The sequence below is a fragment of the Streptomyces sp. NPDC005435 genome (genome assembly GCF_040703155.1).
Taxonomy (GTDB): Bacteria; Actinomycetota; Actinomycetes; order Streptomycetales; family Streptomycetaceae; genus Streptomyces.
Genome location: NZ_JBEXEQ010000001.1, coordinates 571,397 through 629,067 on the forward strand (window position 1 = coordinate 571,397; position 57,671 = coordinate 629,067).

The 57,671-nt window shown below is 71.7% G+C and carries 48 protein-coding genes, 9 tRNA genes and 1 other RNA gene (2 of these 58 running past the window's edge); 31 read left to right on the forward strand and 27 right to left on the reverse strand.

Features of this window, described 5'->3' with window-relative positions; all coding sequences use genetic code 11:
* Nucleotides 1-535: the 3' end of a helicase HerA-like domain-containing protein gene (locus AB0898_RS02665; RefSeq protein WP_366800966.1), read on the forward strand. It extends 1,109 nt beyond the left edge of the window; only the last 535 of its 1,644 coding nucleotides appear in the window; its start codon lies beyond the left edge, outside the window; it ends in the stop codon at nt 533-535.
* A 21-nt stretch (nt 536-556) separates the two neighbouring features.
* On the opposite strand, the gene AB0898_RS02670 is transcribed toward AB0898_RS02665, so the two are convergent.
* The 5 genes from AB0898_RS02670 to AB0898_RS02690 form a co-directional block, all read right to left on the reverse strand.
* On the reverse strand, nt 557-685 hold the full coding sequence (locus AB0898_RS02670) for a hypothetical protein (protein WP_366800967.1): 129 nt from the start codon (nt 683-685) through the stop codon (nt 557-559).
* Nucleotides 686-741: 56 nt separating this feature from the next.
* Nucleotides 742-1,050, reverse strand: a complete 309-nt coding sequence (locus AB0898_RS02675; RefSeq protein ID WP_366800968.1) for a hypothetical protein — start codon at nt 1,048-1,050, stop codon at nt 742-744.
* Between the two features lie 174 nt (nt 1,051-1,224).
* The gene (locus AB0898_RS02680; RefSeq protein ID WP_366800969.1) at nt 1,225-1,935 is read right to left on the reverse strand and encodes an HdeD family acid-resistance protein; all 711 of its coding nucleotides are present in this window, start codon (nt 1,933-1,935) and stop codon (nt 1,225-1,227) included.
* Nucleotides 1,936-2,040: 105 nt separating this feature from the next.
* Entirely contained in the window at nt 2,041-2,649 is a 609-nt protein-coding gene (locus AB0898_RS02685; protein ID WP_366800970.1) for an HhH-GPD-type base excision DNA repair protein, read from the reverse strand.
* A 37-nt stretch (nt 2,650-2,686) separates the two neighbouring features.
* Entirely contained in the window at nt 2,687-3,409 is a 723-nt protein-coding gene (locus tag AB0898_RS02690; RefSeq protein WP_366800971.1) for a siderophore-interacting protein, read from the reverse strand.
* A gap of 83 nt (nt 3,410-3,492) precedes the next feature.
* On the opposite strand from AB0898_RS02690, the gene AB0898_RS02695 reads away from it, so the two are divergent.
* The 4 genes from AB0898_RS02695 to AB0898_RS02710 all read left to right on the forward strand — a co-directional run bounded on the left by AB0898_RS02695 (nt 3,493) and on the right by AB0898_RS02710 (nt 8,858).
* A complete protein-coding gene (locus tag AB0898_RS02695) occupies nt 3,493-5,601 on the forward strand; it encodes a penicillin acylase family protein (RefSeq protein ID WP_366800972.1) in 2,109 nt (702 codons plus the stop codon).
* A 10-nt stretch (nt 5,602-5,611) separates the two neighbouring features.
* Nucleotides 5,612-6,226, forward strand: coding sequence for a GNAT family N-acetyltransferase (locus tag AB0898_RS02700; protein WP_366800973.1), 615 nt, complete (start codon nt 5,612-5,614; stop codon nt 6,224-6,226).
* 198 nt (nt 6,227-6,424) lie between these two features.
* Entirely contained in the window at nt 6,425-8,239 is a 1,815-nt protein-coding gene (locus tag AB0898_RS02705; protein ID WP_366801053.1) for a copper resistance CopC family protein, read from the forward strand.
* Between the two features lie 22 nt (nt 8,240-8,261).
* Complete coding sequence (locus tag AB0898_RS02710) at nt 8,262-8,858, forward strand: poly-gamma-glutamate hydrolase family protein (RefSeq protein WP_366800974.1); 597 nt, start codon at nt 8,262-8,264, stop codon at nt 8,856-8,858.
* A 34-nt stretch (nt 8,859-8,892) separates the two neighbouring features.
* On the opposite strand, the gene AB0898_RS02715 is transcribed toward AB0898_RS02710, so the two are convergent.
* On the reverse strand, nt 8,893-9,525 hold the full coding sequence (locus AB0898_RS02715; protein ID WP_366800975.1) for a DsbA family protein: 633 nt from the start codon (nt 9,523-9,525) through the stop codon (nt 8,893-8,895).
* Nucleotides 9,526-9,926: 401 nt separating this feature from the next.
* Here AB0898_RS02715 and AB0898_RS02720 point away from each other — a divergent pair, with 401 nt between their 5' ends.
* Entirely contained in the window at nt 9,927-10,274 is a 348-nt protein-coding gene (locus AB0898_RS02720) for a hypothetical protein (protein WP_366800976.1), read from the forward strand.
* A 177-nt stretch (nt 10,275-10,451) separates the two neighbouring features.
* Nucleotides 10,452-12,143, forward strand: coding sequence for a ricin-type beta-trefoil lectin domain protein (locus AB0898_RS02725; RefSeq protein ID WP_366800978.1), 1,692 nt, complete (start codon nt 10,452-10,454; stop codon nt 12,141-12,143).
* 170 nt (nt 12,144-12,313) lie between these two features.
* On the opposite strand, the gene AB0898_RS02730 is transcribed toward AB0898_RS02725, so the two are convergent.
* The gene (locus AB0898_RS02730) at nt 12,314-13,723 is read right to left on the reverse strand and encodes an MGMT family protein (RefSeq protein WP_366800979.1); all 1,410 of its coding nucleotides are present in this window, start codon (nt 13,721-13,723) and stop codon (nt 12,314-12,316) included.
* Between the two features lie 104 nt (nt 13,724-13,827).
* Nucleotides 13,828-13,915, reverse strand: a tRNA-Ser gene (locus tag AB0898_RS02735).
* Nucleotides 13,916-14,034: 119 nt separating this feature from the next.
* Between AB0898_RS02735 and ffs the strand changes: the two genes are divergently transcribed.
* From ffs to AB0898_RS02765, 6 genes are all read left to right on the forward strand, one after another.
* Nucleotides 14,035-14,131: signal recognition particle sRNA small type (ffs, locus tag AB0898_RS02740), an RNA gene on the forward strand.
* Between the two features lie 102 nt (nt 14,132-14,233).
* Nucleotides 14,234-16,498 (forward strand): DNA polymerase III subunit gamma and tau, encoded by a 2,265-nt coding sequence (locus AB0898_RS02745; protein ID WP_366800980.1) that lies wholly within the window; start codon nt 14,234-14,236, stop codon nt 16,496-16,498.
* 77 nt (nt 16,499-16,575) lie between these two features.
* Complete coding sequence (purD, locus tag AB0898_RS02750; protein ID WP_366800981.1) at nt 16,576-17,826, forward strand: phosphoribosylamine--glycine ligase; 1,251 nt, start codon at nt 16,576-16,578, stop codon at nt 17,824-17,826.
* A gap of 266 nt (nt 17,827-18,092) precedes the next feature.
* On the forward strand, nt 18,093-19,886 hold the full coding sequence (locus AB0898_RS02755; RefSeq protein ID WP_366800982.1) for a hypothetical protein: 1,794 nt from the start codon (nt 18,093-18,095) through the stop codon (nt 19,884-19,886).
* 232 nt (nt 19,887-20,118) lie between these two features.
* Nucleotides 20,119-21,621, forward strand: a complete 1,503-nt coding sequence (locus AB0898_RS02760; protein WP_366800983.1) for a N,N-dimethylformamidase beta subunit family domain-containing protein — start codon at nt 20,119-20,121, stop codon at nt 21,619-21,621.
* 72 nt (nt 21,622-21,693) lie between these two features.
* Complete coding sequence (locus tag AB0898_RS02765; RefSeq protein ID WP_366800984.1) at nt 21,694-22,590, forward strand: phosphoribosylaminoimidazolesuccinocarboxamide synthase; 897 nt, start codon at nt 21,694-21,696, stop codon at nt 22,588-22,590.
* Nucleotides 22,591-22,627: 37 nt separating this feature from the next.
* Here AB0898_RS02765 and AB0898_RS02770 read toward each other — a convergent pair.
* From AB0898_RS02770 to AB0898_RS02805, 8 genes are all read right to left on the reverse strand, one after another.
* A tRNA-Gly gene (locus AB0898_RS02770) sits at nt 22,628-22,703 on the reverse strand.
* A gap of 23 nt (nt 22,704-22,726) precedes the next feature.
* Nucleotides 22,727-23,341 carry a response regulator transcription factor gene (locus AB0898_RS02775; protein WP_366800985.1) on the reverse strand — a complete coding sequence of 205 codons (615 nt, stop codon included), beginning with the start codon at nt 23,339-23,341 and terminating at the stop codon, nt 22,727-22,729.
* Nucleotides 23,338-24,624 (reverse strand): histidine kinase, encoded by a 1,287-nt coding sequence (locus AB0898_RS02780; RefSeq protein ID WP_366800986.1) that lies wholly within the window; start codon nt 24,622-24,624, stop codon nt 23,338-23,340. Before AB0898_RS02780 ends, AB0898_RS02775 begins: the two co-directional genes overlap by 4 nt.
* A 61-nt stretch (nt 24,625-24,685) precedes the next feature.
* Complete coding sequence (locus tag AB0898_RS02785; RefSeq protein WP_366800987.1) at nt 24,686-25,507, reverse strand: ABC transporter permease; 822 nt, start codon at nt 25,505-25,507, stop codon at nt 24,686-24,688.
* Nucleotides 25,504-26,496, reverse strand: a complete 993-nt coding sequence (locus tag AB0898_RS02790; RefSeq protein ID WP_366800988.1) for an ABC transporter ATP-binding protein — start codon at nt 26,494-26,496, stop codon at nt 25,504-25,506. The genes AB0898_RS02785 and AB0898_RS02790 overlap by 4 nt, the downstream gene beginning before the upstream one ends.
* A 127-nt stretch (nt 26,497-26,623) precedes the next feature.
* Nucleotides 26,624-26,696: transfer RNA gene (locus AB0898_RS02795), tRNA-Gly, on the reverse strand.
* A gap of 79 nt (nt 26,697-26,775) precedes the next feature.
* A tRNA-Gly gene (locus AB0898_RS02800) sits at nt 26,776-26,847 on the reverse strand.
* 151 nt (nt 26,848-26,998) lie between these two features.
* Nucleotides 26,999-27,316, reverse strand: coding sequence for an Lsr2 family protein (locus AB0898_RS02805; RefSeq protein ID WP_366800989.1), 318 nt, complete (start codon nt 27,314-27,316; stop codon nt 26,999-27,001).
* 309 nt (nt 27,317-27,625) lie between these two features.
* Here AB0898_RS02805 and purS point away from each other — a divergent pair, with 309 nt between their 5' ends.
* The 7 genes from purS to purM all read left to right on the forward strand — a co-directional run bounded on the left by purS (nt 27,626) and on the right by purM (nt 35,154).
* Nucleotides 27,626-27,889, forward strand: coding sequence for a phosphoribosylformylglycinamidine synthase subunit PurS (gene purS, locus AB0898_RS02810; protein ID WP_366800990.1), 264 nt, complete (start codon nt 27,626-27,628; stop codon nt 27,887-27,889).
* On the forward strand, nt 27,886-28,566 hold the full coding sequence (gene purQ, locus AB0898_RS02815; RefSeq protein WP_366800991.1) for a phosphoribosylformylglycinamidine synthase subunit PurQ: 681 nt from the start codon (nt 27,886-27,888) through the stop codon (nt 28,564-28,566). Before purS ends, purQ begins: the two co-directional genes overlap by 4 nt.
* A complete protein-coding gene (gene purL, locus AB0898_RS02820) occupies nt 28,563-30,821 on the forward strand; it encodes a phosphoribosylformylglycinamidine synthase subunit PurL (protein ID WP_366800992.1) in 2,259 nt (752 codons plus the stop codon). The genes purQ and purL overlap by 4 nt, the downstream gene beginning before the upstream one ends.
* A gap of 248 nt (nt 30,822-31,069) precedes the next feature.
* On the forward strand, nt 31,070-31,792 hold the full coding sequence (locus AB0898_RS02825) for a sterol carrier family protein (protein ID WP_366800993.1): 723 nt from the start codon (nt 31,070-31,072) through the stop codon (nt 31,790-31,792).
* A 73-nt stretch (nt 31,793-31,865) separates the two neighbouring features.
* Nucleotides 31,866-32,309, forward strand: coding sequence for an META domain-containing protein (locus AB0898_RS02830; RefSeq protein WP_366800994.1), 444 nt, complete (start codon nt 31,866-31,868; stop codon nt 32,307-32,309).
* A 201-nt stretch (nt 32,310-32,510) separates the two neighbouring features.
* Complete coding sequence (purF, locus tag AB0898_RS02835) at nt 32,511-34,040, forward strand: amidophosphoribosyltransferase (RefSeq protein ID WP_366800995.1); 1,530 nt, start codon at nt 32,511-32,513, stop codon at nt 34,038-34,040.
* Nucleotides 34,041-34,083: 43 nt separating this feature from the next.
* Nucleotides 34,084-35,154, forward strand: coding sequence for a phosphoribosylformylglycinamidine cyclo-ligase (gene purM / locus AB0898_RS02840; protein WP_366800996.1), 1,071 nt, complete (start codon nt 34,084-34,086; stop codon nt 35,152-35,154).
* A 139-nt stretch (nt 35,155-35,293) separates the two neighbouring features.
* On the opposite strand, the gene AB0898_RS02845 is transcribed toward purM, so the two are convergent.
* Together AB0898_RS02845 and AB0898_RS02850 are read right to left on the reverse strand one after the other, a co-directional pair.
* A complete protein-coding gene (locus AB0898_RS02845; RefSeq protein ID WP_018547469.1) occupies nt 35,294-35,545 on the reverse strand; it encodes a DUF3073 domain-containing protein in 252 nt (83 codons plus the stop codon).
* Between the two features lie 333 nt (nt 35,546-35,878).
* Nucleotides 35,879-36,976 carry a Glu/Leu/Phe/Val dehydrogenase dimerization domain-containing protein gene (locus AB0898_RS02850; RefSeq protein WP_366800997.1) on the reverse strand — a complete coding sequence of 366 codons (1,098 nt, stop codon included), beginning with the start codon at nt 36,974-36,976 and terminating at the stop codon, nt 35,879-35,881.
* A gap of 273 nt (nt 36,977-37,249) precedes the next feature.
* Here AB0898_RS02850 and AB0898_RS02855 point away from each other — a divergent pair, with 273 nt between their 5' ends.
* Both AB0898_RS02855 and bldC read left to right on the forward strand, forming a co-directional pair.
* Complete coding sequence (locus AB0898_RS02855) at nt 37,250-38,092, forward strand: hypothetical protein (RefSeq protein WP_366800998.1); 843 nt, start codon at nt 37,250-37,252, stop codon at nt 38,090-38,092.
* A 602-nt stretch (nt 38,093-38,694) separates the two neighbouring features.
* A complete protein-coding gene (bldC, locus tag AB0898_RS02860) occupies nt 38,695-38,901 on the forward strand; it encodes a developmental transcriptional regulator BldC (RefSeq protein ID WP_003949541.1) in 207 nt (68 codons plus the stop codon).
* A 421-nt stretch (nt 38,902-39,322) separates the two neighbouring features.
* Here bldC and AB0898_RS02865 read toward each other — a convergent pair whose 3' ends face one another.
* From AB0898_RS02865 to AB0898_RS02905, 9 genes are all read right to left on the reverse strand, one after another.
* Entirely contained in the window at nt 39,323-39,508 is a 186-nt protein-coding gene (locus tag AB0898_RS02865) for a DUF6274 family protein (RefSeq protein ID WP_366800999.1), read from the reverse strand.
* A 123-nt stretch (nt 39,509-39,631) separates the two neighbouring features.
* Nucleotides 39,632-39,706, reverse strand: a tRNA-Asp gene (locus AB0898_RS02870).
* A 95-nt stretch (nt 39,707-39,801) separates the two neighbouring features.
* Nucleotides 39,802-43,746: an ATP-dependent RNA helicase HrpA gene (gene hrpA, locus AB0898_RS02875; protein WP_366801000.1), complete on the reverse strand. Its 3,945-nt coding sequence runs from the start codon at nt 43,744-43,746 to the stop codon at nt 39,802-39,804.
* Between the two features lie 130 nt (nt 43,747-43,876).
* Nucleotides 43,877-44,224 carry a hypothetical protein gene (locus tag AB0898_RS02880; RefSeq protein WP_366801001.1) on the reverse strand — a complete coding sequence of 116 codons (348 nt, stop codon included), beginning with the start codon at nt 44,222-44,224 and terminating at the stop codon, nt 43,877-43,879.
* 143 nt (nt 44,225-44,367) lie between these two features.
* Nucleotides 44,368-44,441: transfer RNA gene (locus AB0898_RS02885), tRNA-Phe, on the reverse strand.
* Nucleotides 44,442-44,465: 24 nt separating this feature from the next.
* A tRNA-Asp gene (locus tag AB0898_RS02890) sits at nt 44,466-44,540 on the reverse strand.
* A 234-nt stretch (nt 44,541-44,774) separates the two neighbouring features.
* Nucleotides 44,775-44,847, reverse strand: a tRNA-Glu gene (locus AB0898_RS02895).
* A gap of 100 nt (nt 44,848-44,947) precedes the next feature.
* Nucleotides 44,948-46,426: a metallophosphoesterase gene (locus tag AB0898_RS02900; protein ID WP_366801002.1), complete on the reverse strand. Its 1,479-nt coding sequence runs from the start codon at nt 46,424-46,426 to the stop codon at nt 44,948-44,950.
* 76 nt (nt 46,427-46,502) lie between these two features.
* Nucleotides 46,503-46,853: a metallopeptidase family protein gene (locus AB0898_RS02905; RefSeq protein ID WP_366801003.1), complete on the reverse strand. Its 351-nt coding sequence runs from the start codon at nt 46,851-46,853 to the stop codon at nt 46,503-46,505.
* 131 nt (nt 46,854-46,984) lie between these two features.
* On the opposite strand from AB0898_RS02905, the gene AB0898_RS02910 reads away from it, so the two are divergent.
* The 9 genes from AB0898_RS02910 to AB0898_RS02950 all read left to right on the forward strand — a co-directional run.
* The gene (locus tag AB0898_RS02910; protein ID WP_366801004.1) at nt 46,985-47,494 is read left to right on the forward strand and encodes a hypothetical protein; all 510 of its coding nucleotides are present in this window, start codon (nt 46,985-46,987) and stop codon (nt 47,492-47,494) included.
* A 238-nt stretch (nt 47,495-47,732) separates the two neighbouring features.
* The gene (locus AB0898_RS02915; RefSeq protein ID WP_366801005.1) at nt 47,733-49,907 is read left to right on the forward strand and encodes a DEAD/DEAH box helicase; all 2,175 of its coding nucleotides are present in this window, start codon (nt 47,733-47,735) and stop codon (nt 49,905-49,907) included.
* A gap of 245 nt (nt 49,908-50,152) precedes the next feature.
* The gene (locus AB0898_RS02920) at nt 50,153-53,266 is read left to right on the forward strand and encodes a VCBS repeat-containing protein (protein ID WP_366801006.1); all 3,114 of its coding nucleotides are present in this window, start codon (nt 50,153-50,155) and stop codon (nt 53,264-53,266) included.
* A gap of 111 nt (nt 53,267-53,377) precedes the next feature.
* The gene (locus tag AB0898_RS02925) at nt 53,378-54,868 is read left to right on the forward strand and encodes an amino acid permease (RefSeq protein WP_366801007.1); all 1,491 of its coding nucleotides are present in this window, start codon (nt 53,378-53,380) and stop codon (nt 54,866-54,868) included.
* Between the two features lie 76 nt (nt 54,869-54,944).
* Nucleotides 54,945-55,017, forward strand: a tRNA-Lys gene (locus AB0898_RS02930).
* A gap of 261 nt (nt 55,018-55,278) precedes the next feature.
* Nucleotides 55,279-55,839, forward strand: coding sequence for a DUF6879 family protein (locus tag AB0898_RS02935; protein ID WP_366801008.1), 561 nt, complete (start codon nt 55,279-55,281; stop codon nt 55,837-55,839).
* Complete coding sequence (locus tag AB0898_RS02940; protein ID WP_366801009.1) at nt 55,836-56,684, forward strand: helix-turn-helix transcriptional regulator; 849 nt, start codon at nt 55,836-55,838, stop codon at nt 56,682-56,684. Before AB0898_RS02935 ends, AB0898_RS02940 begins: the two co-directional genes overlap by 4 nt.
* A gap of 246 nt (nt 56,685-56,930) precedes the next feature.
* Nucleotides 56,931-57,131: a hypothetical protein gene (locus AB0898_RS02945; protein ID WP_366801010.1), complete on the forward strand. Its 201-nt coding sequence runs from the start codon at nt 56,931-56,933 to the stop codon at nt 57,129-57,131.
* A 421-nt stretch (nt 57,132-57,552) separates the two neighbouring features.
* On the forward strand, nt 57,553-57,671 hold the beginning of the coding sequence (locus AB0898_RS02950) for a hypothetical protein (protein ID WP_366801011.1). The gene runs 928 nt beyond the window's last position; 119 of the gene's 1,047 nt are visible here — the first part of the coding sequence; it begins with the start codon at nt 57,553-57,555; its stop codon lies beyond the right edge, outside the window.

Below are 57,671 nucleotides of genomic sequence, written 5' to 3' on the forward strand. Positions count from 1 at the left end.
CGTGCTCGGCCAGCTCGGCAACCGCGTCCAGCACGCGCTGCGCGCCTTCACGCCCGACGACCAGAAGGCGCTGAAGGCCACGGTGAAGACCTTCCCCGACTCCCCCTACGACCTGGAGGAACTGCTCACCGGGCTGGGCACCGGCGAGGCGGTGGTGACCGTGCTCAGCGAGACCGGCGCGCCCACACCGGTCGCGGCGACCCGGCTGCGTGCCCCGGAGTCCCTGATGGGTCCGGTGGACGCGGCGGAACTGGACCGGGCGGTCCGGGAGTCCCCGCTGTACGGACGTTATGCACAGGCTGTGGACCGCGAGTCGGCGTACGAGAAGTTGAGCGCGCGGGCGGCGGAGACGGTGCCCGAGGAGCGTCCGGCGGCCAGGGGCGGCGGCCGGAGGAAGGCCCCGGCCGAGGAACCCACGCTGGTGGAACAGGTCGTCGGCAGCGGGATGTTCAAGTCGCTGGCCCGCTCGGTCGGCACGCAGCTGGGGCGGGAGATCACGCGGTCGCTGTTCGGTACGGCCCGGCGGAGGCGCTAGGACGTCCCCGCCGGGTGCGTCTCAGCGGCGGTCCTCCTCCGGCGGGCGCTGCGGCTGCCGGTGTGCCTCGCTGTCGGGCCGGGGCCGGGCGCTGCGCCGGGCCTCCGCGCGCAGCAGGGCGCGCAGGATCGCGTACGGGTCGATGGGCATGGCGGTGTTCCTCGCGTCGTACGGACAGAACGGTGCTCGGGGGACGGGCGGTTCTGTCAGCAGCGCAGGACGACCGTGTGGAGATGGGGCGCGGGGGAGAGTGCGGTGGGCGCGGGGCGGGTGCGGGGTGTGCCCGGTGCCGGGTCCGGGGCGGGCAGGGGAGCGGGGGCGTCGGGCCGCGGTACGGTCCGGCCGGCGCTCCGGGACGGGGTGACGGGGACCTCGTGCTCACACTCCGCGACGACCGTGCCCGTGGGTGCTGCCTGGGCCGCGGCCTCCACGTGCGGCACCAGCAGGACGAGCAGCAGCAGGAGGGCCCGCACCAGCGGGCGAAGGCTGCGGGCTCGGTTTCCTGCGGTGCTCACGGAGGGTCATCTGCCCATGGGACACCGGGGACTCATCAAGAAGCGGGGCAGATCCGCCCGCACGGCGTACGGGCGCGGGGCGGGGTTGACGTCCTCGCCCCACGCACTCCGCCGAAGCCGGGCCGGGCTGGGCGCCGGGCTGGGCTGGGCCGTGCCGGGCCGGCTCCGGCCGGGTCACACCGTCTTGGGGATCTTCTTCGCCCGGCTCCGGATGCTGAACGAGGTGATGATCTCGACGATGCCCACCACGATCAGCCACCAGCCGCCGACCAGGGTCAGCACGGCGATGGACTCGAAGGGGGAGTCGATCAGGACGATGCCGGCGATGAAGGTGACGATGCCCAGGAAGATGTGCCAGCCCCGGGCGGGCATGTGGGTGTCGGAGATGGCGGCCATGGTCTGCGTGACGCCCCGGATCAGCCAGCCGATGCCGATGAACAGCGCGAGCAGCAGGATCGACTGCATGGGTCCGCGGAAGCAGAACAGACCCAGCACGATCGACAGGGCGCCGCTGATGAAGGCCAGCACCCGCAGCGAGGTCTTCTTGTGCGTGCCGAAGGCGGAGATCAGCTGGAACACACCGCTGACCAGCAGGTACAGGCCGAACAGCACCCCCACCGCCAGCAGCGTGGCACCCGGCCAGACCAGCACCAGGATGCCCAGGATCAGCGAGGCGATACCGGTGAGCAGCACGACCTGCCAGGCGGCCTGGGACAGGGCGTGCAAAGGCCCCTCGAACGGCGCCTCCAGTTCGGCGTGCTTCCCCTGCTCGGGGCGAGCCGCCTCTGCGGTGCCGGGCGCCCCGGCCGGTGTCGGACCCGTACGGGCCTTCGCGTCGTCGTAGGCGTTGCCCCTGGTGGGGCCGTCGCTCGGTGACTCGGTCATGTTCCATGCTTGGACCGGGCGGGCGAATTCCGCCACTCGGGGAGGCGCGGGGAGCCGGGCGGGGAGGTGCGCGGGAGCCCGGCGGGGAGGTGTGCGGGCCGGGGGCTACTTCCCGGTCTTCGTCGCCTTCGCCGCCTTCGCGGCCTTGGCCGCCGCCTTCAGCTCCTGCTTGTGGGCGCGGACCTTGGCGAGGGAGTCGGGGCCGGTGATGTCGGCGACGGAGCGGTAGGACTTCTCCTCGCCGTACGCGCCGGCGGCCTCGCGCCAGCCCTCGGGGCGCACGCCGAGCTGCTTGCCGAGGAGGGCGAGGAAGATCTGCGCCTTCTGCTTGCCGAAGCCGGGGAGGTCCTCCAGGCGCTTCAGGAGGGCGGCGCCGGAGCCCGCGTCCTGCCAGACGGCCTCGGCGTCGCCGTCGTAGTGCTCGACCAGGTACTGGCAGAGGGTCTGGACGCGCTTGGCCATGGAGCCGGGGTAGCGGTGGACGGCCGGCTTCTCGGAGAGGAGCGCGGCGAAGGCCTCCGGGTCGCGGGCGGCGATGTCGTGCGCGTCCAGGTCGTCGGCGCCCATCCGCCGCGCGATGGTCTCGGGGCCCTTGAAGGCCCACTCCATCGGGATCTGCTGGTCGAGCAGCATCCCGACGAGCGCGGCGAGCGGACTGCGGCCGAGCAGCGCGTCGGCGGCCGGGTCCTGGGCGAGGTGCAGGGTGACGTCCATGGACCGATGATCCCGCGCGGACGCCCCCTGTGCCGTGTCAGTCCGCGCGCCAGTACCCCAGCGCGTGCACGCGGGTCTTCGGCAGGCCCAGTTCCTTGCGGACGTACGCACCGAGCGCGCGGGTCGTCCTCGTGTCGCAGGCGATCCAGACGTACGGGTTCTCGGTGCCGGCCAGGACCTCGGGCAGCTCGGCGCGGACCCGCTCGACCAGGTGGGCGCCCGCCTCCTGGCGCGGTACCTCGTGGAACCGGTGACGGCCGGGGTCTGCGGTGGAGGGCAGGCCCTCGCGCGTGCCCTCGAACCAGACCGTCGCCGGGGCCGAACCCAGTTCGCCGAGCAGCGAGTTGATCGCGGGCAGCGACGCCGTGTCGCCGATGATCGCGAGGTGCGAGGGCGCCGGGTCCGGGTGCTCGAACCCCGTGCCCTGGACGGTCGCCTCGATGGTGTCGCCCGGCTTCGCCGCCCGCGCCCAGTCGGAGGCGCGGCCCTCGTGCAGGGCGAACTCCAGGGCGAAGGTGCCGGTCTCCGGGTCGGGGTCGACCAGGGTGTAGGCCCGCTGGTGGGGGCGGCCGTCGTCGGAGAACCAGAGGCGGACCCACATGGTGGGGTGGACCCCGGTCGCGGCGAGCAGGCCGCCGTCGGTCAGCCGCAGCCGCCGGTAGTGCGGGGTCACGTCCTCGGCGCCGGTCACCGTGAACGTGAAGTCCTTCGCCCGCAGCAGTTTGAGGACCGCTCCCTCCCAGCCTCGCCCCTGGCCCATCGCCACTCCACCCCTCGCGTACGATTCCTTCACCTGTCAGTCAGGTTAGGCAAGGCTAACCTAAAACGAAGGGGTGCTCCAGGGTGACCACCGAGACCTACCGCGACGCCTGGGGCATCCCCCATCTGCGGGCCACGAGCGCCCGCGAACTCGCCCGCGCCCAGGGCCGGGTGACCGCCCGCGACCGCGCCTGGCAGCTGGAGACCGAACGTCACCGCGCCCAGGGCACCTCGGCCTCCTTCCTCGGCGCCGCCGCGCTGCCCTGGGACGTGTTCGCCCGCCGCGCCCGCCTCGACGACACCGCCAGACGCTGTTTCGCCGCACTGGAGAGACGCGACCCGGAGACGGCCGGCTGGGTGCGCGCCTACGTGGACGGGGTCAACGCCGGCCTGCCCGAAGGCGCCGCCCGCACACCGGAGTTCGAGCGCGTGGGCCTCGCCCCCGGCCGCTGGGAGCCCTGGACCCCGCTCGGCGTCTGGCTCTCCACGCACATCCTGTTCGCCGGCTTCCCGGCCAAGCTCTGGCGCGAGGAGGCGATACGGCACCTCGGCCCCGAGGCGGTCGGCCTGTTCGCCACCGACGGCCCCGGCACCTCCGGCAGCAACGGCTGGCTCCTCGCGGGCACCCGCACCGACACCGGGCTGCCGCTGATCGCCGGAGACCCGCACCGCTTCATCGAGGACCCCGGCGTCTACCAGCAGCTCCGCCTGTCCTGCCCGGAGTTCGACGTCGTCGGCATCGCCGTCCCGGGCGTGCCCGGCATCGCCCACTTCGGCCACACCGGCACCGTCGCCTGGGCCATCACCAACGCCATGGCCGACTACCAGGACCTCTACCGCGAACGGCTGCGCCGCACCGGCGCGGGCGTCCAGGCCCTCGGCCCCGACGGCGCGTGGCACCGGGCGAGCCGGCACACCGAGTCGGTCGAGGTGGCGGGCGAGGAACCGGTCGAGATCGAGGTCATCGAGACCGAGCGCGGCCCGGTGATCGCGGGCGGTCCCGAGGGTCTTGAATCAGGTTCCCCCGAGCCCGAGTTGGCCACCGCCCTCGCCCTGCGCCACCCGCCCCGCGTCACCGAGGACCTCGGTTTCAGCGCCCTGCTCCCGCTGCTGCGCGCCCGTACCGTGGACGACGTGGACGGCGCCCTGGACGCCTGGGCCGAGCCGGTCAACGTCGTCCAGGCCGCCGACACCGGGGGCGGACTGCTGCACCGGGTCGCGGGCCGCGTACCGGCGCGCTCCGAGGCCAACCGCCTGCGCCTGGTGCCCGCTTGGGAACCCGGCCACGAGTGGCAGGGCTGGCTGGAGACCCCGCACGCCCAACTCGCCGACGGGGTGGCGGTGATGGCCAATCAGCGCGGGCTGGCCACCCCGCTCGGCGTCGAGTTCTCCGCACCCCACCGCGCCGACCGCATCCGCGCCCTGCTCCAGGAGCACCGCGTCTGGTCCGCCGCCGAGCTGCCCCGCGTCCACACCGACACCTACCTCGGCTCGACCGGCGCCCTCCTCGACCGCGCCGCCGCCCTCGAAGACCTCACCCCCGAAGCGGCCGCACTACGCGGTCAACTCCTCGGCTGGAACCGGCACATGGACGCCGACAGCGCCGACGCGGCGGCCTACGCGGCGCTGCGCTCGGCGGTCGTCCGCCGCCTCGCCGCCCACCCGGCCCTCGCCGCCCTCACCGAACCGCCCACCTACCCCGAGGTCCTCCTCCCCTGGATGTCCCTCACCGCGCGCATCGGCTACGCCCTCGAACACCTGCTGCACGCGGAGGAGTTGTACGGCATCGACCGCGACGACGCCGTACGCGCCGCGCTGGAGGAGACCGCCGCCGCACCGCCCGCCGGGACCTGGGCCGACACCCACCGCCTGGCCCCCTGGCGGGCGCTGCCCGGTGCGCCGTACGACGAACCGGGTCTGGCCGGCGACCACGACTGCGTGCTGTGCACCTCCGCCGTCCCCGGCATCACCGACCTCGCGGCCCGGGGCCCGGCCGCCCGTTACGTCTGGGACCTGGCCGACCGCGCCAACAGCCGCTGGGTGGTCCCCTTCGGCGCCGACGGCGTGCCCGGCAGCGCCCACCACCGCGACCAGCTCCCCTTGTGGCTCAAGGGAGAACTGGCCCCCGTGGTGACCGACTGGACCCTCCTCACCCTCGAACACACGGAAAGCGACGAGGACTTCGATGTCTGAGACAGCCGAGATGTCTGACCGGAACACCTTCGAGCAGACCGTTGCCGGCTTCGGCACGGTCCGCATCCGCCCGCTGGACCCGGCGGCCGACGCCGGGGTCGTCCACGCCTGGGTCAGCGAGGAACGCGCCGCGTTCTGGGGCATGAACGGCCTCACCCAGGACCAAGTGACCGAGATCTATGCCCACATGGCAGGCCTCGACACCCACCACGCCCACCTCGTCACCCGGGACGACGAACCCGTCGCCCTGCTCCAGACCTACGAGCCCGCCGCCGACCGGGTGAGCGAGGTGTACGAGGTGCGCCCCGGCGACATCGGCGTCCACCTCCTGCTCGCCCCCGCCGAAGCGGGCGGCCACCGCCCCGGCTGGACCTCCGCGCTGCTGACCGCGATGGCGTCGTACGTCCTGGTCGTGCTCGACCGCGAGCGCGTGGTGGTGGACCCGGACGTGCGCAACACCAAGGCCATCGCCCGCTTCGCCCGCCAGGGCTTCACCACCGGACCCGAGGTCGTCCTCCCGGAGATCGACCTGCCGGACGTGTACCTCCCCGAGAAGCGGGCCCAACTGGCCTTCCTGACCCGGGAGACGGCGTTCGCGGCCGGAGGCGGCACCGTTACCGTGTGAGCGCGGCGCCCCCGGCGTCCGTACGGAACGGGACACGCGGGACACACGGTCACGCGCGGGACACGGAGGGCGGACCACGTGCGCGGTGCGGAGCGGGAGGGGCGACGGCGCGTGGTGCTGGGGCGCGGGGCGCCGGGGCGGTCCATGGTGCCGCTGCGGTCCATGACGCCGGTGCGGTCCATGGTGCCGGCGTGGTCCATGACGCCGTACGGGCTGCTGCGCGGGGCGCTCACCGCCTGCGCCGCCCTCGTCCTGCTCGTGCTCGGCGCCGCCGTCCCCGCCTCCGCGCACGCCACGCTGCGGGGCTCGGACCCGGCCGACGGAACGGTTCTCCAGCGGGCCCCCCGCGAGCTGACCCTGACCTTCAGCGAGTCGGTCGGCCTGCTCACCGACTCCTTCCGCGTCTACGACCCCCGCAACCACCGGCTGCGCACCGGTGAGGCCGGCCATGCCCCCGGCCACTCCGACACCGCCCGCCTCGCCCTGCCCGCCCGCCTCGGCAAGGGCACGTACACGGTCGCCTGGCGGGTGGTGTCGGCCGACAGCCACCCCGTCTCCGGCGCCCTCACCTTCTCGGTCGGCGAGCGCACGGCCACCCCGGTCACCGCGCTCCCCGACGGCACCGAGAACCAGACCACCACGGGCCTCTACAACATCGCCCGCTACCTCGCGTACCTGGCGATGGCACTCCTGCTCGGCACGGCCGGGTTCGCGGTGTACTGCCGCCCGCCGAGCCGGGGTCAGCTGCGGCCGCTGCTGCTGGTGGGCGCGTGGACGCTCCTGGGTACGACGCTGGCGCTCCTGCTGCTGCGCGGGCCGTACGAGGAGGGCACCGCCCCGTCGAACGCCTTCTCCACCCTCGCCCACACGGTGACCACGCGCCCGGGCGAACTGCTCCTGGCCCGGCTGCTGTTGCTGCTGATCGCGGCCGCCGGCGTCCTGACCCGGCGGCACTGGCGCCGCCGGACACCGCGCCGGGCGGCCCTCGCGTCCGCCGCCGTCCTCGCGGTGGCCCTCGCCCTCACCTGGTCCGCGTCCGACCACGCCTCGGCCGGCATCCAGGTCCCGGTCGCCCTCGTCTCCACCACCCTGCACCTGCTGGCCACGGCGGCCTGGCTCGGCGGCCTGGCCGCCCTGCTGCTGACCCTGCGCCGCGCGACGGACGCGGAGGCACTGCCCCCGCGCGTGGTCACCCGCTTCTCCCGCGTGGCCCTGACCTCGGTCGTCGTCCTGGTGATCACCGGCACCTACCAGTCCTGGCGCGGCCTCGGCTCCTGGCAGGCGCTCACCGGCACGTCGTACGGCCGCATCCTCCTGGCCAAGCTCGCGGCGGTGACGCTGCTGCTCCTGGCGGCGGCGTGGTCGCGGGTGTGGACGGCGAACCTGGCGCGGCCGGTGGCGGCGGAGCGGGTGCGGGTGCCGGTGCCGGAAGGGGCGGGGGAACGGGTGCGGCTGCCGGAGGGGGCGGGAGCGCCGACGGTCTCCGAGGCTCCCGAGCCGGTCGCTCCCTCCCTGATGCTCACGTACCTGCGCCGCTCGGTGCTGGCGGAGGCGGCCGTCGGGGTGGTGGTCCTGGTCCTGACGACCCTGCTGACCAGCACGTTGCCGGGCCGCGCGGCGGAGGAGTCGACGACCGGCGCCGGTACGGGAGCGGGGGTCGCCGGCATCCCGTCGGCCTCGGTCACCACGATCCCGTTCGACACCGGCTCCCCCGGCGGACACGGCAAGGTCCAGATCACCCTCGACCCCGGCCGGGTCGGCCCCAACTCCGTCCAGGCGGTCGTCTACGGCCCGGACGGCGGCCTGGCCACCGTCCCCGAGCTGCGTGTCGCCTTCGTTCTGCCCAGCCGTGACCTGGGCCCGCTGGACACCAAGGTCACCAATCGCGGTGGCTACTGGGCGGCGGACACCTTCAGCCTGCCGATGCCGGGTACATGGGTGATGAAGGCGACGGTGCGCGTGTCGGAGCTGGATCAGGTGACGGTGGAGCGGCGGGTGCGGGTGGTGCGGTGAGGTACGGGCGGAGGACCGCTTGATGGCCGCAGGGGCGGAGACGACCACCGAGCTGCTGCGGCTGGACGGCGCGGATTTCGTCCTCCGTCTGACCCGTCGCGCCTCTCACCTGGGCCTCCTCGCCCTGCACGGCGGTGTGGAGGGCGGCACGGCGGAACTCGCGGAGGAGGCGGCGGCGCGGACGGGCGCGACGTGTCTGACCTTCACGCAGCCGACGACTCCGCGGGTCCACATTTCGTCCCACCTCCTGGCACAGGCGCCGTCGCGGACGCTGGAGGCGTTCCTGTCCGCCGTCTCCCTGACGGTCTCCCTGCACGGCCACCTGAGACCGGCCACGCCCCACGCGATCTTCCTGGGCGGCACCAACCGGGCGGCGGCGGAGACCCTGGCGGCGGCGCTGCGCACCCTGACCCCGTCCTTCACCCCGGTGACGGACCTGGCGGAGATCCCGCCGGGCCTGCGCGGCCTCCACCCCCGTAACCCGGTGAACCTGACCCGCGAGGGCGGAGTCCAGGTCGAACTGCCGCTGACGGCAAGGACGCAGGGGCTGCGGGACGTACCGCCGGAGGAGGTGGTGGCGGGCGTGACGGAGGGCGTACGACGGCTGCTGGGGCCCTAGTCGAAGCCGGGCGCCTAGTCGGAGCTGCTGTGGCCTAGTCGAATACGAGGCTCCCCGTCCGCTCCCGCTTCAGCTCGAAGAAGTCCGGGTGTGCGGCGAGCGTCCGTACGGCGTCGAAGAGTTGGGCCGCCTCCTCACCGCGCGGGATGCTGTTGAGCACGGGCCCGAAGAACGCCGTACCGTCGATGTGCAGGGTCGGCGTCCCCACGTAACTCCCGGCCGCCGGGTCCTTCCCCGCGTCGTGGCTGCGCCGCAGTCCGTCGTCGTACTCCGTGCTCCGCGCCGCCTCCGCGAGCTGCGCGGGCAGGTGGGCCTCGGCCAGCGCCTCCACGATCACGGCGTCGAAGTCCTTGTTCCCCTTGCCGTGGATGCGGGTGCCGAGGGCGGTGTACAACTCCCGCAGCACGCCCTCGCCATGAGCCTCGGCAGCGGCGACGGCGACGCGGACGGGTCCGAGGGACCGGTCCACCAAGTCCCGGTACCAGTCGGGTAGTTCGCGTCCCTCGTTGTGCAGATACAGGCTCATGACGTGAAACCGCACGTCGAGATCGCGCAGCGGCTCCACTTCGAGAATCCACCGCGAGGCGATCCAGGCGAACGGGCAGGCGGGGTCGAAGTAGAAGTCGACTCGGGTGGGGGGCTGGGGCGTTGACGCGTCGGTGGTCATGTGGGCGAGGTTAAGGACGGGGGTGGCACGGCCGCGAGGTCCAATTCGGGGCGGGGATCGTGGTCCACTGCGCGTGCTCACGCGTGATGCGATGTGCCCCGGCCGGACATGCGGGTGCATCCCGTTCCTGTTGGGCGGGATGTGTACAGCCCGGTGGTCCAGTGGGCCACGCCCGACGGCCGGACGCTGAAGGCCACCTCGTCGGTCTCGGGCAGCGACATCGGCGACGTCCGCCCCGGCGGTCCTCGGCGCCCCGGCGTCCCCGCTCATGGCAAAGAGACGCGAAAACCCCACGTGCGATCGACCCCATGCCGATCATCCGACGGTACGTTGACCGGCATGCGCGCCCACCCCACCCCGCGGCAGACCGCCCGCACCTCGGCCTCGCGGAGCGATTCCGCGTGGACGTGATCCTCGGCTACATCCTCACCCTGCCCGCGCTGATCGTCGTGGGATGGCTCGTGTCGTGGTGGGGGAGCCCACGGGTCCGGCGGATCGTGCTGGGGGCCGGAGCCGCCGTCTCCGTGCTCTGCGTCCTTGCCGTCCGGCAGTCGGCGGCCCCGCCGGCGCAGACCCCGCGGCCCCCCGGCTGCTCGGCGGCCCTCGCGTGCGTGGGGGATCTGCGTCCGGGCTTCGTGGCCCTGGGCGGGGTGATCGGCCTCGTCTGCTGTGTCGTACTGCTGCTCCTGACGATCGGCGTCGAGGCGATGCTGAGCTGGAGAGGGAGAACGCGTCCGGGGTCTTGTTGAAGTCCAGACCAATGGACAAGCTGTGTTCATGACATGTCGGGGGTGCCACGGGGTGCCGTCGCGTACCCCGTGGCACCCCGCCGGAGACGTCACAGCGGACCCGCACGCCTTTCCCCCACGGAGGTCGGACAGATGCGCCCGAGATGTGCCAAGCCGCGGCGCGGCAGCTGGCGGAGAGTGCTCAACCTGGTGTCCGTCGTCGCGGTCATGACCGCGACGACCGCCGTCGCGTCGATGGACGCCCAGGCGGCGGTGCCCCCCACGCCGTCGGGCTTCACCCTCACCTGGAGCGACGACTTCAACGGTGCCTCCGGCACCGGCATCGACCAGAACCTGTGGAAGTACGACACCGGGCCGGGCAGCAGCTTCGGCACCGGTGAGATCGAGACCATGACCAACAGCACGTCGAACGTGTACTACGACGGTCAGGGCCACCTGGTGCTCCAGGCCCTCCACTCCGGCTCCGACCCCCGCTCCGGCTGGACGTCCGGGCGCGTGGAGACCCAGTCGGCGGGCTTCGGCGCCGCGGCGGGCGGAGTCGTCCGCATCGAGTCGGTCCTCCAGCAGCCGAACGTCACCACCGCCAACGGCGCGGGCTACTGGCCGGCGTTCTGGATGCTCGGCGCCCCGCTGCGCTCCGGTGTGACCTGGCCCAAGTCGGGCGAGATCGACATCATGGAGGACATCAACGGCCGTGGTTCCGTCTTCAGCACCCTCCACTGCGGGGTGAACCCCGGCGGCCCGTGCAACGAGTCCACCGGCATCGGCTCCGGCGAACGCGCCTGCCCCGGCTGCCAGACCGGCTTCCACGACTACGCGGCGGAGATCGACCGCTCGGTCTCGCCCGAGCAGATCCGCTTCTACCTCGACGGCAACAACTTCTTCACCGTCAGCGCCAACCAGGTGGACGCCACGACCTGGGCGGACGCGGTCGACCACCCGTTCTTCATCATCTACGACCTCGCGATCGGCGGCGGCTTCCCGGACGCCTTCGGCGGCGGCCCGAACGCGGCCACGGTCTCCGGCGGCAAGCTGGTGATCGACTCGGTGGCCGTGTACAACAAGGGCCCGGGTTCCGGTGGCGGCGGCGGTGGTGGCGGCTCGGTGACCGGCCAGACCATCACCGGTCCCGGCGGCAAGTGCGTGGACGTGTCGGGCGACGACACCGGCGGCGACGGCACCGCCGTCCAGCTCTGGGACTGCCAGCAGGCGGCCAAGGACCAGCACTGGACCTGGAGCGGCCAGACCCTCCAGACCCTCGGCAAATGCCTGGACATCGCCGGCGGCGCGAGCGCGGCCGGCACCAAGCTCCAGCTGGCCACGTGCAACAGCGGCGGCTACCAGAACTGGGTACGCCAGCCCGACGGCACCCTGCGCAACCCGACCTCGGGCCGCTGCATCGACTCCCCCTCCGGCGCCACCGCCAACGGCACCCGCCTCCAGATCTGGGACTGCAACGCCTCCGGCGCCCAGCAGTTCGCCATCGGCACCCCGGTCTACGGCCCCGGCGGCAAGTGCGTCGACGTGGCCGGCGACGACACCGGCGGCGACGGCACAGCCGTCCAGCTCTGGGACTGCCAGCAGGCCACCTCCCTCGACCAGAAGTGGACCTGGACCGGCCAGACCCTCCGCACCCTCGGCAAGTGCCTCGACATCGCCGGCGGCGTCAACGCGAACGGCACCAAACTCCAACTGGCCACCTGCAACGGCGCCGGCTACCAGAACTGGACCCCCACCCCCGACGGCTCCCTCTCCAACCCCACCACCGGCCGCTGCATCGACTCCCCCTCAGGCGCCACCACCAACGGCACCCGCCTCCAAATCTGGGACTGCAACGGCTCGGGCGCCCAGAAGTTCTCCCTGGCCTGAGGCCGGGTGGCCCCGGCGTTCCGCACGAGCCGGGGCCACACGCGTCGAAGGGCCCCTTGCGAACAGTGGGGCCCTTCGACGTTCCTGTTCCTGCCAGCCCTCTACGGCGGGGCAGGGCGATCGTGCTCATGGGAAGCGACCCACCAGCCTGAACCTTCCCCGGGCTGGTGTCATGCGCCCAGTAGCTCGGTGAGTTCTTCCGGCCTCATGCGGGAGCCCTGGTCGGCGGTGTCCCCGTAGAAGACGACGCCCTCGCGGCGCAGTGCTTCCGCCGCGGTTTCCGTGCGTTCGGGGTCCAGCCAGTGGAAGTCGATGCTGACGCGTCCGTCGGCCATGAGCACGCGCCATGCATGCGGGCATTCACCGCAGTGGGTGAGGTGGGTGCTGACCGGGCGGGCGTGACTGCTGACAGCAGTGGCCAGGTCTCCGTACGTCGTCCAACGTCCGGGGGGTATGGCGGCCAGCACGGTGTGGAGATCCGCCCAGTTCTTGCCCGCGGGTTCGACGTTTCGCACCTGATCGGCCAGCTGAGTCAGATCGATGCCCGCCAGATTGGCCCACTGGTCGGGATCGACGCCCGGCGGGACGTGGTCGGCATCCACCTCCCACCAGGTCGTGCCTTGGATGCTGGAGGGGGAATATCCCATCACGACGGTGAAGATGTGCTTCGCCAGGCCGGTGGCGGAGTACTGCTGTCCGTTCGCACTCCACGTGAGCTGGTCGGCACTGGTGTTCGTCCAAACGGCGGTTGCCCGGCCGTTCGTTTCGGCTGCCCAGGCGGCTATCCGTTTCCGGATCTCCCTAGTCGCGCGGTGCTTCGGCGCCAGGCGCAGCAGTGTCCCGTCCGGCAGGATTTCCGCGTCGACGAGGTCGGGCACGGCCCGCTGCTTCTGCGAACGCTTCTTGATCTTCCTGGTTACCGCTTCGGCCTCCACACGAGCGGGGGCGAGAGTGAACTCCTCGACGTCTGGTATCGGATACATCTTGGCGAAGCCCGCGACGAGATGCCCCTTCACCTTCCACAGACTGACCTGGACCAGGTCGATGTCCAGGTTCATCTCAGAGAGCCACACGACGGTGTGGGTCACGGGCTTGGGGAATTCGGCCGCGATGATGACAAGCCGGGGACGCCGGAGAACTTCCTGGTCCCACTCGCCGTCCACATGATCGAGCAAGCGCTGCCGGCACTCGTCCACCGCCACCGTCTCACCCCGGCCGGCGAGGAACCGGTGGTACGCCTGAGCGAGGGTGTCGAGGTCGAACCGGGACACCAGGGCCGCGTACGTGATCGCCTGGAGATGAACGTCCTGGTCTGCCTTGCCGCGCTTGAGTTCCACCACCACGAGCTGTCCGGTCGCGTCCAGCCCCAGAATGTCCAGCCGGTTCTTCGCGCGCTCACCATCGGCATCGGCCCAGTGATCGAACTCCGCCGTGATGACCAGCATCGACTCGCCGAGCACCTGCGGGTGGGCGATGACCCACTCCTGGAGATCCCGTCGCTCCTTCAGGTCCTCTTCCGCCAGCTTGGTCCGTGCCACCGGAGTCGCCTTCTGGCCGGACACGGTAAAGAGGTGATCCACGTTCAGTCCCCATGACTTGCCCCGTACCTCGCGAGGCGTCGCAAGCGCCGAAGGGCCCCACTGCAAGCAGTGGGGCCCTTCGACTTAGTGCCCGGTGAGGCACTTGGCGGAGGATACGAGATTCGAACTCGTGAGGGGTTGCCCCCAACACGCTTTCCAAGCGTGCGCCCTAGGCCTCTAGGCGAATCCTCCGCCGCAAACATTACATGACCGCGGAGGGTGCTCGCGAACCTCGTTCCGCGAGCTCGGAGGGGCACGGGGGGCGGGCTCGGGTGAGGTACCTCGTGGGGGTCCGGATCGGGTACTCTTTCGGCAGCCCCCCACGCGGTGCTATCTGACTGAACTCCCCCAGGGCCGGAAGGCAGCAAGGGTAGGTCGGCTCTGGCAGGTGCGTGGGGGGCCCTTGTTTTTCCGGGGCGTACCGGGAAAGCCAGGCTGTGACCTGCGATGGCTTCCGGGCCGCTTCCGTCGCGCGGCCGGTTGTCGGTGCTCCCCTATAACCTCGTATGCGTGTCGTCTCTCGCGCTGTACCGCCGCTACCGACCCGAGACCTTTGCCGAGGTCATCGGGCAGGAGCATGTCACCGACCCGCTGCAGCAGGCGCTGCGGAACAACCGGGTCAATCACGCGTACCTGTTCAGCGGGCCGCGCGGATGTGGCAAGACGACCAGTGCGCGCATCCTGGCCCGCTGTCTGAACTGTGAGCAAGGTCCCACGCCCACGCCCTGCGGGGAGTGCCAGTCGTGCCAGGACCTCGCGCGCAACGGCCCGGGTTCCATCGACGTCATCGAGATCGACGCCGCCTCCCACGGTGGTGTGGACGACGCCCGTGAGCTGCGCGAGAAGGCCTTCTTCGGCCCCGCCTCCAGCCGGTACAAGATCTACATCATCGACGAGGCCCACATGGTCACGTCGGCCGGCTTCAACGCCCTGCTCAAGGTCGTCGAGGAGCCGCCGGAGCACCTCAAGTTCATCTTCGCCACCACCGAGCCCGAGAAGGTCATCGGGACCATCCGGTCGCGGACCCACCACTACCCCTTCCGGCTCGTCCCGCCCGGCACCCTGCGCGAGTACCTCGGCGAGGTCTGCCAGAAGGAGAAGATCCCGGTCGAGGACGGCGTCCTGCCCCTCGTCGTGCGCGCCGGTGCCGGTTCCGTCCGTGACTCCATGTCCGTCATGGACCAGCTCCTCGCCGGCGCCGGCGAGGACGGTGTGACGTACCCCATGGCCACCTCCCTCCTCGGCTACACGGACGGCTCCCTGCTCGACTCGGTCGTCGAGGCCTTCGCCACCGGTGACGGCGCCGCCGCCTTCGAGGTCGTGGACCGCATCATCGAGGGCGGCAACGACCCCCGCCGCTTCGTCGCCGACCTGCTGGAGCGGCTGCGCGACCTGGTGATCCTCGCCGCCGTGCCGGACGCCGTCGAGAAGGGGCTCATCGACGCCCCCACCGACGTCCTGGAGCGGATGCAGGCCCAGGCCGAGATCTTCGGCGCCGCCGAGCTGAGCCGCGCCGCCGACCTCGTCAACGAGGGCCTGACCGAGATGCGCGGCGCCACCTCGCCCCGCCTCCAGCTCGAACTCATCTGCGCCCGCGTCATGCTTCCGGCCGCCTACGGCGACGAGCGCTCCGTCATGGCCCGCCTCGACCGCCTGGAGCGCGGCGTCAGCTTCTCCGCCGGCGCGGCCCCCGCCGCCGTCCCGGCCATGGGGTACGTCCCCGGTCCCGACGCCCACCCCGGCATGGCGGCGGCGGAGCCTTCGGGGCCCGCGGTGCCGCCCGGTGGCGGGGCCGCCGCAGCCCGGGCCGCCGTACGGGGACAGGGCGCGGGTGCTCCCGCCAACCCCGTACCTCCCGCCAGTCCCGTACCCCCCGTCGCTCCGGCTCCGGTCGCCCAGGCCCCCGCCGCGCCCCCGGCCCCCGCGCCCCAGGCTCCCGCCGCCCAGCCCCCGGCCGCCCCGGCCGCCCCGGCTGCCCCCGCGGCCTCCGCCCCCGCCCCCGGCGCCTGGCCCACCGCCGCCCCCGCGGGCAGCGGCCGCCGCCCCGGTGGCTGGCCCACCGCCGCCCCGGCCGGTGGCGGCCCCGCGCAGCCGCAGCAGCCGCAGCAGCCGCAGTCCCCGAGCCGACCGCAGCCGCAACAGCCGCAGACCCCCGCCGCCCCCCAAGCCCAAGCCCACGCTCAAACCCCCGCCCCCGCCGGCGGCCTCGACCCCCGTGTCCTCTGGCCGAACATCCTGGAAGCCGTCAAGAACCGCCGCCGCTACACCTGGATGCTGCTCAGCCAGAACGCCCAGGTCGCGGGCTTCGACGGCACCACCCTCCAGGTCGCGTTCCTCAACCAGGGCGCGCTCGCGAACTTCGCGGGCAGCGGCAGCGAGGACGTCCTGCGTCAGGCGCTGGCCGAGCAGTTCAACGTGCAGTGGAAGATCGACGCGGTGGTGGACCCCTCGGGCGGCGGCTCCGCGCCCCCGTCCGGCCCCCCGCAGGGCTACGGCTCCGCCGGAGGCTACGGCGCACCGGCGTCCGCCCCGGCCCCCGCCGCCGCACCCCAGCCCGCCCCGCAGCAGCAGCAGCCCTCCGCCGCTCCCGAGGCGAGAACCCCGGCCCCGGCGGCCCCCGCACCCCGGCCCGCCCCCGTCCGCCACGTCTCCCCCGAGGACGACACCCCCGAGGACGACGACCCCGACCTGGACGAGTCGGCCCTCTCCGGCCGCGACCTCATCGTGCGGGAACTGGGCGCCACGGTCGTGGAGGAGATCTCCAACGACCAGTGAGCGGCGACGCGGACTTGTGGGATCGTACGAACTCACCGGCCTCCGGAGTTCGGCAACCCAGCCGATAGGCTGACCCTGTGAAGGTCCTCGTCATCGGCAGCGGCGCCCGCGAACACGCCCTGTGCCGCTCCCTGTCCCTCGACCCCGACGTCACCGCGCTGTACTGCGCACCCGGCAACGCCGGCATCGCGGAGGTGGCCGAGCTGCACCAGGTCGACGCGCTCGACGGCAAGGCCGTCGCCGCGCTGGCCGGTGAGCTGGAGGCCGACCTCGTCGTGGTCGGCCCGGAGGCGCCCCTGGTCGCCGGTGTGGCCGACGCCGTACGCGACGCGGGCATCCCGGTGTTCGGCCCCTCGCAGGAGGCCGCGCTGCTGGAAGGCTCCAAGGCGTTCGCCAAGGACGTCATGGCGGCGGCCGGGGTGCCGACCGCCCGCTCGTATGTCTGCACCACGCCCGAGGAGGTCGCCGAGGCGCTCGACGCCTTCGGCGCGCCGTACGTCGTCAAGGACGACGGGCTGGCGGCGGGCAAGGGTGTCGTCGTCACGGAGGACGCGGAGGCGGCGACGGCCCACGCGGCCGCGTGCGAGCGCGTGGTGATCGAGGAGTTCCTCGACGGCCCCGAGGTCTCGCTCTTCGCGATCACCGACGGTGTGAGCGTCGTACCGCTCCAGCCCGCCCAGGACTTCAAGCGCGCGCTCGACGGCGACGAGGGCCCGAACACCGGCGGCATGGGCGCGTACTCGCCGCTGCCGTGGGCCGACCCCAAGCTGGTGGACGAGGTGCTGCGTACCGTCCTCCAGCCGACCGTGGACGAGATGCGCCGGCGCGGCACGCCCTTCTCCGGGCTGCTGTACGCCGGGCTCGCCATCACCTCGCGCGGGGTGCGGGTCATCGAGTTCAACGCGCGCTTCGGTGACCCCGAGACGCAGGTCGTGCTGGCCCGCCTGAAGACCCCGCTGGCCGGGGTCCTGCTCGCCGCCGCGAACGGCACCCTCGGCGACCTGGAGCCGCTGCGCTGGAGCGACGACGCGGCGGTCACCGTGGTCGTCGCCTCGCACAACTACCCGGGCACCCCGCGCACCGGCGACCCGATCACCGGCCTGGACGAGGTGGCCGAGCAGGACGCCCCGCACGCCTACGTCCTGCACGCCGGGACCCGGCGCGAGGGCGGGGAGACCGTCAGCGCGGGCGGCCGCGTGCTGTCCGTCACGGCGGTCGGCGGGGATCTGGCGAAGGCGCGCGAGCGGGCGTACCGCGCGCTGACCCGGATCGGTCTTGACGGCTCGCAGCACCGTACGGACATCGCGGCGCGGGCGGCCGAGGCGTAACCCCAGGTTTTTCCGATCAGGCCCCGGACATGCGTGAATCCGGGGCCTGATCTTTGCTTTCCGTCACTCAGCTCTGACCAGAGCCATTCCATCGAGTGAGCAATCAGCTATCCGGCTGACGGGGGCCGGGGCCCCAACTATGGTGCGGCGCAAGCATTCCGGCACTTGGCCCACCGGCATTGCGATGTCAGTGGTGGGTGCCACAGTGGGGGAGTGGGCAACGCCAGGAGAGCACGGGAGCGGCACGGAGGGGGTGAGCTCCGCTCATGACCGGAATCGGTGGGGAGGCGGGCGCGCGGGCCGCGCGTTCGCGGGCCCTGGCCGTGCTGCGGGTCCGGGGCCGCGCGCTGGGCGTGGCACTGCTGCCCGCGGCGGCCGAGGTGATCCTGCTGACGGGCGGCGCCACCGGCCAGTTCGCCGGGCCGGGCTGGGACCTGGCCCGCTGGATCGTGGGCGGCTTCGCGCTGGTGGTGCTGCTGGCGGCCGCCGGCATCGCCCTGGTCGTGGCCCGCGCGCGCCCGGCCGAGACACCCACGGTGCCGGTCCCGGAGCGGGCCGCGCCGGATCTGTACCGGCTGGTGCGGGACCTGGCCGAGCGCCTCGACGTGCCCGCGCCCTCCGCGATAGCGCTCACCCCGGACTGCGACAGCTGGCTGGAGGACCGCACCCACCCGGCGCACGGGCCGCCGCCGGAGACGGCACCGGCCGCACAGGTGCCCGGCCTCGCCACCGTCCCCGGTGACGACCGCGCCACCGGCCGTGCCGCGCCCGCGCCCGTCCTGGTCATCGGCTCCCCGTTCCTGTGGTGGATGCGGGTGGCCGAGCTGCGCGCGGTGCTCGCCCCGGTCGTCGCCGGTACGGGCCCGTCCGCGCAGCCGGACATAGCCGCGGCCCGGCGTTTCGTACGGGGTCTCGACGCGGCGGTGGCCGTCTCCGCGACGAGCGGGCGATGTCCGCTGACCCGGGGGGTGTGCGGGGGGCTCGGCTGGGTGGCCCGGCTGCTGCTGCGCGCCTGCCGGGAGCACGCGGTGCTGATGGAGCGCGGGGTCGCCTCCGCGGCGGCCGAGCGGGCGCAGGCGGTGGACTACGGCCCCCGGATCGTCGCCCAGGAGCAGGTCGGGCTCGCCTACGCGGGCTGGGACCGGCTGCTGACCAGGGTGGCGCTGCCCGCCTGGCGGATGGGCCGCTGGCCCTCCCGGCTGGACGCGGGCGTGGTCGCCGCGCTGACCGAGCTGTCCCGGCGCGACCGGCTGGCCGAGGGCTTCACCTCGCGGCTCGGCGAGCGCCCGGCCTGCGACCTCCTGGAGGAGCCGGGGGTGGCGGACGAGGCGGTCTCGCTGCTCGCCGCCCGCCTCTTCCACGGCGCCCCCGCGGGACCCGGCCCCCAGTGGGCCCCGGTGGACTGGCACGCGTACCCGGAGGAGGTCGTCGACCGCACCTGGCGCGCGGAGGCGGCCCGTCTGCACCGCGTCCTGGACGCGCTCCCCGACCGCCCGCCGGCCCCGGGCGGCGCCACCCTGGCCCGAATCCTGGACCACCTGGCGGATCCGCCGGGGGTTCCCGGGCGGAGGATGCCGGACGACGACACCGTCCCGGCCCCCGCGCACGAGGACGACACCGCCCCGGCCCATACGCACGAAGGCGACGACCCCGACCCCACCACCGAACGCGGCTCCGCGCTCGCCGCCGGTCTCAGCGCCGAGCTGGCCCGGGAGGAGAGCAGCGTGCCGCACGGCGCGACCGCCTCCGGGCTCGGGCGGGACTCCGCGTCGTGGGACGACGGCGCGCTGCCGCTGTTCCCGTTGCAGCCGCCCCGGACCGGCCGGGAGCTGCTCGTCGCACACGTCACCGCGATGGTGTGCTGCGCGGCCGTCGACTCCGCGGGGGCCGCCCCGGGCCTGGACTGGCTCGACGGCCCGACGCTGCTGCTGGGCGGCAAGCGGGCCGCCGATCTCGGGCCGCGCGTGCTCAGCCTGATCGAGGAGGGGGACCCGGGGCCGCTGCGGGACTGGCTCGCCGCGGCCGGGATACGCCCGGAGAAGCCGGTCCGGCTGGGCTGACTTCGGCCGATAACGGAGCACCGACTTCCACTTCAGGCCAATTCACAACGAATAGTGACCGGAGCCGTGCGTTATGTGATGTGCTGAGACCGACACGCACATGGCATCGGCATAAGACACACCGAGCAGAACCGCACCGAGCAGCACCGATCAGCACTGAACAGCACCGAGCGAACACGGCACCACCCGCACCACCACAACGGCAACGGGGGCATGAGGGAGGGGAGCGCCCATGGCCTCGGACCACATCCGCCGCTGGGAGTCCGGCGCACTCGCGCACGCCGTCACCGACCCTTTCGGCCTGGGCCCCGTGCCCTGGCTGCGCGGCAGTGAGACCTACTTCGACGACACCGGTCACGTGGTGCCCTGGTACGTGGACACCACCCAGCCGCACACCACCACGAGTGCGAGCGGCACCCGCGTCCCCGCTCCCCGTTCGGCGGGCCCCGGCCCCCGCTCGGCCGACGACGTGCACCGCCAGATCAAGGGCTTCGCCTCCACCGGCGCGGTCGAACCCGGCAAGGCGATCGACTTCCACATCACGGTCGACCCGCCCCAGGAGTTCAGCGTCGACATCTACCGCATCGGCCACTACGCCGGGCACGGCGCCGCGAAGATCACCAACAGCCCCCGGCTCTCCGGCATCGTCCAGCCCGAGCCGCTGACCGCCGACCGCACCGTCTCCTGCCACCACTGGTGGCTGTCCTGGCGCCTCCAGGTCCCCGAGGAGTGGCAGGTCGGCGCCTACGTGGCCGTCCTCACCACCAGCGACGGCTACCGCTCCCACATCCCCTTCACGGTCCGCGACGACCAGCCCGCCGACCTGCTCCTGCTGCTGCCCGACGTCACCTGGCAGGCGTACAACCTCTACCCGGAGGACGGCCACACCGGTGCCAGCCTCTACCACGCCTGGGACGAGAAGGGCCGGCTGCTCGGCGAGGCCGACGCCGCGACCACGGTCTCCTTCGACCGGCCGTACGCGGGCGCGGGCCTGCCCCTGCACGTCGGCCACGCCTACGACTTCATCCGCTGGGCGGAACGGTACGGCTACGACCTCGCCTACGCCGACGCCCGCGACCTGCACGCGGGCCGCGTCGACCCCACCCGCTACCGGGGCCTGGTCTTCCCCGGCCACGACGAGTACTGGTCGGTGCCGATGCGCCGGGCCGTGGAGAACGCCCGCGACCACGGCACCTCGCTGGTCTTCCTGTCCGCCAACACCATGTACTGGCAAGTGGAGTTGGCGGACTCCGCCTCCGGTGTCCCGGACCGGCTGCTGACCTGCCGCAAGCGCAAGGGCCCCGGCAAACCGGTGCTCTGGCGCGAGATCGACCGCCCCGAACAGCAGCTGATCGGCATCCAGTACGCGGGCCGCGTCCCCGAACCCACCCCCCTGATCGTCCGCAACGCCGGCCACTGGCTGTGGGAGGCGACCGGCGCCCGCGAGGGCGACGGCATCGAGGGCCTGGTCGCGGGCGAGGCCGACCGCTACTTCCCGCGCACCGCGCTCCCCGAGCACGAGGAGCGCATCCTGCTGGCGCACTCCCCCTACCTGGACGGCGACGGCGTACGACGCCACCAGGAGACCTCGCTCTACCGCGCCCCCTCCGGCGCCTGGGTGTTCGCCTCCGGCACCTTCGCCTGGTCCCCGGCGCTGGACCGCCCCGGCCATGTGGACCCCCGCATCCAGCGGGCCACGGCCAACCTCCTGGACCGCATCTGCAAACGCGACTGACCACCCCGGCGCCACCCTCTTCGCCGTATACGGGAGAATCGAGGCAGTTGGACAGAACCACGGGGAGGAACCGTGTCCGGATTCGTAGAAAAGCCCGAGCCGATCGAGGTTCCGGGTCTGGTGCACCTGCACACCGGCAAGGTGCGCGATCTGTACCAGAACGAGGCGGGCGACCTCGTGATGGTCGCCAGCGACCGCATCTCCGCCTACGACTGGGTGCTGCCCAGCGAGATCCCCGACAAGGGCCGCGTGCTGACCCGGCTCTCCCTGTGGTGGTTCGACCAGCTCCGCGACCTGGTGCCCCACCATGTGATCAGTACCGAGCTGCCCGAGGGCGCCCCCGCCGACTGGGAGGGCCGCACCCTGGTCTGCAAGTCGCTGCGCATGATCCCCGTGGAGTGCGTGGCCCGCGGCTACCTCACCGGCTCGGGCCTCGCGGAGTACAAGGAGTCCCGCACGGTCTGCGGCCTGGCCCTGCCCGAGGGGCTTGAGGACGGCTCGGAGCTGCCCGGGCCGATCTTCACCCCGGCCGCCAAGGCCGAGGTCGGCGAGCACGACGAGAACGTCTCCTACGAGGAGGTGGCCCGTCAGGTCGGCGCCGAGACCGCCGCCCAGCTCCGCCAGGCCACCCTCGCGGTGTACTCCCGCGCCCGCGACATCGCCCGCGACCGGGGCATCATCCTGGCGGACACCAAGTTCGAGTTCGGCTTCGACGGGGACACCCTGGTGCTCGCCGACGAGGTCCTCACCCCGGACTCCTCCCGCTTCTGGCCGGCCGACCAGTGGCAGCCGGGCCGCGCCCAGCCGTCGTACGACAAGCAGTTCGTGCGCGACTGGCTCACCGGCCCCGACTCCGGCTGGGACCGCACGGGCGAGCAGCCCCCGCCCGCGCTCCCCGAGGAGGTCGTGGCGGCGACCCGCGCCAAGTACATCGAGGCGTACGAGCATCTGACCGGCACCCGCTGGTAACGCGAGAAGCCCCCGGTGAGAACCGGGGGCTTCTTCATGGAGCGGACGACGAGGCTCGAACTCGCGACCTCAACCTTGGCAAGGTTGCGCTCTACCAACTGAGCTACGTCCGCAGTGCGCCGTGGCGCGGAGCCAACTATACCCAACCCCGCTCCCGGGCGAGACGCACCGCCGCGTGCCGGTTCTCCGCGCCGAGCTTGGTGACCGCCGAGGAGAGGTAGTTCCGCACGGTCCCCGGGGACAGCGCGGCCCGCTCCGCGATCTCCGCGACCGGCGCGCCGTCGGCCGCCAGCTCCAGCACCTCGGCCTCCCGCGCGGTCAGCGGGGAGTCCCCGGCGGAGATCGCGTCGGCGGCCAACTCCGGGTCGACGTACCGCTGTCCGGCGTGCACGGTACGGATGATCTCGGCGAGCCGCTGCGCGCTCACCGTCTTCGGGACGAACCCGCGCACCCCGGCCGCGAGGGCGCGTTTCAGATGCCCGGGGCGGCCGTGTCCGGTGACGATCAGCACCCGGCAGCCGGGCAGTTCGGCCCGCAGCGATGTGGCGACCCTCACACCGTCGGCGCCCGGCATCTGGAGGTCCAGCACCGCGACGTCCGGCCGGTGGGCCCGCGCCATGGCCAGCGCCTCGGGTCCGCTCGCCGCCTCCGCGACCACCAGCAGGTCGTCCTCAAGCGAGAGCAGGGCGGCCAGCGCGCCCCGGATCAGATGCTCGTCGTCGGCCAGCAGCAGCCGTACCGGACCGTTCATGGGGCGACCTCGCTCATGTTCCGTACCTTCGCCGCCGGGACCGTACGGCACAGCGGCACCTCGGCCACCAGCCGGAACCGGTTCCCGCCCGCCGGCCCCGCCTCCAGCACGCCGTCCACGGCGGCCAGCCGCTCCCGCAGCCCGGCGAGCCCCGAACCCCTGCCGCTCCCGGCCGCCCGGCCCGGGCCGCCCCCGCTCCCGGCCGCCCGGCCCGAGTCGTCCACGCCGTCGTTCTCCACCGTCAGCACCGCCCGCCCCTCCCGCACCAGCACCGTCACCGCGCACCGCTGCGCGTCCCCGTGCCGCAGCACATTGGTGGCCGCCTCGCGCACCACCCAGCCGAGCGCGGACTGCGCCTGGGCAGGCAGCTCCGGCGCCTCCGCGCGCACCTCGCAGGCGATTCCGGCCGCCGTCAACACACCCTGCGCACCGGCGAGTTCGACGGCGAGGTCGGCCTCGCGGTAACCGCGTACGACCTCGCGGACCTCGCGCTGCGACTCCTGCGCGATCCGCTGCACCTCGATCATCTGCTCCACCGCCTCCGCCCGTCCGCGCCGGGCGAGCTGGACGGCCAGCTCGCTCTTCAGCGAGATCACCGAGAGGTTCCGGCCCAGCACGTCGTGCAGATCCCGCCCGAACCGCAGCCGCTCCTCGGCGACGGCGAGCCGGGCGCGCGTCTCGCGGGCCTCGTCGAGCGCGTAGACGGCGTTCAGCAGCCAGACGGAGAAGAGCGAGGTGAACGCGAGGAACCCGCCGCCGATCAGCACCGCCAGCATCGTGCCGAGTCCGGTGAGCCCGGGGATGTGGAGCGGGAAGGTGTACAGCCCGGCGCCGGCCGCGAAGCCCGCCACGATCGCGAGCACCCGGCGCCGGTCGCGCACACCGAGCGCGATGGTGCCGCCGCCGAAACTGAGCGAGCCCGCGAAGAGCGTCCCCGTCACCGCGGGCATGCCCTCGCCCTGCGGGCCGCGCTGGGCGATGGCGAGGCCGGCCGTCGCCACGGCGGCGGTGACGGCGGCCAGCGCCCACAGCAGCCGTACCGGCTGGGGGCGCAGGCCGCGCGTCCAGTCCAGCGACCGGGACGCGGTCACCGCGCAGACGGCGGCGTGCAGGCACACCAGCAGGACCAGCCACACGCCCGGCCGGCCCGGCAGGTGCGAGAGGGCGGGCAGCCCGACCGAGGCGACTTCGAGCACGGCGAAGCAGTGGAACGACCACCGTGTGTACGCCTCGACCTTGGCCGGCGTGCTCTTCCCACGCCACCAGCCGACCGGCCCTCGCATGGTCCGCCCCCTTCGTCCCGCGCCGGTCCGGCGCCGTCGGTCCCGCCCGGAACGGCGCCGTTCAGCGCCGAGGTTCCCACCGGAACCATCGCCGTACAGCAAACACGGCGACGCCCGTCCAGGCCAGCGCGACGATCACGGCCCGTACGGCTTCGCCCGCGCCGAGGTCGCCGGTCCAGCCGGCGCGCACCAGGGTGATCGCCGGGGTGAGCGGCAGCAGTTCGCAGAGGCGGGCCAGCCGGTCGGGAAGGAGCTCCAGCGGGATGGCGAGGCCGGAGCCGAGCGCCGAGAGGAGCACCAGGGGGACGGTGGTGATCTGGGCGCTCTCGGCGGTCCGGGTCCAGATGGCGGTCACCGCGGCGAACGCGCCGCACAGCACCACGCCCAACGCCACGCCGAGCACGGCGAATTGGGGAGCGTGCGGGGCCGGGATGCGCAGCAGGACCGTGCACGCGGCCGCCATGACCGCGCATTGTGCGAGGGCGATGGCGACGGCGGGCAGGGCGGCCCCGGCGAGGATCTCGGGGTCGCGCGGCTCGCCGGTGCGCAGCCGCTTGAAGACGAGCTGTTCGCGCCGGCTGACGAACACGCCGACGAGCGTGGAGTAGACGGCGAACAGCAGCGAGAAGCCGATCGACGCGGGCAGCATGACCAGTCCGACGGTGAGCCCCGCGTCCTTCAGGTTCAGCTGTCCGGCCGCCGAGCGCACGCTGAACGGCAGTACCAGCGGCACGAGGACGGCGGCGGCCAGCGTGCCCCTGTTCCGCGCGAACAGGGACAGCTCGGCGCGGGCGAGCGCGGCCATGCGGCCGAGCGGGGTGGTGCGCTCCCGCGGCGCGGTGCGGCCGGGTGCCGGCCGCAGGGTGAGGTGCGTCTCGCTCATCGGGTGTACTCCTCCTGAGGGGATTCCTGACGGGGCTCCTGACGGGACTTCCGGCCGGCCCCGGAGGTGTCGCGCGCGATCTCGAGGAACGCCTCCTCCAGCGAGGCGGACCGGGCGTCCAGCCCGTGCAGTTCGACACCGGCCCGGCGGGCCCACAGCAGCAACTCGGTGGCGGTGCGCTGCAGTTCGTGCGTGCGCAGCCGGACGGTCCGGGAGTCGACGTCGTGGCCGCAGGCGCCCAGCTCGTGGAGCGGCGGCAGGTCGCCGGGGAAGTACCCCTCGGGCAGCCGGAAGGAGATCCGGGACGGCTGGGCCGCGCTCACCTCGGCCGGTGTGCCGGTGACGGCGATGGACCCCTCGCGCAGGATGGCGAGCCGGTCGGCGAGCCCCTCCGCCTCCTCCAGATAGTGCGTGGTGAGCAGCACGGTCGTCCCCGCGTCCCGCAGTGCGCGCACCAACTCCCAGGTGTCCCGCCGCCCTTCGGCGTCCAGGCCGGTCGTCGGCTCGTCCAGGAACAGGACTTCGGGATCGCCGAGCAGGGCGAGCGCCAGGTCGAGCCGGCGCCGCTCGCCGCCGGAGAGCTGCTTGACGCGTACGCCGCTCTTCCCGGCGAGCCCGACGCGTTCCAGCACCTCCGCCGAGGGCCGGGCCCCGCTGGTGCAGCCCGCCCACATGCGAGCCGTCTCGGTGACGGTGAGGTCGGCCGGGAAGCCGCCCTCCTGGAGCATGACCCCGGTACGGGGGCGAACGGCGGCACGCTCGCGGTACGGATCGTGGCCGAACACCCGGACCCGGCCGCCGGCCGGACGGGCCAGCCCCTCCAGCAGCTCGACGGTCGAGGTCTTGCCCGCGCCGTTGGTGCCGAGCAGGGCGAAGACCTCCCCGCGGGCCACGGAGAAGGTGATGCCCCGCACGGCCTCGAATCCGGTGCCGTAGACGCGCCGCAGGTCGGTGACCTCGATCACGTGCTCTTGCTCGTCGCTGTCCATGACTTCAGCGTCCCGGCGGCGGACGCGGACCGGCAGTGCGCGCTGTCATCACCGGGCATGACAAATGTCAGACGGGAAGAGCGCATACGAAAAGACCCCGGTCCAATGGACCGGGGTCTTTTTCCCGAGCGGACGACGAGGCTCGAACTCGCGACCTCAACCTTGGCAAGGTTGCGCTCTACCAACTGAGCTACGTCCGCACTGCTCCCGACCGGCTCCCACCGATCGGTGCGAGCACCAGCCTACCTGATCCAAAAGGATGCTTGTGACCGGTGCCAGAGCGGGTGACAGGAATCGCACACTGCGCCTCCCCCCTGGAAGGGGGGTGTTCTACTACTGAACTACACCCGCACGGTCCTCGGGATTCGGCCTTTCGGCCTCGCCCCTCGGCGTGCTCCAGACATTAGCCGATCAGCAGGGGGGTAGCGCAAGTCGGTTCTCCCCGCGGACAGGTGAGCGACTCTCAGGGTCCGGCCTGCGGACCCTGAGGAGCCGCCGCGGCTCACTGGGCCGCGCTGAACGCCTCGTAGACCTTCTTGGGGATGCGGCCGCGCGCGGGGACGTCCATCTTGTTCGCCTGGGCCCAGGCGCGGACGGCCGACGGGTCGGGGGCGACCTCGGTCTGCTTGTACGCCTTGCCGGAGCGGGCGCGCTTGCGGCCGGCCTCGACGTAGGGCTCGAGCGCCCTGCGCAGTTTCCTGGCGTTGGTTTCGTTCAGGTCGATCTCGTACGACTTGCCGTCGAGCCCGAAGGCGATCGTTTCCGCCGCTTCCGAGCCGTCGATGTCGTCAAACAGAGTGACCACGACTTTTTGCGCCACGAATATCGGTCCCTTCGTGCGGCACGTTGATACGGCTCACGGCTACGACATGCCGAGTATCCGCTATTGCCAATTCATTTGTACAGCGCCCGGCAATGAAAGGGGAAGACCCACTAAAACCGCCCGCGTGTCCGGCTTCAATAGATGTCGCGCACGGACTGGAGAACTTTCCCAGAAATTTTCGCGGGCGCACGTCTTCGACACCCGATCGTGATGCGGGTCACGTAGAAACCTCCAACTCTACTCGCGTAGAAATTTTGTACGGGTAGTCTGAAGGAACCTGCTCAGCACCACACACCGGGAGTGCCAGTGGCACGCGTCGTAGTCGACGTCATGCTCAAGCCGGAGATCCTCGACCCCCAGGGCCAGGCGGTCCAGCGTGCGCTGCCGCGTCTGGGTTTCGAAGGGATCTCGGACGTCCGCCAGGGAAAGCGATTCGAGCTGGAAGTCGAGGGGCCGGTCGACGAGGCCGCGCTCACCCGCATCCGTGATCTCGCGGAATCCTTCCTCGCCAACACCGTGATCGAGGACTTCACCGTGAAGGTGGAGGAAGTGGCGGGGGCGGCCGAGTGACCGCTCGTATTGGTGTCGTCACATTTCCGGGAAGTCTCGACGACCGTGACACCCGGCGCGCGATCACCCTCGCGGGCGCCGAACCGGTCGCGCTGTGGCACAAGGACAAGGACCTCAAGCAGGTCGACGCCGTGGTGCTGCCCGGCGGTTTCTCGTACGGCGACTATCTGCGCGCCGGGGCGATCTCCCGCTTCTCGCCGGTGATGGAGTCCGTCATCGAGCAGGCGAAGGCCGGACTTCCGGTCCTCGGAATCTGCAACGGCTTCCAGATCCTCACCGAGGCGCATCTGCTGCCCGGCGGGATGCTCGGCAACGACCACCTCCACTTCATCTGCCGCGACCAGAAGCTGCGGGTGGAGAACGCGGAGACCTCCTGGACCGGCGACTACCGCCAGGGCCAGGAGATCCACATCCCGCTGAAGAACATGGACGGCCGGTACGTCGCCGACGCGTACACGCTCGACAAGCTGGAGGCGGAGGGCCGGGTCGTCTTCCGCTACCTGGACCTGAACCCCAACGGCTCGCTCAACGACATCGCCGGCATCACCAACGCGGCCGGGAACGTCGTCGGCCTCATGCCGCACCCCGAGCACGCCGTCGAGCCGCTGATCGGAACCGGCCGCACCGACGGCCTCCCGTTCTTCACCTCGATCCTCAAGAAGCTGGTCAACGCATGAGCCGGACGCCTCTGGACACGGTCGACAACGCGGCCGCCACCCCTGACGTCGAGCTGCCCTGGGCCGAACTCGGTCTGAAGAAGGACGAGTACGAGCGCGTGGTCGAGATCCTCGGCCGCCGCCCGACCGGCGCCGAGCTGGCCATGTACTCGGTGATGTGGTCCGAGCACTGCTCGTACAAGTCCTCCAAGGTCCACCTGCGCCAGTTCGGCGAGAAGGCGCCCCAGTCGGACGCCCTGCTCGTCGGCATCGGCGAGAACGCGGGCGTGGTGGACGTCGGTCAGGGCTACGCGGTCACCTTCAAGGTCGAGTCGCACAACCACCCGTCGTACGTCGAGCCCTACCAGGGCGCGGCCACGGGCGTCGGCGGCATCGTGCGCGACATCATCGCCATGGGTGCCCGCCCGGTCGCGGTCGTGGACCCGCTGCGCTTCGGCGCGGCCGACCACCCCGACACCAAGCGCGTGCTGCCCGGCGTCGTCGCCGGCATCGGTGGCTACGGCAACTGCCTGGGCCTGCCCAACATCGGCGGCGAGGTCGTCTTCGACGCCTGCTACCAGGGCAACCCGCTGGTCAACGCCGGTGCCATCGGCGTCATGAAGCACGAGGACATCCACCTCGCGAAGGCGTCCGGCGCCGGCAACAAGGTCATCCTCTACGGCGCCCGGACCGGCGGCGACGGCATCGGCGGCGCCTCGATCCTGGCCTCCGAGACCTTCGACGACGCGAAGCCCTCGAAGCGCCCCGCGGTGCAGGTCGGCGACCCCTTCCAGGAGAAGCTGCTCATCGAGTGCACCCTGGAGGCCTTCAAGGAGAAGCTCGTCGTCGGCATCCAGGACCTCGGCGCGGCCGGGCTGTCCTGCGCCACCAGCGAGCTGGCCTCCAACGGCTCCGGCGGCATGCGCGTCACCCTGGACGACGTACCGCTGCGCGACTCCACACTCTCGCCCGAGGAGATCCTCATGAGCGAGTCGCAGGAGCGCATGTGCGCGGTGGTCGAGCCGGAGAAGGTCGACCGCTTCCTGGAGATCTGCGAGAAGTGGGACGTCATCGCCACCGTCATCGGTGAGGTGACCGACGGCGACCGCCTGGAGATCTTCTGGCACGGCGGCAAGATCGTCGACGTGGACCCGCGCACGGTCGCCCACGACGGCCCGGTCTACGAGCGCCCGTACGCCCGTCCCGACTGGCAGGACGCCCTCCAGGCCGACGACGCGAACAAGCTGCCCCGCCCGGCCACGCCCGAGGAGCTGCGCGAGCAGGTCCTGAAGCTGGTCGCGTCGCCCAACCAGGCGTCGAAGAAGTGGATCACCTCGCAGTACGACCACTTCGTGCAGGGCAACACCGTCCTCGCCCAGCCGGAGGACTCCGGCATGATCCGCGTGGACGAGGAGACCGGGCTCGGCGTGGCCATCGCCACCGACGGCAACGGCCGCTTCGCCAAGCTCGACCCGTACACGGGCGCGCAGCTCGCGCTCGCGGAGGCGTACCGGAACGTGGCGACGACCGGCGCCAAGCCGCTCGCCGTCTCCGACTGCCTGAACTTCGGCTCGCCCGAGGACCCGGCGGTCATGTGGCAGTTCGCGGAGGCCGTACGCGGTCTCGCGGACGGCTGCCTCCAGCTCGGCACTCCGGTGACCGGCGGCAACGTCTCGCTCTACAACCAGACCGGCGAGGCCGCCATCCACCCGACCCCGGTCGTCGCGGTCCTCGGCGTCATCGACGACGTGGCCCGGCGCACCCCGGTCGCCTTCCAGGAAGAAGGCCAGCTCCTCTACCTGCTCGGCGACACCTCTGAGGAGTTCGGCGGCTCGGCCTGGTCCCAGGTCGTCCACGACCACCTCGGCGGGCTGCCCCCGAAGGTCGACCTGGAGCGCGAGCGGCTGCTCGCCGAGATCCTGATCTCCGCCTCCCGCGACGGCATGATCGACTCCGCGCACGACCTCTCCGACGGCGGCCTCATCCAGGCCGTGGTCGAGTCGGCGCTCCTCGGCGGCAAGGGCGCGCGCCTGATCGTCCCGGACGGCCTGGACGCGTTCACCTTCCTCCTCTCGGAGTCCGCGGGCCGCGCCCTGGTGGCAGTCCCCCGCTCCGAGGAGCTGCGCTTCACCGACATGTGCGGCGCGCGGGGCCTCCCGGCCACCCGCATCGGTGTCGTGGACGGCGACTCCGTCGACATCCAGGGCGAGTTCACGCTGCCCCTGACGGAACTGCGCGAGGCTCACGAGAACACGATCCCGGCACTGCTGGCGTAGCCCCCGAACACGAGCGAGGCCCCCGCCCCGAGGGCGCGGGGGCCTTCCTCATGGGCCCGGACGGGCATCGGCTCCCTTTACCGGCCCACCCGGAACGGTCCGCTGCCCCGCAGCAGGCACGAGATCCGGCGTCACCCGGACATCCACCGTCGTCGGCCGTCGTCGGCCCCTCGGCGCCGGCCGGGCCGCCCCGCAGGGGTGCGCCGCCCAGGAGCACGCCGCCCCCGTCGGCGCATAGGGTCACCGCCATGCCCCCCGTCAAGAAGCGTCCTCGTCGGTACGACCCCGCCAAGACCCGCGCGGCGGTTCTCGCTCAGCTCGGGCATGTGCGGGAGGCCGTACGGGAACTCGACTCCGAGACGGTGAGCGCGCTGACGGCGGTGGTGGCCGTGTCGCTCGCCGAGGTTGAGCACGCTGTCGTGTGCCCGGCGGGGCCGAAGCCGACGCTCACCCCGGCGGAGTGGTTCCTGGTGCCGGGGGACCGGACGGGCGCTCCCGGCGAGCCGCTTGCCGACACCGAGCACCGTCTGCGCGCCCTCCTCGACGCCCACCCCGCCGAGCGGCTCGTGGAGACCGGTGCCGGGGTGATGACGCTGGACGACTTTCTGGTCACCCGGCTCGTCGGCCTGGTGCTGTGTGCCGACGACCTCAACACCGACGTGCCCGGACTCGACGTACCGCTGGACCGCCAGGCCCTCGCCGCCGCCACCCGCGTACTCGCCGACGCCCTCGCCCTGAAGGCCCCCGGCGGCTCCACCGAGGTCCGCGTGCCGCCGTATGCCGTGGTCCAGTGTGTGGAAGGCCCCCGGCACACCCGGGGCACCCCGCCCAACGTCGTGGAGACGGCGCCCCTGACCTGGGTGCGGCTCGCCACCGGCCGTCTGACCTGGGCGGACGCCCTCACGCGGGCCGAGGTGAGCGCGAGCGGGGAGCGGGCGGATCTGTCGGACCTGCTGCCCCTGCGGCCGTAGCCCCGATCCAGCCGAACCGGAACCCGTAGCCCCCCGCCCGCGTCGAACCGGTATGAACCGGTACAAGCAGTGCATGACCCTGGCAGCGGCCGCCGCGCTCGTCCCGTTCATGGCGGCCTGTGGGAACGAGGTCGCGGCGGGCAGCGGCAGCGGCTCGGTGGCACCCCGGCAGTCCGTGACGGGGGTGGAGTGGCGGGTGGACAGTCTCACCGCCGGGGGCACCACCCTCCGCGCCCCCGCCGGCGCAAGCCTGCGCGTGGAGGAGGACGGGGCCGCGGCCGGCAACCTCGGCTGCAACAGTTTCGGTACGCACGCCACCGTGCACGGCGACCGGATCACCTTCGGCGGGCTGCGCACCACCAAGGTCGCCTGCGACCCCGCTCGGATGACCTTCGAGCGCGCCCTCGCCGCCGCCCTCGACGGGCAGACCCTCACCGCGCGTACCGAGGACGGGCGGCTCACGCTCACAGGGGGTCACGGGGAGCGCGTGAACCTCACCGGGATCGCGCCCGATTGATGTGCGACACCTCACTCAGGAAAGCCCGGCGGAGCGCCCGCGGTGGCCCCAGAGCGCCGGACCTCGCCGGGAGTCGCCCGATACGCACCGCTGTGACCAGGTGAAACGCGAAAAGCACCAAGGTGATCGCGAGCCCGGGTTCGGCGACCGCTACGTATCCCCAATTCGGAGCAACGGCCCGGCTCGCCTACACTCGGAGCCGTGCCACGTGGTGACGGTCGACTCAATCACGATCTGCTTCCCGGCGAGAAGGGCCCCCAGGACGCTTGCGGCGTCTTCGGTGTCTGGGCGCCTGGCGAAGAGGTCGCAAAGCTCACGTACTTCGGGCTCTACGCCCTCCAGCACCGGGGTCAGGAATCCGCGGGAATCGCGGTCAGCAACGGCTCCCAGATCCTCGTCTTCAAGGACATGGGCCTGGTCTCCCAGGTCTTCGACGAAACCTCGCTCGGTTCGCTCCAGGGTCACATCGCGGTCGGACACGCCCGCTACTCGACCACCGGCGCCTCCGTGTGGGAGAACGCCCAGCCGACGTTCCGCGCCACCGCGCACGGTTCGATCGCGCTCGGCCACAACGGCAACCTGGTCAACACCGCGCGGCTCGCGGAGATGGTCGCCGACCTGCCCAAGGACACCAACGGCCGCTCCACCCGGGTCGCGGCCACCAACGACACCGACCTGCTGACGGCGCTGCTCGCCGCCCAGGTCGACGAGGACGGCAAGCCGCTCACCATCGAGGAGGCGGCCCACCGCATCCTCCCGCAGGTGAAGGGCGCCTTCAGCCTCGTCTTCATGGACGAGCACACGCTCTACGCGGCCCGCGACCCGCAGGGCATCCGCCCGCTGGTCCTCGGCCGCCTGGAGCGCGGCTGGGTCGTCGCCTCGGAATCCGCCGCCCTCGACATCTGCGGCGCGAGCTACGTGCGCGAGATCGAGCCGGGCGAGTTCATCGCCATCGACGAGAACGGCCTGCGCACCTCCCGATTCGCGGAAGCGAAGCCCAAGGGCTGTGTCTTCGAGTACGTCTACCTGGCGCGCCCGGACACCGACATCGCCGGGCGGAACGTCTACCTCTCCCGCGTGGAGATGGGCCGCCGCCTCGCCAAGGAGGCGCCGGTCGAGGCCGACCTGGTGATAGCCACCCCGGAATCCGGGACCCCGGCCGCCATCGGGTACGCGGAAGCCTCCGGCATCCCCTTCGGCAACGGCCTGGTGAAGAACGCCTACGTGGGCCGCACCTTCATCCAGCCCTCGCAGACCATCCGCCAGCTCGGCATCCGCCTGAAGCTGAACCCGCTCAAGGAAGTCATCAAGGGCAAGCGCCTGGTCGTCGTGGACGACTCGATCGTGCGCGGCAACACCCAGCGGGCCCTGGTGCGCATGCTGCGCGAGGCCGGCGCCGCCGAGGTCCACATCCGGATCTCCTCGCCGCCCGTGAAGTGGCCCTGCTTCTTCGGCATCGACTTCGCCACCCGCGCCGAGCTGATCGCCAACGGCATGACCATCGACGAGATCGGCACCAGCCTGGGCGCCGACTCGCTCGCGTACATCTCCATCGACGGCATGATCGACGCGACCACCATCGCCAAGCCGAACCTGTGCCGCGCCTGCTTCGACGGCGAGTACCCGATGGAGCTGCCCGACCCGGAGCTGCTCGGCAAGCAGCTGCTGGAGACCGAGCTGGCGGCAGGAACCGCCGCCACCGCCGCGGCCGACGCCATCCGGCGTCCCTGAGCCGCGCCGTCAGAGCCGTACGACAGGAAAGTTCTCTCACGTCATGTCCTCTGAGACCACGGGTGCCAGCTACGCGAGCGCGGGCGTCGACATCGAGGCGGGCGACCGCGCGGTCGAACTCATGAAGGAATGGGTCAGGAAGACCCGCCGCCCCGAGGTCCTCGGCGGCCTCGGCGGCTTCGCCGGGCTCTTCGACGCCTCCGCCCTCAAGCGCTACGAGCGCCCGCTGCTCGCCTCCGCGACCGACGGCGTCGGCACCAAGGTCGACATCGCCCGGCGCCTGGGCGTGTACGACACCATCGGCCACGACCTGGTCGCCATGGTCATGGACGACATCGTGGTGTGCGGCGCCGAGCCGCTGTTCATGACCGACTACATCTGCGTCGGCAAGGTCCACCCCGAGCGGGTCGCGGCGATCGTCAAGGGCATCGCGGAGGGCTGTGTGCTCGCCGGGTGCGCCCTGGTGGGCGGCGAGACGGCCGAGCACCCGGGTCTGCTCGGCCCGGACGACTTCGACGTCGCCGGCGCCGGTACGGGCGTGGTGGAGGCCGACCGGCTGCTCGGCCCGGACCGCATCCGCGAGGGCGACGCCGTGATCGCCATGGCGTCCTCCGGTCTTCACTCCAACGGGTACTCCCTGGTCCGCCACGTCCTGCTGGAGCGCGCCGGGCTCGCCCTGGAGGCGGAGGTCGCCGAGCTGGGCCGCACGCTCGGCGAGGAGCTGCTCGTACCCACGAAGATCTACTCGCTGGACTGCCTCGCGCTCACCCGCACCACCGAGGTGCACGCCTTCTCGCACATCACCGGCGGCGGCCTCGCGGCCAACCTGGCCCGGGTCATCCCGGACGGGCTGCACGCCACCGTGGACCGCTCCACCTGGACCCCGGGCGCGATCTTCGACCTGGTCGGCCGGACGGGCGACGTCGAGCGCCTGGAGCTGGAGAAGACCCTGAACATGGGCGTCGGCATGATGGCCGTCGTACCCGACGAGTCCGTCGAGGCGGCCCTGACCACGCTGGCCGACCGGGGCGTGGACGCCTGGGTGGCCGGCGAGATCACCAGCCGGGACGGCCACGCCTCGGGCGCCGAGCTGACCGGGGACTACGCGCGCTAGAACACCTGTAGGGCGGGCTCCCACCGGGCGCCCGCCCTCTTTGGTGCATCGACCGCACCGACCGCACCGGCCGTTTCAGCGGCAGCACAGAAGCCGGTCGGTGGCAGTGCCACCGACCGGCCTGATGCTCAGTGCGAGGTCAAGCGCCGCGACGGTGCTGTGAGGGACCGTCGTCCTCGTCCTCGTCGTCGTCCTCATAGAGGTCGGCGTAACGGGAGTAGAGGTCATCGTCGTCATCTTCATCGTCCTCGAACGGCTCGCCGTTCGGCGGCTGGCTCGATGTCGATGCGCCCAGTTCACTGGCCAGACGTGACAGGTCAGTCCCACCGCTGTTGTACTTCAGCTGGCGGGCGACCTTTGTCTGCTTGGCCTTGGCCCGGCCGCGCCCCATGGCTCGACCCCCTCGGTGACGGGGCTCAACGGCCCCAGAGTCTGACACGCGTTCATGATCTGGAACGGACTCTCCGCAGAGATGCCGGTCCGTAGGGCTTCCACGGTACCTGAGCCCGCGCCCATACGGTACGTCGCCCGCAGCACGCGCGTGTGCACAGGACCCGCGAGGAGCCCTGTCCTCGCTGGTCAACGGCGATTTTAACCACTTATCGGGGTACGACCCGCCGGTGGAAGTGAGAGTTCTCTCCAAGTTGCCTCCGGCGGGTACCGCCCGCCCGTGCGGCCGGCCACCCGGCGGGGGCGCCGCACGGGCGGGAACCGGCCGCTGCGGTCAGCGTGCCGCGCGGGCGTCCGCCATGCGCCGCTCGGCGATCCGGTCGGCCGCGGCGGCCGGCGGAATGCCATCCGCCTTTGCGGTCGCGAAGATCTCCAGCGTGGTGTCGAAGATCTTCGCGGCCTTCGCTTTGCACCGCTCGAAGTCGAACCCGTGCAGCTCGTCGGCCACCTGGATCACCCCGCCCGCGTTCACCACGTAGTCCGGGGCGTAGAGGATGCCCCGGTCGGCGATGTCCTTCTCCACGCCCGGGTGGGCGAGCTGGTTGTTGGCCGCGCCGCACACCACCTTGGCGGTCAGCACGGGCACCGTGCGGTCGTCCAGGGCGCCGCCCAGCGCGCAGGGGGCGTAGACGTCGAGCCCCTCGACGCGGATCAGCTCCTCCGTGCTCGCCACCGCCGTCACCCCCTCGGGGTACTCCTCCAGAATCCGGCGCACCGCCTCCGGGCGTACGTCCGTGAGCACCACCTCGGCGCCCTCGGCGCGCAGGTGGCCCACCAGATGGCGGCCGACCTTGCCGACGCCCGCGATGCCGACCTTGCGGCCGCGCAGCGAGGGGTCGCCCCAGACGTGCTGGGCGCAGGCGCGCATGCCCTGGTAGACGCCGAAGGCGGTGAGGACGGAGGAGTCGCCGGCGCCGCCGTTCTCCGGGGAGCGGCCCGTCGTCCAGCCGCAGGTGCGGGCCACCACGTCCATGTCCGCGACATAGGTGCCGACGTCGCACGCGGTCACGTAGCGCCCGCCGAGCGAGGCGACCATGCGGCCGTAGGCGAGCAGCAGCTCCTCGGTCTTGTCCCGCTCCGGGTCCCCGATGATCACGGCCTTGCCGCCGCCGTGGTCCAGGCCGGCCATCGCGTTCTTGTACGACATCCCGCGCGCGAGGTTGAGGGCGTCGGCGACGGCGTCGGCCTCGGTGGCGTACGGGTGGAAACGGGTGCCGCCGAGGGCCGGGCCGAGGGCGGTGGAGTGCAGGGCGATGACGGCCTTGAGGCCGCTGGCGCGGTCCTGGCAGATGACGACCTGCTCATGGCCGCCCTGGTCCGAGTGGAAGAGGGTCCGCAGGACGTCAGCGGATGCGCCGGTTGCGTAGGTCACGGTGGTGACTCCTGTGCGTGTAGCGGCGGACGGGGCCGGGGTGGCCCCTGGGGTTTCCCCACACTTTTGGCCGTGGGGGCGGGTGGCGGGGTGCTGCCACGCGGCCGTTGGGCCGCAAGGCTGAGCGTAGAGCCTGCTCGCGGCCCTTATCCGGGGTACGCCGAGGATCACTCTTCCGTGCCCCGGGGGGTGCTCTCCGTGGCACGATGCGCAGTGGTTCCGAGCCGGGCCCGGCGGGGGTTTCGAGCCGGACGCGAGGGGGAGGGAGGGAGCGTGCCCAAGGTGTCCTCCGTGGTCGTCCCCTATGCCGCGTACCTGCGCGTGTACGAGCCGCTGACCGCCTTCCCGGAGCCGGAGCGCACCCACTGGGCGACGTACGCCCGCCGGCGCGACCGCCCCTCCTACCAGGACGAGCTGCGCCGCTCGCTGGCCGACCTGCTGCCCACGCCGCCGGTCGCGGTGCCGGTGCACGAGAGCGCGGACGCCTTCGTGACCGAGGTGGACGGCATCCTCTGTATCTGCCCCTGGCGCACCCGGCTGCGCGGCTGGCAGGCGCTGGCCGCCCTGGACGAGGAACTGCCCCCCACGGTGCTGGACGCGGTCCTGCCCCCGCTGGTGCGCGAGCAGGCCGCCCAGGACTACGAGCGCTGGCTCGCCCGCAACCCCGAGGCGCGCCCCTGGATCCGCACCGCGACCTGGCAGGTGCCGCTCAACTGGTTCGTGCTCGTCGGCGACGAGGAGCGGCGCTTCGAGAAGGGCACCGGCGAGGTGCCCCCGCTGCTGCGCTACCGCACGCCGATGGTGCAGGCCCGCCGGCGCGTGGCGCGGGCGCTGCGCACGCTGAAGGACGCGGTGGAGGAGGGCCCGCTGATCGACGGCCTGGTGGACGTCGGCCGCTGGCTGGAGGAGTTCCACCCCCGCTCCCTGGTGGAGCTGGACTACGGCGGTCTGGTCCACGCGGTGCCCGCCGGGGCGCTGGAGGACGACCACTCCGCGGCGGACGTGGCCGCGGGCATCGACGCGCTGCGCCGGGGCGACGGCCCGGCCGCCGGCCGGGTCTACGGCCGGCTCGTGCAGCGCTGGCGCGCGGTGCGGGACCTGCGTTCGGCGAACTGATCGCCGTATCCGCCCGGACCCGCGAACTGATCGCCGGATCCGTACGTACTCCTTGATGTCGGCGCATCCCGAACAGATGAGAAGTGACGCAGGTCACGGTCGAAATGGCCTCGAACAGCGTACGGTCTGTGGACTTGACTCATCTGACGGGATGTTGGTCCCGATCCGGGCTTTTCCCATCAAGGGTGATGGACGGCACTTACGCGGCCCTTGCGTCTCTTGCCGCCCCTCGTGCCAAAATAGGACAAGGAGCCCGGGGAGGGCTCCGTCTGTCCATCTGTGCTCCACTATGGGCGGAATCTCAGCATTGCACGTTTTGGGGGGTCCGGTGCCTCCTGATCGCCGAAGTGACTGATCGTCACATCGGCGTGACTGTCCGCTATGGCATGGTCCATCGGCTTCCGTCGCTGATGAACACCTGGGAGGGCAATTCCATCGGTTTGGCCGACGCGGCTGGACAGATGGTGTAGTTGTAGTGCCGAGGACAAGCCGTTCGTCCTATAACCGACTCGACTCGCGTCCGCCATTTCGGGCAACGCGGGTCAAGGTGCAGAATTTAGAGGAAAGAACCGAGAACGTCGGTTCTCCCGAGGAGGCCGCTCATGACCGCTCGCACCCCTGATGCCGAGCCGCTGCTGACCCCGGCTGAGGTCGCCACCATGTTCCGTGTCGACCCCAAGACGGTCACGCGGTGGGCGAAGGCCGGCAAGCTCACGTCGATCCGCACGCTCGGCGGGCACCGCCGCTACCGCGAGGCGGAGGTCCGCGCCCTGCTCGCGGGCATCCCGCAGCAGCGCAGCGAGGCCTGAACAACTCCATAACCGGGCAGAACGACCGAACCCCAACTGGTCGGGGCGCCCGAACCCTAGCTCTGAACGACGCGGGACCTGCCCCAACAGGCCCCCCGCCCAAGCCGATTCTTTTGCTTGAGTAAGTGGCACAGGGTGCGTCGTAGATCGCGCTGGACTCCGCCGGGTCCAGCGCGATCTTTTTTGTGCCTTCGAACGGGCCTTCCTGATCCTCCGTGAGCGGCCTTGTCGGAGTCTGAGGAGGAGTGTGGGAAGCGCTGTGGGGGGTCAGTGAGACAGGTGCAATTGCACATATTAAATTGACCTGTTGTATGACACTGGTAAGAACCCCACTTTCAAAAAATCATGCCGTGACTCCCGCCACACGGCCTGCTTCTTGTCCCGGGGCGCATGCGTGCGCTAATGGGGCTCGCGCGCCTCATCAGCCTTTCTGCGGACGGGCGTTGGGCTTCTCGTCCGGCTCCCCGGCGTGCGCCTCGGTGTCCATGGCCAGCCGCTGGAGACGGTGGCAGACGGCACAGCGCCGGGTGACGTGCCGATAGGCGGAGGCGGCCGACAGATGCGCCCTCAGGAGCGCCCGCGTCGCGTGCCTGGCCGATGCCGCCATCCGTCACCTCCGGGAGGCCGTACGGGGGAGACGGCCTGCCTTCTGGGTACCGAGCCCGGCCGGCGCCGTCAAGAGCGCCGGGAACGACGAAAGGGCCCCCTCGCGGGGGCCCTTCCTTTTCTGCGGTCCTGACGGGATTTGAACCCGCGGCCTCCACCTTGACAGGGTGGCGAGCACTCCAAACTGCTCCACAGGACCATCTCTCGCTGCACTCGGCTGCTGCGTTGTGCTGCGAGAAGGACTGTACACGAGGGTGGATGTCCTGGTCGAACTCACCCTGCGCACACGTCCGGCTACGGCACCAGGGCGTCGATCGCCTTCACGATCCGCTTGTCGGAGACGGGGTACGCGGTGCCCAGCGCGTGGGCGAAGTAGCTGACCCGCAGCTCCTCGATCATCCAGCGGACGTCGAGCACCTGGCGGGGCACCGGGCGCCCCTGCGGCAGCTGCTCCAGGAGCCAGGCGTACTCGTCGCGCATCTCCCGGACCTTCTCCATGCGGGTGGTGTCCCGCTGGGCGTTGGCCGGCATCTGCTGCAGCCGCCGGTCGGCGGCCACCAGGTAGCGCATCAGGTCCGGCAGCCGCTTCAGGCCCGCCCAGGTCACGAAGCCGGGCTTCACCAGGGCGTCCAGCTGCCGGCGCACGTCGGCCAGGTTGGCGAGCAGCACCGGGCTGTTCACCGACTTCAGCCGCCGCTCGGCCGCCTGCCAGGCCGCGAGCACCTGCTGCACCTGGCCGACCGCGCGGACCGTGGTGTCCACGATCTCGGCGCGCACCTTGTCGTAGAGCGTGCGGAACGACGCCTCGTCCCACACCGGGCCGCCGAAGTCCGCGATCAGCTTGTCGGCCGCGGCCGTCGCGCAGTCGTCGAAGAGGGCCTGCACCGAGCCGTGCGGATTGGCCGAGAGCGCGAGCTTCTGGGCGTTCGTCAGCTTGTCGGAGGCGAACTTGGCCGGGTTCACCGGGATGTTGCGCAGGATGAGCCGGCGCGTGCCCTTCCACATGGCCTCGGCCTGCTCCTCCTCGGTGTCGAAGAGGCGTACGGAGACCGTGTCGCCGTCGTCCACCAGCGCCGGGTAGGCCTTGACGGGCTGTCCGGCCCGCTTGGTCTCGAAGACGCGGGTGAGCGAGCCGATCGTCCAGTCGGTCAGGCCCGAGCGCTCCAGCGACTCGCCGCCCTGCCGGGAGGCGGTGGCCGCGGCGGCCTGGGAGAGGGCCTGGCGGGCCTTCGGCCGCAGCTGAAGCTTCAGCGCCTCCAGATCCTTGTCCTCGGCCAGCTTGCGGCGCCGTTCGTCCACGATCCTGAAGGTGACCTTCAGATGGCCGGGCACCTTGGACCAGTCGAAGTCCGCGGCCTCGAAGGGCACGCCGACCATGCGCTTCAGCTCGCGCGCCATGGTCGTCGTCAGCGGCTCCTGGAGGGGGACCGCGCGCTCCAGGAACTTCCTGGCGTAGTTCGGCGCCGGGACGTAATTGCGGCGGACCGGCTTTGGCAGCGTGCGGATCAGCTCGGTGACGACCTCCTCGCGCAGGCCCGGGATCTGCCAGTCGAAGCCCTCGTCGGTGACCTGGTTGAGCACCTGGAGCGGGATGTGCACGGTCACACCGTCGGCGTCCGCGCCCGGCTCGAACTGGTACGTCACCCGGAACTTGAGGTTCCCCTGCCGCCAGGTGTCGGGGTAGTCGGCCTTGGTGACCGCCTCCGCCGACTCCCGGATGAGCATCTCCCGCTCGAAGTCCAGGAATTCGGGCTGCTCGTGCCGCTTGCGCTTCCACCAGGAGTCGAAGTGGGCGCCGGAGACGACGTGTTCGGGCACGCGCTGGTCGTAGAACTCGAAGAGCGTGTCGTCGTCCACCACGATGTCCCGGCGCCGGGCGCGGTGCTCCAGCTCCTCGACCTCGCTGAGGAGCTTGCGGTTGTCGGCGAAGAACTTGTGGTGGGTGCGCCAGTCGCCCTCGACCAGCGCGTTGCGAATGAAAAGTTCGCGGGACAGCTCGGGGTCGATGCGGCCGTAGTTCACCTTCCGCTGGGCGACGATCGGGACGCCGTACAGCGTCACCTTCTCGTACGCCATGACGGCGGCCTGGTCCTTCTCCCAGTGCGGTTCGCTGTACGTCCGCTTCAGGAGGTGCTCGGCGAGCGGCTCGACCCACTCGGGCTCGATCTTCGCGTTGACGCGGGCCCAGAGGCGGGAGGTCTCCACCAGCTCGGCCGACATCAGGAACTTCGGCTGCTTCTTGAAGAGCGAGGAGCCGGGGAACACCGCGAACTTGGCGTTGCGGGCGCCCAGGTACTCGTTCTTGTTGCCGTCCTTCACGTCCTTCATGCCGACGTGGGAGAGGAGGCCCGCGAGCAGGGAGACATGGATGCGGTCGGCGGGGGCATCCTCCTCGCCTATGCGGATGTCCATCTGCTTGGCGACCGTGCGCAGCTGGGTGTAGATGTCCTGCCACTCGCGGATGCGCAGGAAGTTCAGATACTCCTGCTTGCACATCCGGCGGAAGGACGAGGAGCCGCGCTCCTTCTGCTGCTCGCGGACGTACCGCCACAGGTTGAGGTAGGCGAGGAAGTCGCTGGTCTCGTCCTTGAAGCGGGCGTGCTGCTGGTCGGCCTGGGTCTGCTTGTCGGCGGGGCGCTCGCGCGGGTCCTGGATGGACAGGGCGGCGGCGATGACCATGACCTCGCGGACACAGCCGTTCCGCGCGGCCTCCAGGACCATGCGGGCCAGGCGCGGGTCGACGGGCAGCTGGGCGAGCTTGCGGCCGGTGTCGGTCAGGCGCCTGCGCGGGTCCTTCTGCGCGGGGTCGAGCGCGCCGAGCTCCTGGAGGAGCTGCACGCCGTCGCGGATGTTGCGGTGGTCCGGCGGGTCGATGAAGGGGAACTTCTCGATCTCGCCGAGGCCGGCCGCGGTCATCTGGAGGATGACGGAGGCGAGGTTGGTGCGCAGGATCTCGGCGTCGGTGAACTCCGGCCGGGCGAGGAAGTCGTCCTCGGAGTACAGCCGGATGCAGATGCCGTCGGAGGTACGGCCGCAGCGGCCCTTGCGCTGGTTGGCGCTGGCCTGCGAGATCGCCTCGATGGGCAGCCGCTGGACCTTGGTGCGGTGGCTGTAGCGGCTGATGCGGGCGAAGCCGGGGTCGATGACGTACTTGATGCCGGGGACGGTCAGCGAGGTCTCGGCGACGTTGGTCGCGAGGACGATCCGGCGGCCGGTGTGCGGCTGGAAGACGCGGTGCTGCTCGGCGTGCGAGAGGCGCGCGTAAAGCGGCAGGACCTCGGTGAATCTGTACCTCTTCTTCTCCAGCGCGTCGGCGGTGTCCCGGATCTCGCGCTCACCGGAGAGGAAGACGAGGATGTCGCCCTTGCCCTCGGCCATCAGCTCCTCGACGGCGTCGGTGATGGCGGTGATCTGGTCGCGGTCGGCGTCGGAGGAGTCCTCTTCGAGCAGCGGCCGGTAGCGCACCTCGACGGGGTACGTCCGCCCGCTCACCTCGATGATCGGGGCGTCGCCGAAGTGCCGGGAGAAGCGCTCGGGGTCGATGGTGGCCGAGGTGATGACGACCTTGAGGTCCGGGCGTCTGGGCAGCAGCTGGGCGAGATAGCCGAGCAGGAAGTCGATGTTGAGGGACCGCTCGTGGGCCTCGTCGATGATGATCGTGTCGTAGGCGCGCAGCTCGCGGTCGGTCTGGATCTCCGCGAGGAGGATGCCGTCCGTCATCAGCTTCACGAAGGTGGCTTCCGGGTTCACCTGGTCGGTGAAGCGGACCTTCCAGCCGACGGCCTCGCCGAGCGGGGTCTTCAGCTCGTCGGCGACGCGCTCGGCCACCGTCCGGGCGGCGATGCGGCGGGGCTGGGTGTGCCCGATCATGCCGCGCACGCCCCGGCCCAGCTCCATACAGATCTTGGGAATCTGGGTGGTCTTTCCCGAGCCGGTCTCGCCGGCCACGATGACCACCTGGTGATCGCGGATGGCGGCCGCGATCTCGTCCTTCTTCTGGCTGACCGGCAGCTGCTCGGGATAGCTGACGGCGGGCACGCGGGAGCGCCGCGCGTCCATGCGGGAGGCGGCCTGGCCGATCTCGCCCTCGATCTCGGCGAGGACGGCGGCACGGGCCTCCGGCTTACGGATCTTGCGCGCGCCCTCCAGCCTGCGTCCGAGCCGGTGCGCGTCGCGCAGCGACAGCTCGGTCAGTCGGGAGGCGAGGGCGCCCGGGGCGGGGGCGGGATGCGTAGACATACGCGGTCCAGGATCTCACCTCGGGGAAACAGCGCGCGAATGATTTGCCGCGCCGGCGCCCCGGCGCCCCGGGGAGGACGGGCCCGCGCACGGACCCGTCCCCTCGGGCTCGGCTGCCGCGCCGCCCGGCTCAGCAGCTCCGCTGTCCGGACCTGAACCCGGACCCGTACCCGTCCCTGTAGCCGTTCTGGTAGTCCCAGCGCGGGTCCCACGGCAGCGACCGGACCGGGAACTGGCGGTGGCCGTCGTTCCAGCGGTGGCAGGTGCGCTGACCGTCCCGGAACCCGGCCCTGAAGCCGTCCCGGAAGCCGTCCTGGTAGTCCCTGGGCGAGGCCGGAAGTCTTGTCACCGAACCGGTCTGCGCGGTGGCGGGGGCCGCCGAGGCGACTCCCTGGAAGGAGAACGGAGCGAGAACGACGGCTGCGGCTACGAACATCGAGCCGAACACAGCCGTCCGCTGTCTTTTCGTGACGGGCATGGGCGCTCCCTCGGGTGATTCCGACGAATGGCCGTATTTCACTGTGGCCCCCGCCCCGGAACCCCGCAACCGCGTGCCATGCCATACGAAAACACCCCCGCCGGAGATTCCGGAGGGGGTGTCGGCCCTGGTGAGGGCGGTTGTGGCTGGGGCCGGGGTCGAACCGGCGACCTATCGCTTTTCAGGCGATCGCTCGTACCAACTGAGCTACCCAGCCACGAGGTTTCACGTGAAACCTCAGCGGTCCTGACGGGATTTGAACCCGCGGCCTCCACCTTGACAGGGTGGCGAGCACTCCAAACTGCTCCACAGGACCAGGCGCTGTGTACGACAGTGTCGCACACGGTTGCGGGTCTTCCCAACGTGATTCCCACCCGCTGTGAGGTGCGCATCTGTTGGGCTGACGTCGCTGGAGAAGCGTATCAGAGCTCGGGGGGTGGTCCGAAAACGAGATTCCCGCACCGCGGCGGGGAGGGAGCGGGCCCGGTTCGTATCCCGGGAACGCGAAAACCCGCCCTGGATCAGAGCGGGTTTCGTGACAGATCTGCTGTGCCCCCAACGGGATTCGAACCCGTGCTACCGCCTTGAAAGGGCGGCGTCCTAGGCCGCTAGACGATGAGGGCTATCGGCCCGCCGTGGGCGCTTCGCAGCGCGTCGGGGACGTGAGCAGCATAGGGGATGGGTGGTGGTATCGGCAAAACACTTCGCGGCACGCCTGGTGGCTCACTTCTTCACCAGATGACGGCTGACCTCGGCCGTCGTACGCCCGAGCCCGCCGAGCCTGATCGCGTCCCAGGCCTGGAGCCGGCGGGTGTCGCGGTCCAGGTAGAGGATCGACGCCTCGACCGGCGCCGGGTACTTCCCCTCGACCGCCCGCAGTCCGCTGCCGCCGGTCGAGCCCTCGCGGCGCAGCCGGGTGCCCAGCGGCAGGACCTTCGTCCCCTCGGTGTGCAGATGTCCGCAGAGCACGAGGGGCACGGTGCCGTCCGTCTCCTGGGCCGCCACCGGCTCGTGGGCCACCGCGATGTCCACCGGGGTGCCCTTGGCCCGCTGGTCCCGCAGCGCCGAGGCCAGCCGCGCCCCCGCGAGGCGCTCCGCCGCGTCACCGCCGGCCGGCCGGGAGCGGTCGGGCGTGAACTGGGGGTCGCCCGTCCCCGCGAACCGCACCCCGGCGACCGTCACGGCCCGGCCGTCGTCCAGGACGCGCACGTTCTTCATGCGCTCCAGATAGCGCTGGGTGGCCCGGGAGTCGTGGTTGCCCCTGACCCACACGTACGGCACGCCCAGGTCCTCGACCGGGTCCAGGAAGCCGTTCTCCGCCGCCGTGCCGTGGTCCATGGTGTCGCCGGAGTCCACGATGACGTTCACCTTGTACTGGGTCACCAGCGACTCGATGATCTTCCAGCTCGCGGGGTTGAGGTGGATGTCCGACACGTGCAGCACGCGGATCGTGGAGGGGTCGGGCTGGTAGGCCGGGAGCGTGGACGCGACGTCGTACAGCTTCGTCACGTTGGTCACCAGGCGGGCCAGCTCCTTCTGGTACACGTCGAACTCGCTGACGATGCTGCGGGCGTTGCCCACCACGGACGGCGCCGAGGACAGCAGCCCGGAGAAGCGGGGTTCGAGGACCGAGCGCGGGTTCCAGGTGGCGTACGCGGAGACGCCCGAGGCCGCGAGCAGGGTGAGGGCGAGTCCGCCGGCCACCAGCGCGGGGCGCGGCCTGCGGTAGACGGCGAGGCCGAGGACCGTCGCGCCGGTGACGACGGCGACGCACGAGCGCAGCGCGAGGTCGAGCGTGCCGTGCTCGACGTCGTCGGTGATCTCCTGCTGGAGCCCCGACAGCCGCTCGGGGTGGTCCACCAGCGCCTGGGCGCGCTCCGGGTCGAGCTGGTCCACGTCGACGTCCAGGCGGAGCGGGGCGATGTGGCTGTCCAGGGTGAGCGCGCCCAGCGGCGAGACGTTGATCTTCGTGCCGCCGCTCAGGGAGGGCCGCAGCGCCATGGTGGCCTCCATGGGGCCGACCGGCGTACGGACGTTGCCGACCGCCAGCAGCCCCAGCCACGCCCCGGTGAGCACGACGGTGACGAGACCGAGCGCCCGCAGCCAGGGCCGGGTCCGGGCGGCGAGGGCGAGCGGCGGGAGGGGGCGGCGGCCTTCTTTCCGGTTCCGGCGGCGGAGCGGGACGGCGGGGACGCGGGGCATTGGGGCCGTATGCCCAGCGGGGCAACGGGATATGCGGGAGTGCGCGCCGGGACGCCGGTCCGGCGCAGCGGTCCCGTCAGCCCCAGCCCAGTTCGTGCAGGCGGGTGTCCTCGATGCCGAAGTGGTGGGCGATCTCGTGGACGACCGTGACGGCCACCTCGTGGACCACGTCCTCCTGGGTGGCGCAGTACCGCAGGGTCGGGCCCATGTAGACCGAGATGCGGTCGGGGAGGACCCCGGCGTACCACTCGCCCCGCTCGGTGAGCGGGGTGCCCTCGTAGAGGCCGAGCAGTTCCGGGTCGTCGGCCGGCGGCTCGTCCTCCACGAAGACGGCCACGTTGTCCATGACCCGCGCCAGTTCCGGCGGGATCCGGTCCAGGGCCTCGCTCACCAGCTCTTCGAACCTGTCGCGTGTCATCTCCAGCACACCGCCATTGTCGGGGACGAAGGGCTCCGGCGGCGGGTGAGGGTGAGCGGTTTCGAACAGTGGGCGTGTCCTCTTGCGGGCGGCGGGAGTTGGGTAGGGCGACTCCCGCCCTTGTCCCGGAGGTGGCCGCCGTGCGCCCCAAGTACGTACCCGTCCGTCTGGTCGTCACGGTGCTGGCCGCCGCCGCTGCCACCGGCTGCGTCCGCGTGGGGGAGGACGCCGGCCCGGCCCGGCCCGAGCACTCGGCGGGGCGGCACCACGGCGGTGTGCCGGGCGGTGTCCCGGTCGTGGGCGGCGGCGGCCAGGAGCGCGAGGAGGCGGCCGGCGACGACAAGCACGGGCACGGCGGCAAGAAGAAGCCGGGCGAGTCGGCCCCGGCCTCCGCCAGTGCCTCCGGCCGGCACGATCCGTCGGCCGAGCCGTCGAAGCCGGACCGGACCGTGCACCCGGGCGAGCCCGCGCCGACCAACGTGCCGCCGACCCCGCCGGCCAGTTCGGCCCCGCCGGAGCCGCCCGCCTCCAGCCCGCCCCCGCCGGACAGCCCGCCGCCGTCGGCCGAGCCGTCCTCCTCGGCGCACGAGGACCCGGCGCCGCAACTGGTCGAGCGGGTGCCGCTTCCGGCGGTCGCGGTGGCCGCGTAACGGTGTCCGTACGCGGCTTTCCGGGGCGGTGCAGGGCCCCCACCGGCGGGTTTGCCTTCAGGGGTGGGGGGTGCGTATGGTGGTAGATCGTTTGATCCCATTTGCCCGGCGCCACCGCAGAGCGCGCCGTGTGGCGCGTACTCTCCTTTGCCGTGGCGGACCGCATCTAGGCGGTCGTAGAGCGAAACACGGAGTTGACGGGCGCGTGCCGAGAGACTCCGGAAGGTTTCGCATTCGCATGTCCGTTTCCAGTACTGACCAGTTCGTCGCGCCCGAGAACGGGGACGCCCCCGTCGACGAGATGAACGAGGTCGCCGCTGTCGTCGAGGCCGTCGAGGCCGACGACACCACCGACACCACCCCCGAGATCACCTTCGCCGACCTCGGTCTCCCCGAGGGCATCGTGCGCAAGCTCGCCCAGAACGGTGTCACCACCCCCTTCCCGATCCAGGCCGCGACCATCCCGGACGCCCTGGCCGGCAAGGACATCCTCGGCCGTGGCCGCACCGGCTCCGGCAAGACCCTCTCCTTCGGTCTGCCGACCCTGGCCACGCTGGCCGGCGGTCGCACCGAGAAGAAGCGCCCGCGCGCCGTCATCATGACGCCGACCCGCGAGCTGGCGATGCAGGTCGCCGACGCCCTCCAGCCGTACGGCGACGTGCTCGGCCTGAAGATGAAGGTCGTCTGCGGCGGTACGTCGATGGGCAACCAGATCTACGCCCTGGAGCGCGGCGTCGACGTCCTCGTCGCCACCCCGGGCCGGCTGCGCGACATCATCAACCGCGGCGCCTGCTCCCTCGAGGACGTCCAGATCGCCGTCCTCGACGAGGCCGACCAGATGTCCGACCTGGGCTTCCTGCCCGAGGTCACCGAGCTGCTCGACCAGGTCCCGGCCGGCGGCCAGCGGATGCTGTTCTCCGCCACCATGGAGAACGAGATCTCCACGCTGGTCAAGCGCTACCTGAACGACCCGGTCACGCACGAGGTCGACAGCGCCCAGGGCAACGTGACGACCATGTCGCACCACATCCTCATCGTGAAGCCCAAGGACAAGGCGCCGGTCACCGCCGCGATCGCCTCCCGCAAGGGCCGCACGATCATCTTCGTCCGCACCCAGCTGGGCGCCGACCGCGTCGCCGAGCAGCTGCGCGAGTCCGGCGTGAAGGCCGACGCGCTGCACGGCGGCATGACCCAGGGCGCCCGCACCCGCACCCTGGCCGACTTCAAGGACGGTTACGTCAACGTCCTGGTCGCCACCGACGTCGCCGCGCGCGGTATCCACGTCGACGGCATCGACCTGGTCCTGAACGTCGACCCGGCGGGCGACCACAAGGACTACCTGCACCGCGCAGGGCGCACCGCCCGCGCCGGCCGCACCGGCACGGTCGTCTCCCTGTCGCTGCCGCACCAGCGCCGTCAGATCTTCCGCCTGATGGAGGACGCGGGCGTCGACGCCGGGCGTCACATCATCCAGGGCGGCGACGCCTTCGACCCGGAGGTCGCCGAGATCACCGGCGCCCGCTCCATGACCGAGGTCCAGGCCGAGTCCGCGGGCAACGCCGCGCAGCAGGCCGAGCGCGAGGTCGCCCAGCTCACCAAGGAGCTGGAGCGCGCCCAGCGCCGCGCCTCCGAGCTGCGCGACGAGGCCGACCGCCTCGTGGCCCGGGTCGCCCGCGACCGTGGCGAGGACCCCGAGGTCGCCGTCGCCGAGGCCCAGGCCTCCGCCGAGCAGGCCGTGGCCGAGGCCGCCGCCGAGGCGGAGCGTCCGGCCGCGCGCGAGACCGAGCGCCGCGACGACCGCGGTGGCCGTGGTTTCGAGCGCCGCGACGACCGTGGCGGCCGTGGCTTCGAGCGCCGTGACGACCGTGGCGGCCGTTCCTTCGACCGTGACCGTCGTGACGACCGTGGCGGCCGCTCCTTCGAGCGTCGTGACGACCGGGGTGGCCGTGGCTTCGACCGTGACCGCAACGACCGTGGCAACGGCGGCTCCTTCGAGCGTCGTGACGACCGCGGCGGCCGTTCTTTCGAGCGCCGCGACGACCGTCGTGACGACCGTGGCGGCCGCTCCTTCGAGCGTCGTGACGACCGGGGTGGCCGTGGCTTCGACCGTGACCGCAACGACCGTGGCAACGGCGGCTCCTTCGAGCGTCGTGACGACCGCGGCGGCCGTCCCTTCGAGCGCCGCGACGACCGTGGTGACCGTGGCGGCTTCCGCCGCGACGAGCGCACCGGCCACCGGGGCAGCGACCGCCCGTTCAACCGCGAGCGCCGCGACGACCGCCCGGGCTTCCGCACCGGCGGCCACGACCGCCCGTACGGCCGCCGCGACGACCACCGCGGCAACACCGGTGGCTCTTCCTCCTCCTCGTTCGGCCGCCGCGACGACAAGCCCCGCTGGAAGCGCAACGGCTGACGGTTCGTGAGCTGAGCCGACCGAGCTGAGCCGAACCGCCGAAGGGCCCGTACGGATGTGTTCCGTACGGGCCCTTCGGCATGTCCGGGCGCGACAGCCTCATCGCGAGGCAAAGCGTTGGTCATGAATCCGTCAGGAACGCATGTACGATCAGGCGACTTCCGAGGGGGCTGCGCCAGGCCGGGGGGCCGGGACCGTCATGAGCGGCACGCATGTCCTCTCGTCGATTCCGGGGAGGATTCGCCTTGATCCGTCATGCTCCCGTACACCGCTCCCGCGCCGGACGCGCGGCCGTGGTCTCGGCCGCCGCCGTCGCGCTCGCCGCAGGGCTCACCCCGCTGCTCCCGTCGGCCTCCGCGACCGCCGCGCCGGCGGAGACGGTGATACCGGCGACACTGCGCGGCAGCTATGCGTCGGCCGCGCTGCTGACGCCCTCGACACGCCAGGGCCACGACGGCGTCGGCGCCCGGGGTGTCTTCCACCGCCTCGAAGGCGGCAGCGATCTGTGGTGGACGCCGTTCGACGGCGGTGAACCGGTCCGGGTGCCCGGGCGGCAGGGGACGTTCACCCAGGCGACCGGCACCGACGTCGTCTTCTTCCACTCCGCCGGCCGGACCGACTTCCGGGACCTGGCCACGGGCACCGAACGGTCCGTCCTGATGCCGGAAGGGCTCGTCCACCAGAGCGCCTACGACAATCTGGTGATCGCGTTCCGCGGGATCACCGGGGCGGACGGCACGTCCAGGCACGAGATGCATCTGCTGACCCCCGGGGCCGACGACACGACCCGGGACGTGACGGTGACCGGTGGCCCGGAGGCGCTCGCCCTCGGCCCGACGGTGGGGGCGGACGACCGCAGCGTCTTCTTCCGCGCGGCCCTGGACGGCACCCCTCGCCTCGCCGCCGTCGACCGCGAGACCGGCCGGGTGGAGAGCTGGACCCAGCCGCTGCCCACCGCCTACTCGGGTCTGGTCCTCTCGCCGGACCATGTCGCCGTGGTCGCCCCGGACAGGGCGAAGGTCCTGGTGCTGCCGCGCGGCGAGCTGTCCGCGACCCCGGCCGAGGTCACCGTGGCCGGTGCCGCCGACGGGACGAACGTGGCCCGCGACGTGGCGCTCGTCGGCGACTGGCTGGTGAGCGGGAGCACCCGTGTCCAGGCCCAGCCGCTCGCGGGCGGCGAGCCGGTCACGCTGATGGCGCAGTCGTCGTCCCAGGGCACCGGGGTCGGCCCCGGCGGCACGGCCGTCCGCGTCGGCCGGACCGGCGCCGACGACTGGGGCATCCAGCGCATCCGGGCCGGTGCCGACGGCAGGCCGGCCGTCACCATGGTCAAGCCGCTGCCGAAACCGCCGTACCCCGTCCAGGGCCTGTCGCTCGATCAGGGACGGCTCGCCGTCGCCGACTACGGCACCGTCCACGGGGCGAACGGCGGCCGGATCGTCCGTACCCGCACCGTCGCCGCCGCCGGCACCCCCGAGTTCGGGGACGCCTCGGTCCTGCTGGACTCCGGCGCGAACGTCCCCCTCTGCGCGTCCGGCGATCTCGCCTGCGCCCCGCTCCACGGCACCCCCGACGGCCGCGTCGTCTGGCAGATCCCCGGCGCCGACGGCGGCGCCGACGTCATCCGCGTCACCGGTGGACAGGGGTCGGCCTTCTGGCAGCGCGGCGTGGAGAAGGGCGGCCGTGTCACCGGCGTCTCCGGCCGCTACGTCCTCTACACGGGCCCCACCCGCCAGGACGTCTACAGGATCGGTGACGACGGCAAGGCCGCCGTCACCCGCACCCCCACCGCCGCGGCCCTCTCCGGCGACCTGCTGTGGACCCCGGGCACGGCTCCGGGCACCGTCACGGCGTACAGCCTGCCGGCGAAGAAGACCACCGAGACCGTCACCCTCGGCTCCGGCTGCGTCCCCACCGAACTCCAGGCGCTGGGCCGCTGGCTGTACTGGGCGTGCGACGGCAGGGCCGGTGTGCACGACCGCACGACGGGCCGCTCGGTGTCCGTCCCCGCCGACGAGGCCGAACTGGGCGACGGCTACGTCGTCACGCACGACCGGGGCACCGGGAAGCTCACGCTCACCTCGTTCGCCGACGGCACGGCGGCCGGCCGGGTCATCGGCGAACTGCCGGACACCGGCGCCTCCCAGCGGGACGTGCGCTGGACGGTCGACGAGTCCGGCGCCGACGTCGCCTGGGTGGACGGCCAGGAGCGCGTGCACCTCGTCCCCTCGGGCGTGCCCCAGCAGCCGCTGCGGCTGCTCGCCCCGGCCGGGAGCCCGGCGTCGGTCCCGGCCATGGAACCCGACACGGTCCCGAGGACGCTGACCTCGCTGCTGCTGTCCAAGCCCGCCTCGGGCTGGCGCCTCACCGTGCGCGCGCGGACGACGGGCAAGGTCGTGGACACGGTGAGCGGCGGCGCCGCGCGGGGTGCCCTGGACATCGGCTGGCACGGCGTGCCCCGGAACGCGCACGGCTGGTCGGCGCCGCTGCCGATCGGCTCGTACGACTGGACGGTGACCGTGGACCCGGCCGACGGGACCGGGCAGCCGCTCCAGGTGAGCGGCACGGTCCGGCTGACCGGCGCCACCCCGGTGCGCCACGATCACGCGGACCCGGACGGCGTGGGCGACCTGCTCACCCTCAACTCCTCCGGGAGCCTCACCTTCCAGCTGGGCACGGGCAAGGGCACGTTCTCCGGGAAGGTCTCGGGCGGCGGCTGGTCCGCCAAGACGGTGGCGGTGCCGTTCGGCGACCTGAACGGCGACCACTGCAACGACGTGCTGGTGCGGATGGCCGACGGCTCGCTGCGCGGCTACAAGGTGCCGTGCGGCAGCGGGCTCGTGCCCTCGCGGTCGTACAAGAAGCTCGGCACCGGCTGGTCGGCGTACAACGTGCTGACCTCGCCCGGCGACCTCACCGGGGACGGGCGCGCCGACCTGCTCGGCCGCAAGGCGTCCACCGGGGACGTCTGTCTCTTCGCCGCGAAGAGCGACGGGACGCTCGCCGCCGGCAAGAAGATCGGCTCGGCCTGGAAGGGCTACACCAAGGTCGTCGGCGCCGGAGACCTGAACGGCGACGGCACCGGCGACGTCCTGGCCCGCGACAAGGCGGGCACCCTGTGGCGCTACGACGGCACGGGCACCGGGAAGCTCAGGGCGCGGGCCAAGGTCTTCTCGAAGTGGGGCGGTTCGTACAACGCGATCGTCGGCGTCGGCGACATCACCGGGGACGGCAGGAGCGACCTGGTGGTGCGGGACGGCGCGGGCGTGCTCTACCGCAACAACGGTGACGGGAAGGGGAAGTTCGCCGGCCGGGTGAGGATCGGCGGCGGCTGGGGCGGCTACAAGGGCCTCTTCTGATGTGGGTGCCACGGGCCTGAAACGGGCCCGGCGTGTTACCCGCTGGTTTCCGGTGGTTTCCGGCCATCGAGTGACGCATGTCACGTCATCCCCGAGGGAATTGCTGGGGGCATGACAGACGATACGAAAATCGGCGGCGAGCCGGTCCTCTCCGACGAGGAGCGGCTCGCCCAGCTCGGCTACACGCAGGTGCTGGCGCGCAGGATGTCGGCGTTCTCGAACTACGCCGTGTCCTTCACGATCATCTCGGTGCTGTCCGGGTGTCTCACCCTGTACCTCTTCGGCATGGTGACCGGCGGCCCGGCGGTGATCACCTGGGGCTGGGTGGCGGTCGGTCTGATGACGCTGTTCGTCGGGCTGTCGATGGCCGAGATCTGCTCCGCGTATCCCACCTCGGCGGGGCTGTACTTCTGGGCCCACCGGCTCGCCCCGGAGCGCTCCGCGGCGGCGTGGGCGTGGTTCACGGGGTGGTTCAACGTGCTGGGGCAGGTCGCGGTGACCGCCGGCATCGACTTCGGCGCCGCGTCCTTCCTCGGCGCCTGGCTGAACCTCCAGTTCGGCTTCGAGGTGACCCCCGGCCGCACGGTCCTCCTCTTCGCCGCGATCCTCCTCCTGCACGGGCTGCTGAACACCTTCGGCGTCCGCATCGTCGCGCTGCTCAACAGCGTCAGCGTGTGGTGGCACGTGGTGGGCGTGGCCGTCATCGTCGGCGCGCTGGCGATCCTGCCGGACCACCACCAGTCGGCGTCCTTCGTGTTCACCAAGTTCGTCAACGAGACCGGCTGGGGCAGCTCCTTCTACGTCGTCCTGCTCGGCCTGCTGATGGCGCAGTACACCTTCACCGGCTACGACGCCTCCGCCCACATGACCGAGGAGACCCACGACGCGGCGACGGCGGGCCCCAAGGGCATCGTCCGCTCCATCTGGACGTCCTGGATCGCGGGCTTCGTCCTGCTCCTCGGCTTCACCTTCGCGATCCAGTCCTACGACAAGGCGCTGGCGTCCCCGACCGGCGCGCCCCCGGCCCAGATCCTCCTGGACGCCCTCGGCGCCACGACCGGCAAGCTCCTCCTCCTGGTCGTCATCGGCGCCCAGCTCTTCTGCGGCATGGCCTCCGTGACGGCCAACAGCCGCATGATCTACGCCTTCTCCCGCGACGGCGCGCTCCCCTTCTCCCACGTCTGGCACACGGTCAGCCCGCGCACCCGCACGCCCGTCGCCGCGGTCTGGCTGGCGGCGCTGGGCGCCCTGGTGCTCGGCCTGCCGTACCTCATCAACTCCACGGCGTACGCGGCCGTGACGTCCATCGCGGTCATCGGCCTCTACATCGCCTACGTCATCCCGACCCTGCTGCGCGTCCGCAAGGGCGACGCCTTCGTCCGCGGCCCCTGGCACCTGGGCCGCTGGTCCGTCCCCATCGGCATCGTCTCGGTCACCTGGGTCGTCCTGATCACGATCCTCTTCATGCTCCCCCAGGTCTCCCCGGTCACCTGGGAGACCTTCAACTACGCCCCGATCGCCGTCCTGGTGGTCCTAGGCTTCGCCGCCACCTGGTGGCTCGCCTCGGCCCGCCACTGGTTCCTGGCCCGGTCCAAGGAGTGACCGACGCGGCCGTGTCCCCGATACCCGATCGGAGACACGGCCACCTCCCGCTATGCTCGGACAGGCAACATCGCCTGGGCCCTTAGCTCAATTGGCAGAGCAGTGGACTTTTAATCCATTGGTTGTGGGTTCGAGTCCCACAGGGCCTACCCGTCACCCTCCGGGTGAGGACCCCCGCTGACCTGGTCAGACGGGGGTTCTGTCGTTTGCGGGGCCGGACTGCATCCAGACCCGGCCCCGGACCACCCCGATTGCACCCCTGGTCGCTGCAGCGGTATCGCCTCGCCGGAGTACCCATTGCGCGCAACCCGCCGACGTGGCTGTCTGTCCGCAATTTCCGGCAATCGCGGGGAAGTCGGCAGCCATCACGCGCATCCTGGTCCTTCGACCACAGGCGACCGGAGGGCGACATGACGCTACGGTTCATCGGCACCACCAGCGACGACGGAGACTGCCCCACCCTGTACGAGATTTCGGAGACTGAGGAGATCCTCGTCCAGGGCGACCGAGAGACCGAACCCGAGCACCTCGCCCAGCTTCGCGACGTCAAGCCGTCGGAGACGTTCGTACGCGTCCCCCGTGCACTCCTCACCCGCTACGCCCCCAGAACCGCCACACCCCCGCTCCAGCCGTTCTCCGCGATCTCCCGCATGTTCCGCGACTTCCGGCACACCGCATTCCGGTTGGAGACCCGCCGCGGCTACGCTTCCGACCGCAACAGCCCCAAGTGGCAACGCTGGCTCGACGGCGAGGACATTCGCAACCTGTCCCGCGCCGGTGCCGAACGGCTGCACCTGCCCGACTCCAAGACCGTCGCCCGGTTCGCGTTCGACGACGAGGACACCACCCTTGGCGTGTACGTCACTGACGACCCCGTCGAGGTGCTCGCCGCCTGCCAGGCCCGCGATGCCGCATGGCACCACGCCACGCCTACCAGCGACTATGCCAAGCAGGTGCGTTCCAGCGAGTGACCAGCGACTTTCAGACTGCCCGGGAATCTCTCGGCGCGCGGCTGCGTGAGCTGCGCGCCGAGGCCGGTCTCGACGGCAAGGACCTCGCCGCCAGACTCGGCTGGCAGACGTCGAAGGTGTCCCGGTTGCAGAACGGCAAGCAGACACCCTCCCGCGCCGATCTCACGGCGTGGGCGCACGCTTGTGAACAGGCCGATGCGGAAGCCGAGTTGCAGGGGCTGTGTGCCGGCCTGGAGATGAAGCAGCGCCACCGTTCATGGCGTCGGCAACTGGCCGGGGGCCACCGCGGCCGTCAGGAGATCGCGGTACGGCAGACCGAACACACCGCGATGATCCGGGGCCTGGAAGTCTCCCGGATACCGGGCCTGTTTCAGACCCCGGAGTACGCCCGCGTCGTCTTCGATGCCAACGCGGAGTTCCACGGCATCACCCCGACGACGGAGGCCGCCGTCGCCGCCCGTATGCGACGTCAAGAGGCCCTGTACGACCCGGAGAAGAGTTTCCGTTTCCTGCTGTGCGAGGCCGCCCTCTACCACCGCTCATGCCCGGCCGACGTCATGGCCGAGCAACTCGACCGCTTGTACAACCTCGTCGGGCAACGCCGCGTAGAGGTCGGCATCCTTCCGTTCGGCACCCAGCTGCGCCGTACCGCGCCGCACGGCTTCTGGATCTACGACCGCCGGTTGGTCATCGTCGAGACGATCAGTGAGGAACTCTGGCTGACCGGTGACGACGATCTGGCCCTGTACGAACGGGCGTGGGAGTGGCTTGCCGAAGCCGCTGTGTACGGACCACTGGCGCGCCGCCTGATCGGCCGCGCCCGTGCCTCCCTCGACCCTTTGTAGGCAATCCACGGCAGCCGGCACCCTCGCATGCGCAATCACGCGCAATCCGCGCACGGGCGCGCAGCCTTAGTTCCTACCGTCCCGGCATGACCACATGGCCCCCGCCCTGGCTGACCCCACGTGCGCCGAATGCGTCCGCCTTCAGAACGAGCAGTACGCGGCCGAGCGCGAGGGCGACCTCTCCCGGGCAGTCGACTGCCGTGTGTTGCTCCGCCGTCACCGCGCCGCTGCCCATGAGGGTGAGCGGTGAGCGGGCAGGGCGCCAAGCGGGGCAAGGGGACGGGCGGACCTGTGCACCTGATGTGGATGCGCGTCACCCGGGTCAGGGACGGCCGCGTGATCGAGCAGCGCCGCGAGGTAAGAGTCACCATCGACACCCCGCCCAGTGTGTACGACCTGTCGTCGGCGTGGCCGCCGTGCGAGTGTCCGGAGCACCGGAACCGGTAGCGCCGCGCGCGGCTGGGAGGCGCTGGCGGTCGTCGTGCCGTGCTGTGAAAGCTCGAAATGCGAGGCATTTTGGCTTCGCCGGATTCTGGTAGCCGGGGGCGACCATAATGGGAAATGGTGATGTGTGGGCGTCGTCATTTGTGACCACAGTGGTGTCGCCGGTTTATGTGTCAAGTGAAACGGGGCCCTGGGGGGTTTCCGGAAGAGCTGTCGCTATTTTCGGTGACGGTGGCGAGGGTAGATATTCGCTGACCTGCGGTTTGAGTTGACGCGACCTACGGGTGGGACCAGCATGGGGAACTGAGCCGCTTGTCCGGCGTGCCTGAATCCGATGAGCGGCACCCAATTCCCTGGTTCGGGTCAACTCTCCGATGCATTCAGTGAGGGTATCGGACTCACCCCCGCAGGAGAAGAGAAATCCATGAGAAAAGGAATTGTGGCAGCCGCGATAACCGCGACGCTGTCGGCAGGGGCGGCTGTTTTCGCCTTTCCCGCGAATCCTGCTGCCGCGGCCCCCTCGGCCACGTGCAGCCTGCAGAA

Coding starts and splice junctions, on each gene's coding strand:
- AB0898_RS02670 (WP_366800967.1), bottom strand. CDS start 685: ATGCCCATCGACCCGTACGCGATCCTGCGCGCCCTGCTGCGCGCGGAG.
- AB0898_RS02680 (WP_366800969.1), bottom strand. CDS start 1,935: ATGACCGAGTCACCGAGCGACGGCCCCACCAGGGGCAACGCCTACGAC.
- AB0898_RS02685 (WP_366800970.1), bottom strand. CDS start 2,649: ATGGACGTCACCCTGCACCTCGCCCAGGACCCGGCCGCCGACGCGCTG.
- AB0898_RS02690 (WP_366800971.1), bottom strand. CDS start 3,409: ATGGGCCAGGGGCGAGGCTGGGAGGGAGCGGTCCTCAAACTGCTGCGG.
- AB0898_RS02700 (WP_366800973.1), top strand. CDS start 5,612: ATGTCTGACCGGAACACCTTCGAGCAGACCGTTGCCGGCTTCGGCACG.
- AB0898_RS02705 (WP_366801053.1), top strand. CDS start 6,425: ATGACGCCGTACGGGCTGCTGCGCGGGGCGCTCACCGCCTGCGCCGCC.
- AB0898_RS02710 (WP_366800974.1), top strand. CDS start 8,262: ATGGCCGCAGGGGCGGAGACGACCACCGAGCTGCTGCGGCTGGACGGC.
- AB0898_RS02715 (WP_366800975.1), bottom strand. CDS start 9,525: ATGACCACCGACGCGTCAACGCCCCAGCCCCCCACCCGAGTCGACTTC.
- AB0898_RS02755 (WP_366800982.1), top strand. CDS start 18,093: ATGACCGGAATCGGTGGGGAGGCGGGCGCGCGGGCCGCGCGTTCGCGG.
- AB0898_RS02760 (WP_366800983.1), top strand. CDS start 20,119: ATGGCCTCGGACCACATCCGCCGCTGGGAGTCCGGCGCACTCGCGCAC.
- AB0898_RS02775 (WP_366800985.1), bottom strand. CDS start 23,341: ATGAACGGTCCGGTACGGCTGCTGCTGGCCGACGACGAGCATCTGATC.
- AB0898_RS02780 (WP_366800986.1), bottom strand. CDS start 24,624: ATGCGAGGGCCGGTCGGCTGGTGGCGTGGGAAGAGCACGCCGGCCAAG.
- AB0898_RS02785 (WP_366800987.1), bottom strand. CDS start 25,507: ATGAGCGAGACGCACCTCACCCTGCGGCCGGCACCCGGCCGCACCGCG.
- AB0898_RS02790 (WP_366800988.1), bottom strand. CDS start 26,496: ATGGACAGCGACGAGCAAGAGCACGTGATCGAGGTCACCGACCTGCGG.
- purL (WP_366800992.1), top strand. CDS start 28,563: ATGAGCCGGACGCCTCTGGACACGGTCGACAACGCGGCCGCCACCCCT.
- AB0898_RS02825 (WP_366800993.1), top strand. CDS start 31,070: ATGCCCCCCGTCAAGAAGCGTCCTCGTCGGTACGACCCCGCCAAGACC.
- AB0898_RS02830 (WP_366800994.1), top strand. CDS start 31,866: ATGACCCTGGCAGCGGCCGCCGCGCTCGTCCCGTTCATGGCGGCCTGT.
- purM (WP_366800996.1), top strand. CDS start 34,084: ATGTCCTCTGAGACCACGGGTGCCAGCTACGCGAGCGCGGGCGTCGAC.
- AB0898_RS02845 (WP_018547469.1), bottom strand. CDS start 35,545: ATGGGGCGCGGCCGGGCCAAGGCCAAGCAGACAAAGGTCGCCCGCCAG.
- bldC (WP_003949541.1), top strand. CDS start 38,695: ATGACCGCTCGCACCCCTGATGCCGAGCCGCTGCTGACCCCGGCTGAG.
- AB0898_RS02865 (WP_366800999.1), bottom strand. CDS start 39,508: ATGGCGGCATCGGCCAGGCACGCGACGCGGGCGCTCCTGAGGGCGCAT.
- hrpA (WP_366801000.1), bottom strand. CDS start 43,746: ATGTCTACGCATCCCGCCCCCGCCCCGGGCGCCCTCGCCTCCCGACTG.
- AB0898_RS02880 (WP_366801001.1), bottom strand. CDS start 44,224: ATGCCCGTCACGAAAAGACAGCGGACGGCTGTGTTCGGCTCGATGTTC.
- AB0898_RS02900 (WP_366801002.1), bottom strand. CDS start 46,426: ATGCCCCGCGTCCCCGCCGTCCCGCTCCGCCGCCGGAACCGGAAAGAA.
- AB0898_RS02915 (WP_366801005.1), top strand. CDS start 47,733: ATGTCCGTTTCCAGTACTGACCAGTTCGTCGCGCCCGAGAACGGGGAC.
- AB0898_RS02925 (WP_366801007.1), top strand. CDS start 53,378: ATGACAGACGATACGAAAATCGGCGGCGAGCCGGTCCTCTCCGACGAG.
- AB0898_RS02935 (WP_366801008.1), top strand. CDS start 55,279: ATGACGCTACGGTTCATCGGCACCACCAGCGACGACGGAGACTGCCCC.